Source organism: Spirillospora sp. NPDC029432 (assembly GCF_040703975.1).
Taxonomy (GTDB): domain Bacteria; phylum Actinomycetota; class Actinomycetes; order Streptosporangiales; family Streptosporangiaceae; genus Spirillospora.
Genome location: NZ_JBEZWH010000036.1, coordinates 1 through 56,449, shown reverse-complemented (window position 1 = coordinate 56,449; position 56,449 = coordinate 1). Strand labels below are relative to the sequence as shown.

Genomic DNA, 56,449 nt, shown 5'->3' with positions numbered 1-56,449 from the left:
CCGGGCCGCGACTCCAGCAGCGCGACGACCTGGTCGCGCAGCTCGTCCTGCTGGTTGGCCGACATCGAGACCCGCTGGACGAGCTCGCTGTCGAGCAGCGTGACCGTGGAGTTGGTCGTCCCGAGGTCGACGGCCGCGAACCCGTGGTGCCCCTCGGCCGGCGCGGGCGCCTTCGCGACGAGCACGTCGTCGTCCTCGTCCACCTGCTCGGCAGGCGGGTCGACCCGGGTCACCGGGAACTCCTGGACGGGCTGCCCGGGCTGCCCGGACGGCCCCGACGGGGCGGGCGGAACGTACGGCGGCGGCGAGTACGGCGAGTGCTCGGGCGCCACCTGCGCGTGCAGCGGAACGAAGACCAGGTCGCAGGTGACGCGCTGCGACATCTCGATGGCCGGGTCCGACGCGCCCGCCGCGGGCAGCCCCCGGTAGACCACGTCCAGGGTGAGCCGTACGGTCCCGCCCGCCTCGATGTCCAGCGCCGGGATCGCCGGCCCGGGCACGGTCACCTGGCCCTGGAGCGGCTTGGCCGGGAACCGGGTCGCGCGGTAGGCGTTCCGGATCACCTCGCGCAGCACCGGCGGGGCGCCGCCGGCGTCGATGTCGGCGGTGATCCCCGACAGCCAGACCGGCGGGTGGGTCGGCGCGATCAGCAGGTCGGGCAGCACGTACCGGCCGGCCTGCTCGTTCAGCCGGAGCGGCCCGCCGGTCCACGGGACGGGCCCGCCGCCCGGCGTCGCGATCCGCACGATGAGCGGCATCAGAGGTCCCCCTGTCCCTGGTTCTGCACGAGGCTCTCGACCAGCGCGCCGAGCGCGGCCTCGTCGGATCGGCGGCCGACGCCGAGCGCCTCGGCCGCCAGCCGCCCGTAGTCGCCCTGCGGCAGCGACTCCAGCCGCGCGCCGAGGGCCGCGCGGACGTCGTCGACGAGCGCGCGGCGGCGCCGCTCGGCCTGGAGCATCACCTTGCGGGTCAGCGCGTTCACCAGCTCCCGGCGAACCGCCATCACCTGGATCTGGTGGCGGCGCTTCTCCAGCTCGTCGGCGGGCCAGCCGTGCGGCACCGGGTACTCGGGATGCCAGGGCAGGCCGTGCTCGCGGCGCAGCGGGAAGTCCTGGACCTGCTCGCTCTCCCCCGGCGGCCCGGACGGCGGCGGGGCCGCCGGGGCCGCGGCGCGGACGCGCTCGACCTCCTGCCGGACCCAGCCGAACGACAGGAACGGCTCCACCCAGTCCAGCACCGCCGGATCGCCCTCGGGCGCGCCCTGGACGAGCGCGGAGATCTGCCGGCGCAGGTCCGCGGCCTCCTCCTCGCGGGCGTCGATCCAGCGGTCCAGCAGGGTCCGGTCGAGGTCGACGATCTGCGACTCCAGCCGTTCCAGCGCCGCGGTGAAGCTCTTCTCCAGCTCGCCGGTGTCGTTGGGGCGCAGCTCGCGGCGGTCGAGCTGGCGGATCGGGACGACGCCGCGCTCCACGGCCTCCAGGAGCTGCCGCCATTCGGGCCAGCGGAAGACGTCGTCGACGACGCGCTCCTCCACGGCGGCGCGCAGCCCGGCGTCGCCCTCGGCCTGGTCCATCTGGGGCCGTACGGCGGGCAGCAGGCCGCGGGCGTTCCTGGCGACCTGGACCAGCAGGCGGCGCAGCTCGCGCTGCTCGGGCGTGGGCCGCCCGTTCGGCCGGCCGCCCTCGGGGCGGACGGCGCGGGCGAGGTCGCGCTGCGCGTCGACGCGGTCGGCGATCAGGCGGGTCATCCGGTCGAGCCGCAGCGGCATGCCGTGCTCGCCGACGTGCCGGGCGATGGTGTCGCGCAGCCGCTGGATCCCGCCGTCGGCCGCGGCGGCCCCGAGCAGCGCGCCCAGCGGCCGGCCGGGCTCCCCGGCGTTGAGCCGCTGCGCCAGCCGCCGCCAGCCGTCGGCGCAGGCCAGGGTCGTCTCGGCGTCGCCGACCTCGACCGGCGAGGAGTCGCCCTCGGCCAGCAGCCGGGCGTACAGCGCGGACGTCAGCGTGACGCGGTCGGTGTGGCCGTGGGTGACGGCCTGCTCGGCGATGCCCAGCAGGGTGCGCAGCGCGTCGGAGTGGCCCAGCACCGCCTCGGTGTGCAGCGGGTCGGGGGCGCCCTCGGCGGCGCGCAGCCCGCCCGGCAGCCGGTCCAGCCGGTTGGCGACCACCAGGCAGGACGGCGCCAGCTTCGCCGACCGGGTCCGCTCGAAGCGGGTGATCAGCCCGAGCGGCGCCTCGTCGTACGGCGACTCGGCGTCCAGCATGATCACGATGGAGGTGAGCCGGTCGATCTCCTGGTCGGCCAGGTAGGCGTCGCGCTCCTTGGACGCCAGGCTGCCCAGCCCCGGGAAGTCGACCAGGCTGACCGACTCGGCGCCCAGCTCGCCCAGCGGCCACACCGCGGTCGGGACGAGCACGTCCAGATGGATCCGGCGGATGAACGCGAACCCCTCGGCCAGCCCCTCCTCGGTCAGCCGGGCGCCCGGCCGGATCGGCAGCCCGGGGCCCGGCCGCGGTGGCAGCGGGCCCTGCGCGGCCCGCAGGACGTCGGTGTCGAGCTTGATCGCGCTGGCGCTGAGGGTGGCGAAGTCGACCTGCTCCTCGCGGCCGAGCACGTCCCGCCCGGCCAGGCACGCCGTGCGGAACGCCAGCAGCTCCAGGATCCGCAGCCGCAGCGCCGTGCTGCCCGCGGCCCAGCCGCTCTCCTCGAACCAGCGCAGCAGGCCGGCCCAGCCCTCGGCGGTGAACCGGTCGGCGCCCTCGGGGAGCAGCCCGTCCAGCTCGGCCAGCGCCCGCTGGTCGAGCTTGCCCGAGCCGCGGGCGGTCTCCCGTACGGCCTCGTACAGCGCGGCCAGGCAGCCGGCCAGGTCGGTCTCGTTCAGGAACTCCACCCGCGCGCCGGTGAGCCGCGACTCCCCCGGCTCGTCGGTGGGCCGCAGATGGAGCACGGTCACGTTGCCGGTCGTCGGCGCGTACCCGCTGGGCAGCAGGTCGGGCCGCCCGAGCAGCATGTTCAGCAGCAGCGTCTTGCCGGTGCTGTGCACGCCCAGGACGCCGACCGTGACCGGCTCGTCGGCGCAGCGCCGCACCAGCTCGGCCCGGTCCAGGAACGCCCGCCGGGCGCCCTCGGCGCCCTGCGGCAGCTCGCCGGCCGCCGCCACCCGCGACACCAGGGCGTCGTTGGCGCGGCGCAGCCGTTCGATCTCGGCCGCGGCCTCGGCGGGACCGCCCGCGACGAACCGGCTCGATTCCATGCTGGACCCCCGCAAAGCAAGCGACTTAGGCAACCCGACCGTACTGCTTCTCACGGACGGCCGCTCTCATGTGACGCCTCACACCACCGCCGCGATCCCTCGCATTCCGGATGAGTGCCCCGCCGTTTCCTGGACATAAGGGGCGAGGGGGTGAGGCACCGGCATGCGAGGGCGGCAGTACTGGCTGGAACGCCTGGAGATCACGGTGAAGGCGGTCATCGCCTCCGTGCTGGCCTGGCTGGCGGCGCGCCACCTGCTCGGCCACGCGCAGCCGTACTTCGCGCCGCTGGCCGCCCTGCTGGGCGTCTACCCGACGGTGGTGCGCTCGCTGCGCGAGAGCCTCGGGTACGCGGCGGGCTTCCTGGCCGGCGGGCTGCTGGCGATCCCGGTCGGCCTGCTGATCGGCCCGAACGCGCTCGGGATCGCGGCCGTGCTGGTGGTGGCGCTGGTGGTGGCGCAGTGGCGGTGGTTCGGCGACCAGGCGTCGCAGGTGGCGTTCACGGCGCTGTTCGCGCTGCTGGTGGGCGGGCACGAGGTGGTGTCGTACGTGCTGCCCCGGCTGGCCGACGTCGCGATGGGGCTGGCGGTCGGGCTGACGATCAGCGCCGTGGTCTTCCCGCCGGTACGGCTGCGGCGGGCCGAGTACGCCCTGCTGGAGCTGCGGGACGACCTGGCCGACGCCGTCGAGCGGATCGCCGGCGCGGCCACGGAGGACGACGACTGGTGGCCGCGCTGGCGCGAGCGCGAGCGGCACCTGCTCGCCGGGCAGGACCACGCGCACCAGGCGTTCGACCAGGGGCGCGACAGCCTGCGGGCCAACCCGCGGGCGCGGCTGCGCGGGTACCGGCACCGCTGGCGGGACACGGCGGGCTCCTGGCCGGCGCCCCGGCTGCTGAACGCGCTGGACCAGGCCACCGCGAGCGTTCGCTCGATCGCGGGCACGCTGCGCGAGGCCGACGATCTGGAGGAGGACACGACGCGGTACGACCCGACGTTCCGCGGCGACTACGCCACCCTCCTGCGCTGCCTGGCGGGGCTGATGCGGGACCTGCCGCGGGCCGCCGGCGCCGAGGCGCTGGACGAGGCCGGCGACATGCAGAAGCGGCTGGAGGCGCCCCACCGCAGTCCCGGCACCGACGGGCCCGGCCTGTGGGATCCGCAGAAGGAGCTGCTGCGGCTGAGCAGGCTCATCCTGGACGACGTCTGCACTCCCCTCTCCTAGTGCACTCCCTCTCCTAGGAGCAGAGGCGTGACGTGACGGCGATGTCGCGGGACGACGCGCCGACCATGACGGACGCGCAGCCGGGGGCCGTGCGCCACGTTCCGGTGCGCTCGTCCCAGTACGACAGCGCCCGCTCGTCCAGGGGCATGGCGACCCGGCGGCTCTCGCCGGGGGCGAGCCGCACCTTGGCGAAGCCCCGGAGCTGCCTGGGCGGCTGCGGCGCGGCGGCGGTGCCGGGCAGGCCGAGGTAGAGCTGCGGTACGGCCGTCCCGCGCCGGTCGCCGGTGTTGGTGACCGTCACCTCGACGCGGTCGCGCCGTACGGCGAGGTCCCCGTAGGAGAACGTCGTGTAGGACAGGCCGTGCCCGAACGGGAAGCGCGGGGCGATGCGGTTGGCGTCGTAGTGGCGGTACCCCACGAGGACGCCCTCGGAGTAGTGGACCTTGCCGTCCCGGCCGGGATACTGCTCCTCCCCGCCCGAGGCCGGGGCGTCCTTCTCGGCGGCGGGGAACGTGACCGGCGAGCGCCCGCCGGGATCGGTGTCGCCGAACAGGACCCGGGCGATGGCGTGGCCGCCCTGCTCCCCCGGGTACCAGGCTTGCAGGACGCCCGCGGTCTTGTCGGCCCAAGGGAGCAGGACGGGTCCGCCGTTCTCCAGGACGGCGACGGTACGCGGATTGGCGTCGGCCACCGCCGCGACGAGGCCGTCCTGGTCGCCGCGCAGCGCGTCGCCGCAGGCCAGGCTCAGGCACCACTGGTCGGCGAACTCGGTGCGCGCGTCGGCCGCGACCACGACGGCGGCGTCGGAGCGGCGGGCGAGCGCGGCGGCGCGGGCGCGGTCGGAGCCGTCGTCGTAGCGGACCTCGACGCCGTCGTGGCCGGCGCGTTCGCGGATCCCTTGCAGGGGCGTCACCGGCGAGCGGGGCTGGACCTGCGACGATCCGCCGCCGCTGACGTACGCGTCCGCCGCCGACCCGATGACCGCGATCGACGCCGCCTTCAGCGGCAGGACGCCGTCGTTCTTCAGCAGCGTCATGCCCTCCTCGGCCAGCTCGCGGGCCGTCCGGAGGTGGGCGGGCACGTCGATGCCCTCCGGGGCGTTCGGGTACGGCGGCCGGTCGAACACCCCGAACGCGAACATCGTCCGCAGGATCGCCCGGACCCGCGCGTCCACGGCCGCCCGGTCCAGCCGGCCGGCCGCGATCTCCGCGTTCAGGAACCACGGGTTGTAGCGGGCCCCGGCCGGCATCTCCAGGTCGAGCCCGGCGCGGGCGGGCGGCGCGACGCCCGACAGCCGGGTCATCCAGTCCGACACGACGAAGCCGGGGAAGCGCCACTCGTCCCGGAGGATCCGCGTGAGCAGCGGCGCGTTCTCGCACGCCCAGGCGCCGTTGACCTTGTTGTACGCGCACATGACCGACGCGACGCCGGCGTCGCGGACGGCGGCCTCGAACGGCGGCAGGTAGATCTCGCGCAGCGCACGGCCGCCCACGACCGCGTCGATCGTGTAGCGCTCGTGCTCCTGGTTGTAGGCGGTGAAGTGCTTGGCCGAGGCCAGCACGCCCCGCGCCTGCGCCGCCCTGATCCACTCCGCGCCGAGCCGCGCGATCAGCTCCGGGTCCTCGCCGTACTGCTCGAACGCGCGCCCGAACCGCGGATTGCGCACCACGTCCAGCGCGGGCCCGAGCGTGACCTCGCTGCCCTTGCGCCGGGTCTCGTCGCCGACCAGCGCCCCGTACCGGCGGGCCGCCGCGGTGTCGAACGACGCCCCCAGCGCGATCGGCGCCGGCAGCGCCGTCGCCCGCCCCTGCCGCACGCCCGCGTCGCCTCCGCTGAACCGCAGCGCCGGAACGCCGAGGCGCGGGACGCCGTTGAGCGTGCCCGCGCGGGCGTTCGCGTCCCACCCCGAGGTGATCTGGCCGAGGAGCTCGTCGCCCGCCATCAGGTCCGCCTTCTCGTCCCGGGTCAGCGCGGCCAGCAGGAGATCCGCGCGCCGGTCGGCCGGGAGGGCGGTCCGGCACCAGGGCCGTACTGCGGGATCGCCGCAGGCCGCGGCGGTGCGGGCGGCGGCCGTCCGTCCGGGGACGGCGGACAGGAACGCGGCGGACAGGGCGAGTGCGGTGGCGGCCACCGCCGGCCGGCTGGGCATGCCCGGACCGTAGAACGCCGCCGGGCCGCCGCCTATCAGCCGAGTGAGCGGATCCGGTCGCCGGTTTGTAAGACCGGCGCAGGGTCAGACCGGCGCAGGGTCGGCCCGCCGCGGGTTCAGGAGACCGATTCGCCGACCGCCCGGAGCCGCGCGCGCCGGTCGGGCATCGGGCGCAGCAGGTGGTCGATGTCGTCGCTGTGGCGGCTCAGCCCGTCCAGGTGCTGGATCCGGCGCAGCGCGATGCCCTCGCGCAGCGCCCACGGGCAGATCTCCAGCCGCTTGAGGCCCAGATGCCGCATGACCTCCTCGGCGACCACGGCGCCGGCGAGGATCTGCCGGGCCCGGGACGGCGAGACGCCCTTGAGATCGGCGCGCTCGTCCGCCGTCATCGCGGCCAGCTTCGGGATCCGGGCGCGCAGGTCCTTGCGCCGCAGGATCCGGTCGCCCGCGGCGTTCCGGCGCCGGTTCAGCCGGGCGAGCTGCGTGAAGATCTTCGAGGTGGCGATCGGCCTGGCCGGGCCGGCGAGCGGCTCGGCGGGCAGGCACTCGGCCAGCCGGTCCCGGACGAAGCGGCGCAGTGCCCTGGTGTCGGAGCGGCCGGGCGGGTCGCCCGGCAGGTGGTCGCGGGTCAGCCGGCCGGCGCCGAGCGGCAGCGACATCGCGAACGCCGGCTCCGCGCCGTCCCCGGCCGCGATCTCCAGCGACCCGCCGCCGATGTCGGCCAGCAGCAGCGGGCCGGCCGACCACCCGTACCAGCCGCGGGCGGCCAGGAACGTCAGCCGCGCCTCGTCCTCGCCGGACAGGAACGCCGGCTCCACCCCGGTACGCGCCGCCAGCCCGGCGACGATCTCCTCCCGGTTCACGGCGTCGCGCAGCGCGGAGGTGGCGAACGCGACCAGTTCCTCGGCGCCCTCGTCGCGGGCCACCGCCAGCGCGCCGGACACCGCCGCGCCCAGCCGGCCCGCCGCCGCCGGCCCGAGCCGGCCGTCCAGGGTGATCGACTCGGCGAGGCGGGTCGGCCGCTTGACCGACCGCACGTCGCGGATCGGCTCCCCCGGCCGCAGGTCGACGATCTTCAGGTGGGCGGAATTGGAACCGATGTCCAGGATCGCTGAGCGCATGCGACCCGGTTACCCCCGGCGTGCCGTTCCATCCCGCACCACCCGTTTCGGACGGGGATTTCGGTCACGGGTTCAGGATCACCTTCACGGCACCGTCGCGCTTCTTCTGGAAGATCTCGTACCCGTGGGGGGCCTCCTCCAGCGGCAGGTGGTGGGTGGCCAGATCCTCCACGCCGAGCGGGTCGGAGTCGCCGGTCACCAGCGGCATCAGGTCGTCGATCCAGCGCTTGACGTGCGCCTGCCCCATCCGCAGCGTGATGCCCTTGTCGAACATCCGCAGCATCGGCAGCGGATCGGTCATGCCGCCGTACACCCCGATGAGCGAGATCGTGCCCCCGCGCCGGACGATCTCGATCGACTGGAGCAGCGCGGCCATCCGGTCGACGCCGACCCGCGACATCAGCGGGGCCGCCGCCCGGTCCGGCAGCAGCCCGGTGATCGTGTGGGCGAGATGGCCGGCCGGCGAGCCGTGCGCCTCCATGCCCACCGCCTCGATGACCGAGTCCGTGCCGCGCCCGTCCGTCATGTCCCTGACGGCCTCGGCCGGATCCCCCGCGGCGGTCTCGTCGACGACCTCGATGCCGTGCCGGCGGGCCAGCTCCACCCGTTCCGGCACCGGGTCGACGCCGATGACGCGGTGGCCGCGGTGGCGGGCGATCCGCGCGCACATCTGCCCGATCGGGCCGAGCCCGACGACGGTGACGCTGCCGCCCTCGGGGATGTCGGCGAACTCCACGCCCTGCCAGGAGGTGGGCAGCACGTCCGACAGGTAGACGAACCGGTCGTCCGGCGGCCCCTCGGGCACCTTGATCGGGCCGAACTGCGCCTGCGGCACCCGCAGGTACTCCGCCTGGCCGCCCGGCACCCGCCCGTACAGCTTGGTGTAGCCGAACAGCGCGGCGCCCATCCCCTGGTCGCGCACCTGCGTGGTCTCGCACTGGGCGTACAGCTTCTGGCCGCACGTGCGGCAGTGGCCGCAGGAGATGTTGAACGGGACCACCACCCGGTCCCCCGGCCGGATGTGCGTCACCTCCGGGCCGACCTCCTCGACGATGCCCATGGGCTCGTGGCCGAGGATGTCGCCCTCGGTCATGAACGGACCGAGCACCTCGTACAGGTGCAGGTCCGAGCCGCAGACGCCGCTGCTGGTCACGCGGATCACCGCGTCGTTGGGTTCCTTGATCACCGGGTCGGGCACGGTCTCCACGCGCACGTCGCGCTTGCCGTGCCAGGTGAGTGCCTTCATGGGAGCGGCCCTACCCGGCGCACCGGCCCGAAACATGGCGGCGAACATGGCGGCAAAGAGTGACGTTCCGGCCGTTTAAGGCGCGGCACACCGGTGAGGCTGGTTGTCAACCCTGCATGAAGGGCCTGCGCGTCAGGGGGACGCGCATTCGGGGACACGGCCTCTCTCCGGCCGGCCGCCGGCCTCGTCGCGCTGCCATGTGCGAGGCCGGCGGTTTCCGCCCCCATTCTCCAGTCTCACCTCTTTCCCCCGTCTTCCCCCGCTTCCCCTGTCCCGCCCCTTTCACCCCGCCCGGGCCGCTAGCCTCCTGGCTGCGACTGTCGATCAACGCGGTGTGCCAGGGGGCGTGCATGGAGTGGCCGGATCTGGGTGCGGAGCCGCGGGACGCCGGGGACGATCCGGAGGCCGCGCGGGCCCGGGTCGCGGCGGTCGCCGCCGGCCTGCCGGCCCGGGCCGTCCCGGAGTTCCTGGAGCACGCCTGCCGGGAGTTCCGCGCGGCCGGGCACGGCACCGCCGCCGCGGCGCTGTTCGGCCTGGCCCGCGAGGTCGAGGCCGCCCACCACCGGCTGCTCGGGCTGGTCCCCGACCACGCGCGGGTCCATCGCGTCCTGCTGGAGCTGGTCCCCGCCGGGGTGATCACCCCGGAACTGGTGCGCGGCCATCTCGCCGGGCTGGCGGCCCGCCCGGACGCGGCCGCCGCCCACGCCGAGGCCAGGGAGCTCGCCGAGGCGTTCGTCGCGGCGGGGAGCGTCCCCTACTTCAGGTTCGTGGCCGATCTGGTCGCGGTCGCCGAGGCGGCGGGCGGGGGCCGGGACGCGGAGGAGGACTTCCTCGCCGAGCGGCTGCTGCGCGGCGGCCTCCTCCCGGCCACGGCGCTGCCCGTCTGGGAGGCCCTCGCGCCGGCGCTCGACCGGCTCTGCGGCGGCTCGGCCGAGCTGCTGGACCTGCTGATCGCCGCCGAGCCCGACACCGGCCGCTACGAGGCCGCCGTGATCAGGGCCCGCTTCCGGCGCGAGTGGCTGGACCGGCTGGCCGCCGCGGGCGCGGGCGCCCGGCTGGCGCCGGAGTGGTTCGCCGCGCTCGGCCCCGCCCCCGCCGAGCCGCTCGCCCGGCTCGCAGGCCAGGCCGCCGGCCGCCTCTTCCCCCGCACGCCCGCGGACGGCGGCGACCCGGGGCGGGACCCGGCGGTCAGCGCCGTACCCGAGCCGAGCGCCCTGGCGCTCATGATGCTGCACCGGCGCGGCGGCACCCGCGTCAACCTGCCCCACGAGAACGTCGCCGAATGGCTCGCGGGCAGGCTGGAGGAGGACCCCGCCGGATCCGTCCGGGATCTCTACGGCTTCGTCGGCGCTCTCGGCACCTACAGCAACATCGACTATCCGGCCATGCTGAGCGACGCCTGGGAACGGCCTGAGGTGCGCGCCGTACTGGAGGAGCAGTCCGCGGCGTGGACGGCCGAGGCCGCGGCCGGCGACCTGCTGGGCCTGGAGCTGGCCCTGCCGCTGCTCAATCCGCTCGCCGGCGCCGGGTTCGCCGCCCTGGGCCGCGACGTCCTCACCGCCCGCCCGATCACCGACCCCCAGGAGGCGCTGCTGCGCGCGCTGCGGACCGGGATCCCGGAGGAGCTGGAGTTCCCGGCGCTCGGACCCCGGAACGCCGAGGGCCCCAGCGCCACCGTGATCCAGCACGGCGGGCTGCTCACGATCGCGAGCGGCGAGACGTCCGTCGAGGCCCGGAGCGCCGACGGGACGGTCGCGTACGGCGACGTCCGCCGCCCGGACGGCTTCCACCCCTGGTACGACGGCGAGCACTGGTACGTGTCCCGCCTGCACGAGGGGGTGTGGCAGACCTTCCGGGCGGCCGGGGACGGCGAGCTGAGCGCCGCGCCCGAGGCCGTCGGCCGCCGCCCGGAGGCGCCCGCCGAGGCGGAGGTGACCTTCCCCGGCGCCGCCGCGCCGGGCCGCGTCCTGCTCCGGGACGGCCTCCTCCACCTCGTCGCGCCGGACGGCGCCCCGGCCGGCCGCCTCCAATACGGCCCGGTGCAGAGCGCCACCGCGCCCGGCGGGTACCTGCTGCCCCCGCCCGGCTGGTGGCCCCTCCTCCCGCCGGTCGATCCGGAGGGCTCGGCCGCGCTGCGCGGGATCGGCCGGGAGACGGTCGAACGGCTCATCGAGGCGGCGCTGCGCGGCCAGAAGGCCCGGACGGCCGAACTCGACCGCCTGCTCCCACGGATCACCACGCCCCGGCTGCGGCAGGGCGTCGAGGGGCTCGTCCAGCGCGCCGCGGACTGCCTGACGGGGGTCCTGCGGCTGCACGGCCGGGCCGGGACCGAGCCTCCCGGACGGGTTCCGGCGCTGGTGCGGACCGAGCCCGGCCGCCCGGCCGCCGCGCCGGTCACCGCGACCTCGGCCATCCGGGTGCTCAGCGAGATCCTCACCGAGGCGGCCGGGGCCCGGCGCCTCGACCGGGCGTACCCGCTCGACCCCGTGGAGCTGCCGCCCGGCACCGGCGGCCTGTGGTTCACGTTCGGGCGGCTGGGCGGCAAGGCCCTGCTCGCGGCCTGGCCGTGGACGTCCGGGCACGAGCGCACCCGCCTGCTCGACGCCCTGCGCGCCTGGCGCGACACCCCGTGGGGCGACGGCGGCGGGCACTGGCGGCAGCTGAGGTACCGCGCGCGGGCGGGGGTGCAGCGGCCCGAGGGAGAGGTGTGGAGCACTCCCAACGGCGCCCTGCTCGTGATCGGTTATCAGGGCCAGCCGCACCGGGAGGCGACCGCGGTCGAGTACTCGCCCGACGGGCGCTTCGAGCCGTTCGACCTGCCCGGCTGGGCGCCGTACGGGACGCCGCTCCCGCAGGGCTGGGGCGGCGGCGAGGCGATCGCCCGGTTCGACCGGCTGCTCGCCGAGCGCGGCCCCGCCCCGTACGACCTGGCGGGCGTCCGGGAGCTGGCCGGGCGGATCGGCGTCCCGGTGGAGGAGGTGGCCACGGCCTGCTTCGGCTGGCCGTACTACGCCGGGCACGAGCGCGACGTTCCCCGGTACCCGCGGGAGGTCCTCGACCTCTACCACGATCCCGCGACCGGCGAGCGCATCAGGATCACGATGCGCGGCCGCCGGCTGGAGATCGACATGCGGGAGGTCATGATGCCCGCCGATCCCGCGGAGCTGTGGGAGCGCGGGCTGGACGTCGACCGGATCGCGGCGTGGTGGGAGGCGGGCGGCAAGGACTCGGCGCCCCTGGGTTGAGCGGGCGCCCTGGACGGTGGCGCGGTCAGCCGCCGTCGCGCGCCAGGTCGAGCGGGTCCAGCCGGCGGATGAGCCGGAGGGCGGTGTCGGCGACCGCGGCCGCCTCCTCGGCGGTCTCGCACGCGGCGACCTCCCGGGCCGCCTCGCCGATGACCGTGGTCAGGACGGTCACGACGGCGCGGTCCTCGGGGCCGGTCCCGGCGCCGAGGAGCACCGCGTTCTGCCGGATCCAGTCCCGGCTGCGGGTCCGGCGGAGCAGCTCGAAGCCGGGCGGGGCGTCGCCGTCCATGAACAGCCGGACCAGGTGGCGGCGCTCCCACGAGCCGCGCAGGAACGCCCGGGCGCCGGTGACGAACAGTTCGAGCGGGTCGTCCTCGCCGGCGGCGCGGGCCTTGGCGACGGCGCTGGCGGCGTTGCTCTCGTACTCCTTCTGGTGGTCGTCCCACAGCGCCAGGAACAGCTCGCTCTTGCCGCCGAAGTGGTGGTAGAGGCTGCCGACGCTGGATCCGGCGCGCTCCACGACCTCGGCGACGCTGGACTCGGCGAAGCCGCGCTCGACGAACACCTCCCGGGCCGCGTCCAGCATCACCCGGCGCGTCTCGGCCGTGCGGCTCCACTGCCAGGAGCCCTCGCCGGACCGGCCACCCGATTTGCGCGACATCGCCCCTCCACCCCCTTCACCACCCTCCAGATTACCGAACGGCGTTCCAGAATCGGGCGGGGGAGCGTTCAGGAACTGTTCAGGTTCGCGGGAGGAACCACTCAGCGTCGTCCCCTAGGGTGGCCCGGATGCCCGCCAGCCCCACGCCGCCGGACGCCGCTCCCGCGAAATCCCGGCCGGCGAAGACGCCAGCGCCCACGCCCGCCTCCGACGCCCCACCCACGGTCCCGGCCCCCTCGTCACCGGCCGGCGGCGGCGCCCGCCTCCAGTGGCTGGACGCCCTGCGCGGCCTGGCCGCCCTGGTCGTGGTGTTCGAGCACTCGCTGGACGTGCTGTTCCCGGAGATCCGCAGGGGCGTCAGCCCGTGGTTCGACTTCGGCCGCTACGGCGTCTTCGTCTTCTTCATCGTCAGCGGCTACATCGTCCCCGCGTCGCTGGAGCGGCGGGGCAGCGTCCGCGAGTTCTGGATCGGGCGGATGTTCCGCCTCTACCCGCTGTGGGCGGTCGCGGCCGTGGTCGGGCTCGGCCTCGGGCTCGCGAAGGCCGGCTGGGACCCGCCGGGCGACCTCACCGCCAAGCCGTGGACCTCGGCGCTGGCGCACCTGACCATGCTGCAGGACCTGCTCGGGGTCCCCAACGCGCTCAACGTCTTCTGGACGCTGTCGTACGAGATGGTGTTCTACCTGCTGGTCACGGCCATGTTCGTGGCCGGCGTGCACCGCGCCAGCGCGCTGACCGCCGTGCTGCTGGCCGCGGCCGCGGCGGCGTTCGGGGCGCTGCTGCCCACCACGCTGCTGGCCGCGCACTCCCGCGCGGGCACGATCGCGGCGGCGGCGCTGCTCATGGCGGGCGGGCTGGTCGCGGTGATGAGCGGCAACCGGGTCGTGCGGCGCTGCGGGGTGGCTGTCCTGGGCGTGCTGGCGCTCGGCCTGGTCACCCTCAACCACCGAGTCGGCGGTGTGGAGAGCCTGGCGATCATCGCCACGATGTTCGCCGGATCGGGCATCTACCGCATCCAGAAGGGGCAGACGCCGCGGTGGCCGGGCATCGCGGCGGTCGTGGCGGTTCCGGTGCTGACCCTGGCGGGCGGCGCGTACCTGGCGCTCACCGAGCAGAGGCTGCCGTACGGCGCGACCGGCGACTGGGGCTGGCCGGCCGCCGTGGCCGCCGCCTGGCTGACCTTCGCGCTCGGCATGCTGCTGCGGAACCGCCGGATGCCGCCGTTCCTCCCCTGGCTGGGCGTGATCAGCTACTCGGTCTACCTGCTGCACTCGCCGGTGGTGCAGATCATCTGGCGGATCACCGACGAGCCGGACCGGATCACCGTGCCGGTGCGGCTGCTCTGGATGGTCGTCCTGATCTCCGCCGTGCTGGTCGTCGGCGCGCTCGCGCACCGGCACATCGAGCTGCCGATGCAGCGGGCGGGCCGGCGCCTGATCCGGCGGCGGCGGGCGCGGGCGGCCGCCGCCGATGAGTTTCCGGCGCGCGCCGAGTCCCTCTCTCCGGGACCGACCTGACCGACCCGGAGGAGCCTCGGATGATCGACCTGACCCGCGCCGCGCGGCGGACCGCCGACCTGATCGCCGCCGTGCCCGACGAGCGGCTGGACGCGCCGACCCCGTGCGAGAAGACCTCCCTCGCGCAGCTCATCGTGCACGTCGAAGGCCTGTCGCAGGCGTTCGTCTGGGCCGCGCGGAAGGACCCCGCGATCCACGAGGACGCCGCCCCGTCGCTGGAGTCCGCCGAGCTGGAGCCCGGCTGGCGCGAGCGGATCCCGGAGCGCCTCGCCGAGCTGGCCGAGGCGTGGCGCGACCCGGCCGCCTGGGAGGGCATGACCCGCGCCGGCGGCGTCGACCTGCCCGGCGAGGTCGCGGGCCTGGTGGCCCTGGACGAGGTCGTCGTGCACGGCTGGGACATCGCCCGCGCCCTCGACCGCCCCTACGACGTCACGCGGGAGGAGGCCGAGGCGTGCATGGCGTTCGTGTCGGAGACCCCCGAGGACCCCGAGCCGGACAACGGCCTGTTCGGGCCGCCGGTCCGCGTCCCCGACGAGGCCCCGATCCTGGACCGCCTCATCGGCCGGACGGGCCGCGACCCGTTCTGGACGCCCGGGAGCCGGACGCCCTGAGCACCGGCCGCGCGATGGGTTGCGCGCAATAGAATCGGTGGCATGACCGATCCGCTGCTGCTCGACCACCAGGTGTGCTTCGCCCTGCACAGCACCTCCCGGGCGTTCGACGCGCTGTACCGGTCGGAGCTTCGCGGGCTGGGGCTGACCTACCCGCAGTACCTCGTCATGCTGGCGCTCTGGGAGACCGACGGCCTTACGGTCAAGGCGCTGGGGGCCCGGCTGCGGCTCGACTCGGGCACGCTGTCGCCGCTGATCAAGCGGATGGAGACGGCGGGCCTGGTCGAGCGGCGCCGCGACCGCCGCGACGAGCGCTCGGTGTCGGTGCACCTGACCGCGAAGGGCGCCGCCCTGAAGGAGCGGGCCGCGCGCGTGCCGCACCGCGTCCTGGCGGCCAGCGGGCTCGACGCCGAGGAGATGCGCACCCTGCACGCCCTCCTCGACCGCGTCACGGCCAGCCTGGACGCCGCCGTCTGATCCGCTCCAGGCGGTGCCGGTTCGCGCCGTGGTACTCGCTCGACACGGCCGGGATCCCCGGTTCGGGGAAGTTGGGGTAGACGCCCCCCGACCAGTACGGCCGTACCGTCTCCCACGCCCGCGCCAGCCATCCCGACGGCTCCCGCCCCTCGGCGACGGCGGCGGTCAGCTTGAGCAGGAAGCGCTCCCCGCGGTGCGGGAAGGCCGTGGCGTCCTCCGGGACGCGGTTGTACGCGCCGCTCCAGGGCGAGAAGTCCAGCTCGCGGGCCTCCCCCGGTGACCGTTCCGCGAGGTCGCGCACCAGCCGCCGGACGGCCTCGTCCGGCAGGGAGCCCCGGAAGAAGCCGGACTTGATGTGGTCGTGCGGCGGGCGCGGGCCGCCGCCGAGGTCGTACCCGGCGAGGAAGTCCTTGGTGTCGCGGTGCGGGGCGTGCCTCAGCAGGGTCCGCTCCGGCGGCGCGCCCACCGCCCGGACCAGCGCGTCCAGCATGGCCCGGGTGGCGTCCTCGCCGGCGAGCGCCGCGCCGAACACGTTGACCCGGGTGGTCTTCCCCGCCGTGATCACCAGGCTGGCGGCCAGCGCGTCGGGCGCGTCCGGGGCGGCCTCCTGCCAGGCCGCGATGACGTCCGCGGCGTGCTCGTACGGCCAGACCAGGTGGAAACCCGTCGCGTCCGGGGCCGGCACCGTGCGGAACGTCAGCTCCGTCACCACCCCGAACCCGGCCGCGCCCGCGCCGCGCAGCGCCCAGAAGAGGTCCTCGTCGCGCCCCTCGCCGCACTCGACGATCTCCCCGTCCGGGAGGACGACCCGGGCCGCCACCAGATGGTCGCAGGTCAGCCCGTACGTGCGGCCGAGGATGCCGAGCCCGCCGCCCAGCGCCAGCCCGGCGATCCCGACGGTGGGACCGCAGCCGGCGGGGATCGTGCGGCCGTGCCCGGCGAGCGCGTCGTAGACCTCCCCCAGCCGGGCGCCCGCCCCGGCCGTGACGAGCCCGCCCGCCACCTCGATCGAGCGCAGCGGCGCCACGTCCACGACCACGCCGGGGGTCGTGGACCGGCCGGCGAAGCAGTGCCCGCCGCTCCGCACGGCCAGCGGCCCGTCCCCGGCGTACTCCAGCGCCCGGACGACGTCGGCCTCCGACGCGCACCGCACCACCGCGCGGGGGCGGACGCCGTGGAAGCGTTCGATCCGCGGCCTGCGGACCCGCTCGTACTCGGGCGTTCCCGGCAGGACGAGCGCGTCCCACCCGGTCATGACCCGGCCCCGCGCGGCCGGGCCCGCACGTGCATCCGCTCCCCCTGCCGCCCGAACAGGCTGAGGACCTCCACCGGACGGTCGTCGGCGGAGCCGAACCAGTGCGGGACCCGGGTGTCGAACTCGGCGGCCTCGCCCGGTTTCAGCACCAGGTCGTGCTCGGCCAGCACCAGCCGGAGCCGGCCGGCCAGCACGTAGAGCCACTCGTACCCCTCGTGGATCTGCGGTTCCGGCTCCCCGCCGCGCGGCCCGATGACCATCTTGTACGCCTGGAGCGCGCCCGGCTGGCGGGTCAGCGGCACCACGGTCATGCCGTTCATCTCGCGCGGGGCGAGCCGGACCCGCGGATCCCCCACCTCGGGGGCGCCGACCAGCTCGTCCAGCGGCACCTGGTGGGCCCGCGCGATCGGCAGCAGCAGTTCCAGCGTCGCCTTGCGGCCGCCCGACTCCAGCCGCGACAGCGTGCTCACCGAGATCCCGGTGGCCTCCGACAGGTCCGACAGCGTGATGCCGCGCTTGGCGCGCAGCTCCCGCAGCCGGGGCCCGACCTTGGCCAGCACCCCGGCCACCAGCCCGGTTTCATCAGTTTCGTCCACCGCTCCATTGGACCCCACCCTTGCCGTAACGGCAACCCTTGTTGCCGGAAGGTTCAGGCCGTGAGGAGATCCTCGAACGAGGTGGCCGGGTCGGCGTACGGGTCCTCCCGCACCGCCGGCGGCCGCGCCTCGACGGCGGCGGCCAGCTCCCCGGCGGCCTGCTCGACGCGGCCGACCAGGTCGCCGGAGTCGGCCCAGTCCTCGGTGGCCGCGTACACGGCCGTCGGCACGGTCCGCGCCCGCAGGTACGAGAACAGCGGCCGCACCGCGTGCTCCAGCGCCAGCGAATGGCGCGCCGTCCCGCCGGTGGCGCCGATCAGGACCGGCTTGCCCTCCAGGGCCTCCTTGTCCAGGACGTCGAAGAACGTCTTGAACAGGCCGCTGTACGAGGCGTTGAAGATCGGCGTGACGGCGATCAGGCCGTCGGCGCCGGTCACCGCGTCGATCGTCCGCCGCAGCGCCGCGGGCGCGAACCCGGTGACCAGGTTGCTGGCCAGGTCGTGGGCGTGGTCGCGGAGCTCGATCGCGACGACCTCGGCGGGCAGCGCGGCGGTGGCGGCCGCGGCCAGCCGGTCCGCCAGCAGGCGGGTCGAGGACGGCTGCCCCAGGCCCGCCGAGACGACGGCGAGGGTGCGTTCGGTCATCGGGTGGCCTCCTTGACGAGCTGGGCGTGGGTGGGAGCGGTCGCCGGGACGTGGGCGGGGCGCAGCGCCTCGAACTCCTTGCGGAGCACGGGCACGACCTCCTCGCCCAGGATGTCCAGCTGCTCCAGGACGGTCTTGAGCGGCAGCCCGGCGTGGTCCATCAGGAACAGCTGCCGCTGGTAGTCGCCGAACGAGTCGCGGAACGACAGCGTCCGGTCGATCACCTGCTGCGGGCTGCCGACGGTCAGCGGGGTCTCCTCGGTGAACTCCTCCAGGGACGGCCCGTGCCCGTAGACGGGCGCGTTGTCGAAGTACGGGCGGAACTCGTTCACCGCATCCTGGGAGTTCCTGCGCATGAACACCTGGCCGCCGAGCCCGACGTAGGCCTGGTCGGCCTGGCCGTGGCCGTAGTGCTCGAACCGCCGCCGGTACAGGTCGATCAGCTGGATGAAGTGCTCCTTCGGCCAGAAGATGTTGTTGGCGAAGAACCCGTCGCCGTAGTAGGCGGCCTGCTCGGCGATCTGCGGGCTGCGGATGGAGCCGTGCCACACGAACGGCGGGACGCCGTCCAGCGGGCGCGGGGTCGAGGTGAACGACTGGAGCGGCGTGCGGTACTTGCCCTCCCAGTCCACGACGTCCTCCCGCCACAGCCTGCGCAGCAGGTGGTAGTTCTCGATCGCGAGCGGGATGCCGTCCCGGATGTCCTTGCCGAACCAGGGGTAGACCGGGCCGGTGTTGCCGCGGCCCATCATCAGGTCCACCCGGCCGTCGGCCAGGTGCTGGAGCATCGCGTAGTCCTCGGCGATCTTCACCGGGTCGTTGGTGGTGATCAGCGTGGTCGAGGTCGACAGGATCAGCCGCTCGGTGCGGGCGGCGATGTAGCCCAGCATGGTGGTCGGCGACGAGGGCACGAACGGCGGGTTGTGGTGCTCGCCGGTGGCGAAGACGTCCAGGCCCACCTCCTCGGCCTTCAGGGCGATGGCCACCATCGCCTTGATCCGCTCCGCCTCCGACGGCGTGCGGCCGTTCGTCGGGTCCGTGGTGACGTCGCCGACGGTGAAGATTCCGAACTGCACGCCGTCCTCCTTGATAGTAGAAGTTTCAACTACTCTAGCGGAACCGGGCGGCCCGGCGTTCTATTCCGGTGCCCGCGGGGCCCCGGGACCCCGCCTAGACCGAGGCCGCGAGGGCCTCCACCAGCCAGCCGTGGGCCGCGCCCAGCGTCACCCGCTCCCCGGTGACCTCCGCCACCAGGCCCCAGTAGCGCGCCATCTCCGGATCGGCGTCGGCGGCGAACGCCCGCAGCAGATCGCGGCGGAACTCGGGGGTGTCGCGGCCGCCCCGTACCAGGGCATGGGTCTCCACCAGCAGGTCGAGCGCCGCGCCCGGCCGCGGCGGCCGCCCGGCGCGCAGCTCGGGCTCGGCCAGCGCGCACGCCTCCGCCGCGCCCTCCAGCAGGGTCGGCTCGTCGGCGATCAGCGTCACGTTGACCTCGCCGCGGGCCCGCAGCCGCCGCGCGAGCGCCCGGTCGGCCGTCAGCGCCACCAGCTCGGCGTACGCGACGACCTGGGCCGGCTCCGGGTCCACCGGCGGCGCGGGCACCACCCGGTCGAGGAAGGCGTCCAGCATCGCCGGCGGGAGCGGGGCGACCATGCCGCGGCGCCAGAACCCCGTCACCGCGTCGTGCGCCGACGGGCCGCTCTCGACCGCGGCCAGCAGCTCCAGGCGTACGGCCCGCTCGGCGGGGTCGGCCTCCTCCACGGCGCGCAGCGACGCGCGCCGCCACGCGAGCGCGGACAGCTCGGCGTCGAGCGCGGCCCGTTCGGCGGCGATGGCCTCGCCCAGCGCGCGCTCGCCGGCCAGCACGCGGCTGATCGAGTGCAGCCCCAGCCCGAGGCCGCGCAGCCGGCGGACGAGGCGGAGGCGCTCCACCGCGTCCCGGTCGAACCGCCGATGGTTCCCGGTGCTGCGCCGTACGGGAAGGATCCCTTCGTCGCAGTAGAAGCGGACCGTCCGCACCGGCAGCCCGGCCAGCCGCGCCAGCTCCCCGATACCGATCGTGTCGTCGCTCACATGCACTTGAACCTCCACCCGGGTGGAGCTCCTAGCGTACGAGGCCTACCGAAGGAGGCACATATGACCACCGTGACCACGCTGTCCGCGGACCGGATCGCCGAGGGGCTGCGGGAGGAGACCGGCGCGTTCGCCGGGATCGTCGCCGGGGCCGACCCGGCGGGGCGGGTGCCGACCTGCCCCGAATGGACCGTCAAGGACCTCGTCGAGCACGTGGGGAACGCGTTCCGCTGGACGGCCGGCCTCGTCGAGAGCCGCGCGGCCACGCCCGAGTCGCTCGCGCCGCTCACCGAGGAGGTCGCCCCGGCGGACTGGGCGGCCTGGCTGAAGGAGGGCGCCGAGCGGCTCGCGGACGCCGGGCTGCGGGAGGCCGGCACCGAGGTGTGGACCTTCCTCGGGCCGCGACCGGCGGTCTTCTGGCCGCGCCGCATCCTGCACGACCTGGTCGTCCACCACGCCGACGCCGCGCTGGCGCTGGGCGTCCCGTACACCGTGGCGCCGGACATCGCGGCCGACACGATCAGCGAGGGGCTGGAACTGCTGGAAGGCCCGGAGGCGGCCGCGCGCAAGCCCGAGCTGGGCGAGCTGCGCGGCGACGGCGAGCGGCTGCTGCTGCGGCCGGACGCCGGGGACGGCTGGCTGATCACCCGTACACCGCGGGGGGTCGCCTGGACGCGCGGCGACGGCGAGGCGGACGTCGTCCTCGAAGGCACGGTCGCCGAGCTGCTGCTGGTGTTCTCGCGCCGGCGCCCGCTGGACGGCTCGCCGGCGCGGGTCACCGGCGACCGCGCGCTGCTGGAGCACTGGCTGGCCCATACGGCGTTCTAGGCGGGCCCGCTAGCCTCGTGCCATGGTGACGCCCGCACACTCCCCCGCCGAACCCCCGGACCGCCTCACCGACCCGCGCGACCTCCTCACCGGCTATCTCGACCACTACCGGGACGCGCTGCTGCGCAAGCTGGACGGCCTGTCCGACGAGGGCCTGCGGACCGCCCCGCTGCCGTCCGGCTGGACCCCGCTGCAGCTGCTCAAGCACCTGACGTACGTGGAGATCCGCTGGCTGCGCTGGGGGTTCGCCGGCGAGGACGTGGCGCACCCGTGGGGCGACCGGGGGCCCGGGGAGCGGAGCCGGGAGGAGCCCTGGTACGTGGGCGAGGACGAGTCGGCCGAGGAGCTGACGGCCGCGTTCCTGGAGACGTGCGAGCGCTCGCGGCGGATCGTCGCGGGCGCCTCGCTGGGCGAGTTCGCCCGGCCCGGGCCGCGGTTCGAGGATCCGGACCGGCCACCGTCGCTGATCTGGATCCTGTTCCACGTCCTCCAGGAGTACGCGCGCCATCTCGGCCATCTGGACGCGGCCCGGGAGCTCATCGACGGCAAGGTCGGCGAATAGCCGTCCCTTAGAAGAGTTCCCCCGTGCACACGCCCCGTACGGTACGGGTCGCGACCACCAGCCACGCCGCCAGCAGGAGGGCGTAGAGGGCCAGCGCCATTCCCGTGAAAACGTGCAGGCCGGTGTGGCGCGCGAGGCCGGCGGCGCCCGTGACGCACGTACCGACAGGGAACGTGTAGGCCCACCACGTCATGGCGAACGGCATTCCCTTCCGCATCGCCCGGACGTTGGCGGAGGCGGCCACGACCAGCCACACGAGCGCGAATCCCATCACCGGAACGCCGTAGACGATGGGGAGCGCCTTCATCGCCGCCGCGTATTCCGGAACGGCCGCCGCGGAAACGTCCGCGAGCTGGTTCATGGCCGTCGTGGACTGCCCCAGGGGGCCGAGGACGAGGAACAGGGTGGGCGTCAAGGTGATGGGATCGAGTTCGCCCTGCGCTAGCCCGGTCCAGATGCCCGGTAGGAGGAGCAGCGTGCACAGGAGGCTCGCTCCGAACATCGCGTAGCACGCGTACAGCATCGTCGCCTGCGCCTGGCCGGGCGGGAGATGCGGGACGAGGGAAGGCCCGAGAGCGGCGGCCACCATAGGGGCGACCACGGGCAGCAGCCATCCGGGAACCGCGCCGCCCTCCATGCGCCAGCGCGTCACCATCAGGTACGGGATGCCGCACGCGACCGCCACCGAGTAAACGGCGCCGAGGGTCCATAGGACCGCGTCAATGGTGACCGCCGCATGGGCGCCGATGACGTCCGGCCCCAGGACGAGAGTGCCGTGCCCCACCGCCAGCAGCGCCATCGGGGGGCACCCGTAGAAAACGGCGTTGGAAGGGCGGTCGAGAAGCTGCGCCTTGGCCTCGTCCCAATGGGCGGCCATGTGCGCGCCCCGTACGGCCGCGACGCAGAACAGCAGGACGAACGACAGCAGCCACATCGCCACCGCGAACGCGTGCAGGCTCGGGACGCGCACCGGGAGGACGCTCGCCGCGTTGGCGACGATCGCGGTCCCCATGACGGCGGAATGCCATTGGGGCCCGAAAGCGCGCAGCGGAGGGGCGAGGGCCTGACTCATCACCATGGAGCCAAGCGTCGGGGTCGAACGTGGCCGCCGCTAGACGGCGGTTCCCTATGGGCACATAAGGCGGCCTTATGGGTGCCCATAGGATGGCCTCATGGCCGTCACACACCGAGTGCCCGATCTGGGCGCCCTGGAGCTGCTGCTGGCCGTCGTACGGCTGGGCAGCGTGGGCCGCGCCGCGGCGGAGATGGGCGTCACCCAGCCCGCCGCCAGCGCCCGCATCCGGTCGATGGAGCGGCAGATCGGCGTACCGCTCCTGGAACGCTCGCCGCGCGGCTCCAGCCCCACCGAGGCCGGCGCCCTGGTCGCCGAGTGGGCCCGGCAGGTCCTGGACGCGGCGCGCGCGATGGACGCGGGCATCGCCGCCCTCCAGGACCGCCGGGACGCCCGGCTGCGCGTGGTGGCGAGCCTGACCGTGGCCGAGTACCTGATGCCCGGCTGGCTGGTGGCCCTGCGCGAGGCGCGTCCCGGCACGGCGGTGACGCTCCGTACCGCCAACTCCACGGCGGTGGCCGAGCAGGTCCGGACGGGCAAGGCCGACCTCGGCTTCGTCGAGGGCATCCGGACGCCCGCCGGCCTCAGCGGCACCGTGGTGGCCTCCGACCGGCTGGTCGTGGTGGTCTCGCCCCGGCACGCGTGGGCCCGCCGGCGGTCCGGCGTCCCGGCCGAGGAGCTGGCCGCGACCCCGCTGATCCTGCGCGAGCGGGGCTCCGGGACGCGCGAGGTGCTGGACCGGGCGCTGGCCGCGTTCGGCGGCACCGCCCCGCCGCTGCTCCAGCTGGCCTCGACCACCGCGCTCAAGGCGGCGGCCGCGTCGGGCGCGGGCCCGGTGGTGGTCAGCGAGCTGGCCGCGGCCGACGAGCTGGCGGGCGGCCGGCTGGTCGCGGTGCCCGTCCCCGAACTGGACCTGAGCCGCCCGCTGCGCGCCGTCTGGCCCGCCGGGCAGCGGCCGGCCGGCCCGGCCCGCGAGCTGCTCGCCCTGACCCGCCAGTCACGCCCCTAGGCGGCCGCTCAGACCTGGTCGTGGGCGCCGGCGGGGGCGTCCAGGACGGCCTGGATCTCCAGCTGGACGGCGATGGTCTCCCCCAGCATCACCTTGTCGCCCTGCAGCGGGACGTTGAACTCGATCCCGAAGTCGCGGCGGCTCAGCGCGGTGGTGGCGGTGAACCCGGCGCGGGTGCCGCCCCACGGGTCGTTCTCGATGCCGTGGAACTCCACCAGCAGGCGGACCGGACGGGTCACGTTCCTGATCGTGAGCTCGCCGTCCAGGTGGTAGCGGGGGTGCCGGGCGCGGCGGCCGATCGCGGCGCGCTCCACCCCCGTTCCGACGAAGGTCATCGCCGGGTACCGCTCCACGTCCAGGATCTCCGACGACCGCACGTGCGCGTCGCGCTCGGCGCTGCGGGTGTCGATCGACCCCATCGCGATCTCCGCGCTGGCCGACGAGGCCAGCGGGTCCGCGGCGATGCGGATCTCGCCCTGGAAGTCCGGGAACGAGCCGCGGACCGTGGTCATCAGGTGCCGGATGGTGAAGGTGACCTCCGAATGCGCCGGATCGATGCTCCACCGGCCGGCGATGAGGTCCGGCGCCACCGTACTCACAATGCTGATCCCCCCAGATCAAATCGCTCAAGACGTCAGAATGTACAACAAACACGGCAAAGGGGACGTGACTCGGGGGCCGGACGGGGAACGAACCGTACATGATCGGTGAGCATGTACTGGCCGGGTACACCGCCGGCTCCGGCGGCCGGGAGGCGCTCGCGCTGGGCCGCGCGATCGTGGCGCTGACCGGCGGCCGGCTCACCGTCGCGACCGTCCACCCGCCCGGCCGCCCGGCCGCCGCCGGCGAGGCCGCGGCCCTCCTGGACCAGCTCGGCGACGACCTGGAGGGTGCCGAGACCACCCTCCAGGAGAGCCGGGGCGTCGGCCGCGGCCTGTCGGTGCTGGCGAGCCGGATCGGCGCCGACATGATCGTCGTCGGGTCCGCCGACGGCGGCGCCCGCGGCCGGGTCGCGATCGGCTCCACCGCCGACAACCTGCTCCACTCGGCCACCGAGGCGGTCGCCCTGGCCCCCGCGGGCTACACCCCCGCCGAGACCCTGACCCGCATCACCGTCGCGTACGTGCGCCGCCCCCAATGCGACGAGGCCGTGGCCCGCGCCGCCGACGCCGCGCGCACGCTCGGCGTCCCGCTGCGCCTCCTCACCCTCGCGCTGGACGACGACCGGGACCGGCTGCGCGACGACCTGGCCCTGGCCGTACGCGCCTCCGGCCTGGACGCCGAGGCGACGCTCGCCGAGGGCGACGACGTCGCCGACGCCGTGGGACGCACCTCCTGGTCAGAGGGTGAACTGCTGATCTGCGCGAGCAGCGAGGACGCCACCGCCCACCGCGTCTTCCTGGGCGAGATCGCGCTCAAACTCCTGCGCGCCGCCCCTTGCCCGGTCGCCGTCCTCCCCAGGGGCTACGCCGTATAGCCCCTTTTGACCGGTTTCCCCAGCAGAACTTGCCACTCCACCTTTACCCCGGCTACATTCCACCGAGATCGGAACGTGACCTTGGACCGGGCCAGGAGAGTCATGGACCCCATCGGCAAGAAGCTCCTCGAGATAGCCGAGGACAACCTCGGCTACACCGAGAAGGGCGACGGGTACACCAAGTTCGGCGACTGGTGGACCAAGACGCAGGACTCCGATCACAACCCGTACTTCAAGACGGCGCCCTGGTGCGACATGTTCCTCGCCTGGGCCGCCGAGGAGGCCGGGGTCGAGGAGCAGGCGGGCCAGTTCGCCGCCACCGTCGACCACGCCAAGTGGTTCAAGAAGCACGACGCCTGGGGCACGAAGCCCGAGCCGGGCGCCCTGGTGTTCTTCGACTGGAACGGCTCCAACGACATCGACCAGATCGACCACGTGGGCCTGGTCGAGAAGGTCGACGGCAAGACGATCCACACGATCGAGGCCAACGCCGACGGCTACAAGCTCATGCGCAAGAAGCGCGACATGGACACCATCGTCGGCTTCGGCTACCCCGGCAAGGTCGAGGTCAAGCAGGAGAAGTACACCCCCAAGCACGCCGCCCCGGCCCCGAAGGTCGAGTCCCTCACCGGCGCGGCCCCCAAGTCCCAGACCGGCGAGAAGACCTCCGCCACCGAGCTCCCCGCCCAGGAGGCCCTCCTCACCGGCGCCCTGGCGTTCGTCCTGTGCGGCACCGTCGCGCTCGCCGCCGGCAAGGCCGCCGCCGCCAAGGCCCCGACGGCCTCCCCCATCCGCGTCCGCAAGCGCGGCAAGCACCACCGCGTGCCCGTCCAGATGCCCGCCGACCTCACCCCGGCCGACCTGGACGCCGCCGAGAACGAGACCACCGTCATGCCCGCCCTCTCCCTCGCCGCCGCCCACGAGGCCGAGGACCGCGAGTTCTGGGGCCGCATCGCCCACTTCGAGGAGGACGACGAGCTGGCCTTCTGGGACTCCCTCCACGCCGAGTCCACACTCTCCAGCGCTTCCAAGTACGCATCCGCTCCAAGCTTCCGCTAAAGTTAACCCTGCGAGCCGGGGGGAAACCCCGGAGAGCAAGCGGAAGTGGCTCAGTGGTAGAGCATCACCTTGCCAAGGTGAGGGTCGCGGGTTCGAATCCCGTCTTCCGCTCTGAGGGGGCCTCTGCACCAGGCGACGCCGACGGCCTCGCTCGGTGGAGTGGCCGAGAGGCGAGGCAACGGCCTGCAAAGCCGTGTACACGGGTTCAAATCCCGTCTCCACCTCACCCGTACCCGGGCGATTAGCTCAGTGGGAGAGCGCTACCTTGACACGGTAGAGGTCACTGGTTCAATCCCAGTATCGCCCACCACGAAGTCCCACCTCAGGCGCCTGTCCCCCACCCGGGACAGGCGCCTTGATCGTCTCCCGACCGCTACCGCGCCGCCCCACCCGCGAGGGCAAGGTCTAGGTGGTGATCTCGTAGGTGAAGGAGTAGCGGTCGAGTTCGGCCGCCAGCGGGCCGTACCGGCCGGCTTCGTCGCCCGCGGGGCGGATGAGGGCGTGGGGGCGGCCGTCGCGCAGCTCGATCTCCACCTGTGCGGCGAGTCCCGCTCGGGCGAGTTCGTCGGTGATGAGGCGGCGGACGGCGTCCTGGAGGAGGGCGGGCTTGTAGATCTTGCCGACGGCGGTGACCGGCAGGGCGGCCACGACGCGCACGGCCTTGGGGGCGGCGGCCGGTTCGGGGGCGCGGTCGCGGGCCCAGGCCAGCAGGTCCTCCTCGGTCGCCTGGGAGGCTTCGGTGAGCACGAGGTAGGCGGCGGGTACCTCGCCGGAGTGCGGGTCGGGTGCGCCGATGACGGCGGCGGCGGTCACGTCGGGGTGGTCGAGCAGGGACTCCTCGACGAGCTGCGGGTCGATGTTGTGTCCGCCGCGGATGATGAGGTCCTTGGCGCGACCGGTGAGGTAGAGGTAGCCGTCTTCGTCGACGCGGCCCAGGTCCCCGGTGAGGAGCCAACCATCGAAGACCTTGCCGGCGGGGTCGGGCGCCGGTCCCGTGGGGCCGGGGCGCAGATAGCCGGGGAAGACGCTGGGGCCCTTGATGGCCAGGACGCCGGACCGGCCTGGGGCGCAGTCGGCGGTGGGCCGGTCGCCGGAGTCGAGGGTGACGGCTTTGACGTGCTGGTAGGGCAGGCGCAGCCCGACGGTGCCCTCGCGGGGCGCGAAGGCGGGGGTGGCCGCGGTCGCGCACGTCGCCTCGGTGAGCCCGTACCCCTCCAGCATGGGGACCTTCGCGGTGGCCTCGAAGGTGGTGCGGACCTTCTTGGGCAGCGGTGCCGCGCCGACGGCCCCGGCGCGCAGGCTGGACAGGTCGGCGTCCGCGGGGATGGCGGGGAGATTGGCATAGACGGTGGGCACGCCGGAGAAGCTGCTGACGCCGTAGTGCTCGATGATGCGCCAGAAGTCGGCCATGAGGGTTCTGTCGCGGTAGCCGAGCGGGCCGAGGGACACCACGGGCCGTCCGTGCATGAACGGTCCGAGGCCGGTCACGTGCAGGGCGTTGACGTGGAACAGCGGCAGCCCCGCCAGCACCACGGCGTCGTCCAGGTAGGCGCCGGAGCAGCCCAGCGCCCACGCCATGTAGACCTCCATGGCGTGGGTGTGGGGGGCGACCTTCGGGACGCCGGTCGTGCCGCCGGTGTGGAAGTAGGCGGCCAGGTCCTGGGGCCCTGGCCGGCGTGCCGTGTTCAGCCGGTCGGCGGGCTGCGCGGCGGCCATCTCGCCGAAGTCGATCTCTTGGGAGGTGAGGCCGCTCCGGGCGGACCCGACGGCCGCCAGTGCCCGCAGGCGGGGCAGGCGGGCCGCGATCCTCCGCGCCTTGGCCCACAGGTCCGGGGCGAGACCGGGTCCGGGGGCCAGGAGGAGGTGCGCGCCGGTCAGCGTGAGGATCTCCACGATGTGGTCTTCGGCGAGCATCGGGTTGACCGGGGTGACGATGCCGACGGCCTGGGCGCCGAGCAGCGCCGCGTAGGTGGCGCCGAGATTGGGCAGCATCAGGGCGACGACGCCGCCTTCAGGCAGGTCGAGCGCCAGATAGGCGTTGGCCGCGCGGTGTACCTCCTCCAGCAGGTGCCCGAAGGTCCAGGTGGGCGCGTTCCGCCATCCGGCGCCGTTCTCGCCCAGAAGGTGCAGCGCGGGATGGTCGGGATGTGCGCGGGCGGTGCGGGTGAGCAGTTCGTAGGTGCCGGCGGGCAGGTCGCGGTCTGCGAGCGGGACGGCTTCGATGGCCGGGACGTCCTCGGGGAAAAGGACGAGGGGGCGGTCACCTTGGGTGTGCGGGGCGGGCGTCATCGTGTCTCCTCAAACAGGGGTGGGTGAGTCGCCGGGCGGCAGCGGGTGATCGCAGAGAGGCGGGCGATCAGCGCGGGCACGGTGAAGATCATGTCGGGGAGCCGGTCCGGCCGAGGTCGGGCAGGGCCGCGCACAGCTCCGCCACGTCGCGGCCGGTCCTGGCGACGGCGCCGTCGGGCCGGACCAGGACCGCCGCGGCCCGTCCGCGCCGCAGCCATGCGTGCAGCGCGCTGCCCGGCTCAGCGCCCACGAACAGGGCGCCGCGCCGGTCGATGCGGTCCCGCTGCTCCCTCGTCGGCGCCGTCGCGGCGACGATCGTGAACCGGCCGGCGGCGATGTCGTCGACCCGCAGGCCGTCACCGATCGGCGCGTTGGGGCACAGCGTCCCCGCCAGCCCGCGGCCCGGGCGGCGGCGTGCCACCAGGGCGGTGCGGCGCAGCGCCGGGGTACGGCTGTCCAGGACGAAGTCGCTGAAGCCGGGGAAGCGCATGAGGCGCGGCGCGATGCGGCGGCGCAGCAGCATCCCGAACCGGCCGCCCCTGGTCATGGCGATTCCCATGGCCTTGGCCCGCCGGATCATGATCCGGGCGTGGGGTTCGCGTTCGGCCTGGTAGGTGTCCAGCGCGGCCTCGGGCAGGATGCCGCGCAGGACGGCGGCGAGCTTCCATGACAGGTTCGCCGCGTCGCGCAGTCCCGCGCCCATGCCCTGGCCGATGAACGGCGGGGTGAGGTGGGCGGCGTCGCCCAGCAGGAAGATACGGCGGTCCCGCCACCGGTCGGCGACCTGCGCGCGGAAGGTGTACTCCGCGATGCGTACCGGCTCCAGCTCGTCGGCGGGCACGCCGCCGACCCAGGGTGCCAGGAGCGGCAGGAGTTCGTCGGAGTCCTGGTAGTCGGCGGCGGACTCTCCCGGCAGGAGCTGGAACTCCCATCGGTAGCGGGTGTCGCCGACCCGCATGTAGGTCGCGGCCCGCTGCGGGTCGCATACCTGGTGGACGCCCTCCCATTGGCGGAGGTCCACTTTGGTGGCCACGTCGATGACCAGCCACCGCTGGTCGAACTTCAGGTCTCGCATTGTCGCGCCGATGGCGGTGCGGACGAGGCTGTTGGCGCCGTCGCAGCCCAGCATGTAGCTGCCGCGGCATGTGGCGGGATCGCCGGTGGCCAGGTCGGTGCAGGTGACGGTGACGCCGTCGGCGTCCTGCCGGACGGCCGTCACCTCTCTGCCGCCCTGAAAGGTGATCTGAGGGTGAGCCGCCATGCGGTCGCGCAGGATGCCTTCCAACTCGGGCTGGTCGAACATGTTGGCCTCGGGGAAGCCGTGCCGTCCGGCCGCGGTCCCGCGCTGGAACTCCGCGAGCACCTCCAGGTCCCTGTCCAGGAGGCGGAGTCCCCTCGCTGGACGGGACACCTCGGCGAAGGCGTCGGCCACGCCGAGCCCGGCCAGGATGCGGTAGACCTCGTCGTCGATGTGGACGGCCCGCGGCTGCGGATACACCGTCGGCCACCGGTCCAGGACCAGCACCGGGATGTCGCGCCGGGCCAGGAGGATCGCCGCGGTCATCCCGGTCGGCCCGGCACCGAGGATCACCACGCGAAACCGGTCGCGGCCGGTCATGCGTACCTCACGACGGTGCGCTGCGCGCCGAGGTCGATCGCGCCGTCGCCGGTGGCGATGCTCGCCACGATGACGTCTCCGTCGCGCAGGTAGCGGGGGTTCTTGGCCTGCCGTCCGAAGAAGATCCGCCACTTGACGGCGGCGGGCAGGAGCGATCCGATCATCTCGACCGGCTTGGGCGGGGCGCTGAGCGCGGTGCCGGCCGGGGTCCCGGTGAGCAGCAGGTCGCCCGGATCCAGCCGCTGGAAGCCCGCCAGCGTCCGCAGCGCCTCCACCGGCCGGTAGATCATGTCGGCGGCCGGCATGTCCTGGCGGACCTCGCCGTTGACGGTCAGCTTCAGCCGCAGCTCCGGCAGCCGCTCGAGCTCGCCGGCGTCCAGCAGCACCAGCCGGGGCCCGACCGGGGTGAACGTCGGGTAGGACTTGGCCTCGTAGAACTGGGTCTTGGGGAGCTGGAGGTCGCGCGCCGAGATGTCGTTGGCGATGACCAGACCGGCCACCCAGTCGGCGATGTCCCCGACCTCGGAGCCCACACGCAGGGTCCGACCCGCGACCAGGCCGATCTCGACCTCGTAGTCCAGCAGCCGCACATGGGCGGGCCTGACCACGTCGTCGTAGGGCCCGCTGAGGGATCCGGAGGTCTTGCGGAAGAACGTCAGCGGCAGCGTCGCCGGGTCCATGCCGGAGTCCTTGGCGTGCGAGGCGAAGTTCGTCATCTGCGCCACCACCCGGCACGGCGCGGTCACCGGTGACAGCAGCTCCAGGCTCTCGACCGGTACCGCCGGTCCGCCCGAGACCGCCGCGTCGATCGCATCGCGGTCGGCCAGGAGCCGCCCGGTCGTGGTCGCCGACGTGGTGATGCGCACGGCGCCCTCACCGGTCTCCACCCACCAGGCTTCCGCGGTACGCAGCACATTGACGCTCATGACGACGCCACCTTCAGCAGGCCCCGCAGGCGGGGCAGGTCGAATTCGTTGTCCTCGCGCAGCGCGCGGGCGATCGCCCGCAACTCGGCCAGGGAGGCGCGGCCGGGCTTGAGGCCGAGGAAATCCTTGGTCGCGGGCGGGCCCCACTGGGCCAGGCCCGAGGCCGTCATCGCCCCCCAGCCCGGCTCCAGCGTGGAGTCGAACAGGTCCCCGTCGGTGTAGTGCTCGACCAGGAACCCGTCGGGGTCGCGCCAGTAGTCGAAGATCTGGCTGCCCTGGATATGCCGGCCGATGCCCCACGAACGGTCGTAGCCCTGCTCCAGCAGGTACTGCCCGCCGGCGGCCAGCACGTCCAGGTCACCGACCTCGTAGGCGGAGTGCACGTACCGGTTGGACGGCCCGAGCGTCATCGCGAGCGTGTGGTGGTCGCTCGGGGTCCTGCCCCGGTCGCAGCGGATGAACGCCATCGTCGGGCCCCGGTCACGCTGCCCGTCGTAGAACAGGAAGTCGCTGACGATCAGGCCGAGGTGCTCCAGATACCAGTCGAGCGTCCGGCGGAACCGCGTCGTCTGCAGGACCACATGCCCGACCCTCCGCACGGCCGCGGGCACCCGCGGCGGACGCTGGGTCGCGTTGACGCGCGGCGACTCGTCACCGAAGTTGTGGATTAGCGGCGCGGGGGCCGGCAGCGCGGCCAGCTCGCGAGCGCCGGAGACCACCCGGACCCGCAGGCCGCCGGGGTCGGTGAGATCGACGGTGGCGCCGCCCAGGGTCTCGGGCAGGACGGCCACCGAGGTACCGGTCGCACCGGCCAGGCGCGCCAGGTCGGCCGGGTCCGCGGCGCGGAACGCCGGCCCTAGGAAACGCGACCTGCCTCCCTTTCGGATCAGGACGCACGCGGATCCCGGTTCAGAGCCGCGCAGATGCAGCTCGGTCGCGGTCTTCAACGCGACATCGAACCCGAACGCGCGGGCGAACAGCTCCGCCCGGTCCAGGTCCGGCTTCTGGAACTCCAGCCACGCCAGCCCGTCGACCTTCACGACGGGCGAGGCGGCCCGTCCCGGATGCTCGCCCGGCAGTCCCCCGAGCTCGCTGTGCAGCCCGGTGTGCGGATCAGGCATCGCACACTCCCATCATCTGACGAAATCATCAGTCGCGACGTTAGCATCATCAAAGACTAAAGTGACGATTCGTTCAGGCATGACGAACCGCGTACGATAGAGAGGTCATCGAGTGAGAGGGGCACGATGCCAGAGCGGACCGGCGGTACGGCCAACCGCACCGAGAGGCGCAAGGCCCGCACCCGGGCAGCGCTCATCCGCGCCGCGCAGACCTTCCTCGCCGAGGGGAACCTGAACGCCCCGATCCTGGAGATCACCCGGACCGCCGACGTCGGGCTGGGGACCTTCTACAACCACTTCGACAGCCGCGAGCAGCTGTTCGAAGTCGCGATCGAAGAGGCCCTCGACCGCCACGGAGCCCTCCTCGACGAGATCACCGCCGAACTGCAGGACCCGGCCGAGATCTTCGCCCAGGCGTTCCGGCTCACCGGCCGCCTGCACCGCCTGCACCCCGACCTCAGCAAGGTCCTGCTGAACAGCGGCCTCTCCCTGCTCGCCTCCGAGAAGGGACTGGCGCCCCGCGCCCACCGCGACATCGAGGCCGGAATGCGCAGCGGGCGCTTCGGCGCGGTCCGCGACCCCGACCTCGCCCTCACGGTCATCGGAGGGTCCGTCCTGGCTCTCGGCCGCCTCCTGCACGACCAGCCCGAACGCGACGCGGCCGACGCGACCGACCGCATCACCGAGGACCTGCTGCGCATGCTCGGCCTGCCCACGGCCGAGGCCGCCGAGATCTGCGCCCGTCCACTCCCGGACCTGACCGCCTTCCTCGGGGACGACAAGGCCGCCTGACCTCTGCGACCGGCTCCGCGTCAGCGCCCCGACCGGAGCACCTCTGGCAGCGGGATGCGCGGAGAACGTCGGACGTGAGCGCTATGGTTCGTCTTCATGGACACATTCCACGCCCGCCCTGATGAGACGGTCCCGGCGTGAGCCGCTACCGGGGGCCCGCCACCCTGATCAGCAGCGACGGGGCCGAGGTCGAGGTCTACGTCGACCTGCGCTCGAAGCAGCGGGAGTGGTCCGGGACCGCGACCATCAGCGACTTCGATGTCACCGGCCCTCACGACCGGACGCTGAGGCTTCCGGACGGCCGCGAGGCGCAGGTCGAGCTCGGCGGTTCGGCAACCTGGTCCGACGTCGTCACGCTGGTCGGAAGCGGTCCGCCGCCCTTCGCCTGACAAGCCTCGTCCAGCCGTAGAAGCAGCCCATCGGCCGTTGCCGGTCTCTGACTCGAAGGCCCTGTCCCGCACCGGCGGGACAGGGCCTTGTTCTTGCGTTCCGCACGGCCGCGGAGATCATCGCCGCTCCGAGCCGGAACGGCCCCACCGCTCATAAGGCCGTGATCTGCACAAATACGCTACGGCCGGACATTGCTGGCTGCCCCTGGCGGGGAGGTTTCGATGTCCGCGGGGAGAAGGATCGCCCAGATCCGCTGCGCTTCCGGGGCCGCCGGCAGCACGCTGCGAGCAGATGCCCCCAAGGAAGGCCACAACATGCGCGCTCGCACCGACCGGCCCGTAGCCGGGCCGACCCACCACTCCCCCGGCCATCCGATCGGCATCGCTCCCGCCCTCTGAACCGGCCGTCGACGAGCCGGTCCCGGCTCGATCGCGGTCGGCTCTCCCCCGCCGTCCCGCCGCGCGACCGGATCCCGGAGGAAACGTGATCGACCCCCACACCACCGCGCCCCCGCCCATCGCCGCTCGAGGCGTCCCGCCGGAGATCACCGTGCGGCTGCCGCCGGTGTACCTGCCGATGCCGCTGCAGGTCCATCCCCGGCTGGAGGTGCTGGAGAGGGACGGCGTCGCGTTCATGACCCGGCACGGCCTGTGCCGTGACGCGGCCATGCGGGCCCGGGTCGTCGACAGCATGTCCGCCCGGCTGTTCGGGTACGCCTGCCCGGACGGCGACACCGGCCGCCTCCAGCTCGCCGTGGACTGGACCTACCTGCTGTTCCTCCTCGACGACGAGCACGGCGACCAGGACGCGAGCGGCGGCACCGACGGCGACAACTTCGCCCTGCTGGATCTGGCCGTGCGGATCGTACGCACCCTGGAGGCACCCGACGCGCGCGTGCTGGAGCCCGGCCATCCCGTCAGCGGCCCGGTGCTGGAACTGGCCACCCGGCTGCGGCGGATCGCCGACCCGCGCCACCGGCGCCGCATGGCGGACGCCCACCTGCACTGGCTGATGGGCACCGCCTGGGAGATCCCGGCCACCGTCCGCCGGCCCCGTCCCAGCGTCAACGACTACCTGCTCACCCGGATGATGCACGTCGCCCACGCGGCCGTGCTGACCTGGGTTCAGATCAGTGAGCCGGACGTCATCGACGACAGCGAGATCACCAGCGGTCCCGTGCGGGCGCTGACCGAGATGGTCGGGGCCGTGGGCACCATCGACCAGGACCTGTACGGCTACGGCCGGGACCAGTGGATCGCCCGCCACCGGCCCGTCCCGGCAGTACCGATCGCCAACATGGTCAACGTCTACGCCACCGCGCAGAACCTGTCGACCGACCAAGCCCTGCACGCCACGGTCGAACTCCGCGACCGCATCGTGCACCGCTTCCTGCGGCTGCGGGCCGAGATCCGCCCGGCGGCCTCGCCCGCGCTGCGCCGCTACCTCGACAATCTGACCACCGTCCTGCGCGGCAACTACGAGTTCGGCATGACGGCCGCCCGCTACCGCAATCCGGACGGCCGCCATCCCGGCGCCGTCCGCACCACCGGGACCATCACCGACACCCCGGCCGCCACCGGAGCACCGGGAGTCCCCTGCATCGACTGGTGGTGGTCCTGAACCCGTGAATGGAGTCGCCTCTCGCGGATAGCGGAGCGGTGCCGGGGCTCGGACGCGCATACTGGGCATGCCGAGCAGCGCGACCGGTGCCGGTGATGGACGCCGATCGCCGATGACTTCGACCCGCACGACGAACCTACGGAAGGTCGATCGATGACCGAGTTGAACGCGGAACTCGCCCGGCGGGCGATCGTCGAGCACACCCGGCGTCTGGCGGAATCGGCCGCCGCGGCCGGACCCGACGCCGCCGTGCCGACGACCCCGGGGTGGACCATCACCGACCTTGTCGAGCACGTGGGCCAGACCGAGCACTGGGTCGCGGAGATCATCGAGCGGCGCATCACCGACCCCGCGCGGTTGCCCACGGAGATGGCCGTGCTCCCCGCCGACCCTCGCGAGTGGCAGGCGTGGCTGTCGGAGTCCGCGCGGCGGGTCGCGGGCGCGTGCTCCGATGACGCGCTCGACGCGCCGGTGTTCAACGCCGCTGGGGACGAGCGGTCCGGGACGCGGTTCTGGATGTCCAGCGTCCTCAACGAGGCGGTCGTCCACGGCTTCGACGCGGCCAACGCGGCGGACCGGCCGGCCGGCATCGACGCCGGCGTCGCGGCCGCGCTCATCGGCAACCACCTCACGATGCTCACCTCCCCCACATGGGAGGCGCGGCGGGCCGAGTCCGCCCAAGCCATCCGGGGCACCGGGCAGACCCTGCAGTGGCTGGCCACCGACACGGCGGACGACGCGGGCGCCTGGTTCGTCGAACGGCGGCCTGACGGGGCGACGTGGCGGCCAGGAACCCGGCAGGCCGACGTGACGGTGACCGGCCCGGCCGGATCGCTGCTGCTGGCCCTCACCCGGCGGCTACCTCTCACCGACCCCGAAGCCACCGGCATCAGCATCGACGGTGACACCGCCCTCGTCCAGCACTGGCTGGACAACACCGCCCATGTCAGCGACTGACCGGCAGGCTCTTCGCCGGCGCGGATGCGCCGGCCGACTCTGAGAGCGCCAGTCCGCCGCAAGTGACCATTTCCGGACTGCGACTGCTCGAAGGGGCCTCTTGGAGGCGGAACTCGCGCACGCCGGCGCGGAAGTTGTTCTTATTGAATTATGTATCACCGGCGAGGAATCGGCCGTTCTGCCATTTGGGCGGTGACAGTCCTGCGCGCAAGCGCACATGATGGGCGGCCGGGCGGAGTTGTCAACGCGATGCGTTGACAACAAAGCAGACGTCTGCTGACGTTATGGGTCGCAGCAGAGAATCCTCGTCACGGCCGAAAGGGTAATGGTGACCCCGCCTGCCCCTCCGTACCCCGCCGGCCTTGGCGCCGCGGCCGGTGCCGCCCGATGCCCTCGTTTCCCGTTCGCGCCTCCGGCCGATCCGTTGGCCCTGCCCGCCGAACACATCCGGCTGCAGCGGGCCGCGCCGCTGTCGAAGGTCATGCTGCCGCCCGGGCAGGAGCACACCGAAGCGTGGCTGGTCACCGGCCATCAGGAGGCCCAGGCCGTGTACCGCGACGCCGAGCGTTACTCGCGCCGGCTCGCCGACGGCATCCGGCCGTTCCTGCCGGCCTATCCGATCATCATCGCCCTGGACGCCCCCGAGCACGGCCGTATCCGCGGCCTGGCCGCGGCCGGATTCACCCGGCGCCGCGTCGAACGGCTCCGCCCCGCCGTCGAAACCCTCGCGGATGAGCTTCTGGACGATCTGATCGCGGCCGGAGAGCCGGGCGACCTCGCCGAGGGTTGGGCCACCGCGCTGACGCTGGGCACGATCGCCCGCCAGTTCGACCTGCCGCCCGGCGACTACGACCGGTTCCGTACCTGGTCGGAGACCATCGTGTCCGTCGACCCCGCCATGCAGGCCCGGGCCCCGGCGGCGATCGGGGAGATGGTCGCCTACGCCGCCGCGCTGCTGCCCGGCCGGGCCGACGATCCCGGCGAGGACCTCCTGTCGCTGATCGCCGTCAACGCCCGGAAGCACGGTGTCGATCCGGCGTCCGCCGGCCTGCTGGCGGTCAGCATCGTCGCGGGCGGATGGGAGACCACGGCCGGTGCACTGATCTCGGGGCTGCACTGGCTCCTGACCAGCACCAGCGAAGACGGCACCAGCCTGTACGCGAGCCTGTGCGCCGACCCCGGGCGCATCCCGGGCGCCGTGGAGGAACTGCTGCGCAAGGTGCCGAACTCGGTGCTGGGAGCTACGCAGCCGCGATTCGTACTCCAGGATCACGAACTCGGCGGCGTCGGCCTCAAGAAGGGCGAGATCGTCATCCCGTCTCCGGATTCGGCCGGACGCGACCCGCGCGCGTTCGACGACCCGGAACGGATCGACCTGGACCGCACCCCGAACCCGCATCTGGCCTTCGGCAACGGCGCGCACATGTGCATCGGCGCCTGGCTGGCCCGCCTCGAACTCCAGGTGGCTTTCGAGGTCCTGACCAGGCGGCTCCCGGAGCTTCGGCTCGCGGTCCCGGCCGGCGGGCTGGACTGGCGATTCGACGCCTCGGTGATCCGCCGGCCGGCGCACTACCCCGTCGAATGGACGCCGTCCTCCAGCGACAAGCCCATGTCCTGAACGACCGGTAATGCGGTCACGGCACGCTCCGGCGGCCGGTCGGCCATTTCGTGCTGACGCGATCCATGGATTCGAAGCCGTGGCGATTCCACTCTGACCGGAACACTCGTTCGGCATTGCCCTTTTCAAGCCCTGTGTTCCTGCGAACAGGCTGCGTGGGGCAGTGGGGCAGTGGGGCCGGGTGGAGCGCGCATACTGAAGTGAGCAGGGGCGACGGGAACGGGTATCTGGAAAGGTGGCGATGGATGCCGGGAGTCGACGGCCCGTCGGGTCCCGTCGAGGCGCGGCGGGGCGCGTCGTCGGCGATGGTCAGGTTTCTGGACCCCTACCTCGCCTTCTGGACCGAGGCGGACGCCATGCTGGAGACGATGCTGGACGCGGTGCTGGAAGTGTCCGGCGCCCGCAGCGGCAGCGTGCAGCTGCTCGATCCGGACGGCGGGTTGCGGATCACCGCGCACCACGGGCACGGCCCGGAGTTCCTGCGGTTCTTCGCGGTGGTCAGCGATCAGCGGTCGGCCTGCGGGCGGGCGCTGGCCCTGGGCGGCCCGGTGGCGGTCGGCGACGTCGCCCACAGTACGGTTTTCGCGGGAACGCCGGGCCGGCAGGCGATGCTGCGGGACGGCTCGCGCGCGGTGCTGTCGCTGCCCCTGGTCGGCCCCACCGGTGAGGTGGCGGGCATGGTGTCGGTGCACTACCCGCGCCCCCGGCGGGTCGAGCCGACCGAACTGCGCCTGCTGTCCACCATGGCCAAACGCGGCGGCCGCCTGCTCCACGTCCTCACGCACTAGCGTCCGCGCCCGGGACCACCCCTGACGAGTGCTCACGGCCCCGGCGAAAGGGAAGCACGACGCCGGTGAAGAGGGCGGGTGTCAACGCGGCCGGACTGCTGGCGGCCGCCCTCGCCGATGAGATGGTCGCGGGAGTGCTGGATGCCGCGACCGAAGCCGTACGGGCCGCCTTCGGCTAGCCAGGCGCAGTGAGCGTTCCGCCGGCGGACCGTGGCCGACGTCCACCGGTCGCGTCCCGGTCACCGGGGGCGGCCCTGGACGAGCAGGTGGCGTTGCAGGAGCGCGGCCACGACGGCGCAGCCGATGACGCCCAGGAGGCTGGCGCCGCCGAACTCCCCGCGGACGGCGTAGGAGGAGACCGAGGCCGTGAAGACGCCGGTGCACATGGCGAGCGCGAAGGCCACCGCGGGCGCCGCGTACCGGGCGGGCAGCGCCGCCGACACCAGCAGCAGGACGCACAGGATCAGGTCCGGTACCAGGAACAGGTTGTCGTCGCGCCAGGAGTCGTGGACGAAGAGGAAGGCGAACGTGGAGCCGCTGATGAGGACCGCGAACGCGCGGCCGATGCCGATCAGGTTCATGGCCCCTATAGCAGCGCGGCGCGCGGTGGCCGTACATCGGCCAGGGAGCCCGGGATCGGCGGCCACTTGGAGGAGGGCGGTCTCCTGCCGGCGGCGGAGGGCGCGGCGGGGGGCGCCGACCTAGGATCGGTACGTGTTCGCCACCCGGGTGGAGGATCTTCTCGCGCGCTGGTTCGTCCCGCTGCGCCTGGCCCTGGTCGCGGCCCTCGCCGCCGGTGATCTGGCGCTCATGCACCGTCCGGCCGGTGCCGCCGACTGGGCATTGGTGGGCGCCGCGTACGCGGCGTACGCGGCGGCCGTCCGGCTGCCGATGCCCGCCGTGGCCGTGCTGGCGGTGCTGCTGGGGACCGCCGAGGCGGCGGGCTCGGCGATGATCGTGCCGGTGAAGGGGATGCTGGCGATCGCGCTGCTGGAGCTGGCGGTGCGGCGGCCGGCCCGGGAGCTGTGCGCGGGCGCCGCCGCGTTCGCGCTGGCCGTGGCGTGCGGCTGGGCCGGCGACCCGGCCGCCGAGGTCCCGGCCGCGCTGTTCCGGGTCGTGGTCTTCCTCACGGTGCTGCTGCTGGCGGGGGCCTACCTGCGCTCGGCGCGGGCGGCGGCGCGGGCCGCCGGGGAACGGGCCGCGGCCGAGACCCGCGCCGCGCGTGCCGCCGAGCGCGCCGCGATCGCCCGCGAGCTGCACGACCTGGTGGCCCATCACGTCTCGTCGATGGTGCTCCGGGTCGGCGTGGCCAGGCACGTGCTGCCCGATCCCGGCCCGCCGGGCATCCGCGAGACGCTGGACGACCTGCACGCGGCCGGCACCGCCGCGCTGGACGACCTCGGCCACCTGGTCGCGGTGCTGCGCGACCCGGCCACCGTGCAGGGCGACCCGCCGCCGGTCGAGCCGGCCGCTCTGCCCGCCGCGCTGGAACGGGTGGTGGAGCGCGGCCGGTCCGCCGGGCTGACGGTCGAGGCGGCCGTCGATCCCGCCGTGGCCGGGCTGGATCCCGTACGGGGCGGCACGCTGCTGCGGCTGGTCCAGGAGGGGATGGCCAACGCCGCCAAGCACGCCGGGCCGGACGCCACCGTACGGCTGAGCGCGCGGGTCGACGCGGCGGCCGTCCGGCTGGAGATCCGGGACGACGGGCACGGCGCGCCGGCGCCGCCGGGCCACGGGCTGGCCGGGATGCGCGAGCGGGTGGACCTGCTCGGCGGCGTCTTCGAGGCGGGCCCGGCCGAACCCGGGTGGCGGCTATCGGCCGAGCTGCCCGCGGCCGGGGCGGTGCGGTCGTGATCCGGGTCCTGATAGCCGACGACCAGCAGCTCGTCCGGATGGGGCTGCGGGTGCTGTGCGAGTCGGCCGGCGACATGGAGGTCGCCGGGGAGGCCGCCGACGGCCGGGAGGCGGTGGAGCTGGCCGGGCGGCTCGCGCCGGACGTGGTGCTGATGGACCTGCGGATGCCCGGCCTGGACGGCACCGCCGCCACCGAGCGGATCGTGGCGGCGGGCCCGCGGCCCCGGGTGCTGGCGCTGACGACGTTCGGCGACGACGACCACCTGTACCCGGCGCTGGCCGCCGGGGCGTGCGGGTTCCTGGTCAAGAGCGCGCCGCCGGGCGAGCTGCTGGACGCGGTCCGCCGGGCCGCCGCGGGCGGTACGCCGTTCAGCCAGGAGGTGCTGGCCCGGCTGGTGGAGCGGGCGGTGAGCGCCCGTACCGAGACCGATCCGGGCGATCTCACGCCGCGCGAGCGCGAGGTCCTGGCGCTGGTCGCCGCCGGGCTGTCCAACCAGGAGATCGCCGACCGGCTGCACCTGGGCGTGACGACGGTGAAGACGCACGTCGCCGCGCTGCTGGCCAAGACCGGCTGCCCGAACCGGATCCGGCTGGCGGTGTTCGCCGTGCGCGCGGGGCTCGCACCCGGCTGACCGTTCCGCCGGGCGGCGGCGGAGATCGGCCGCTCCGTCCCTTACCATGGGGAACGCAGGTCACACCTCAGGCCACCGGGGCCCGCGACGTCGCAGCCGGCGACGGAGCCAGTGGACCGCGCCCGACACGGTCGTCCCGCCGGGGAACCGTACGCAAGGTCGGGCGGCACTAGGCCCCGAGACCGTGTTCTTGCATTCGATCGAGGGGCCGCCGCGTACTCCCCGATAGAGCAAGGACGAGTCTGATGGCCTCTCCGGCACCCGCCGTCGAACGCTTCGACACCACATGGTTCATCCGTGCGACCAAGGCGCTGCTCACGTTCACCGTGGGCGGCTTCGCCCTCCTCGTGGTGTTCGGCAACGTGACCGACTACTGGACGAACTTCAACTTCGTCTCCCACGTCTTCGCGATGGACGCGCAGAAACCCGCGCTGCGCGAGGTCAGCAACATCAACTACCGCGCGATCCCGTGGACGTGGTTCCACCATGTCGGCTATATCGGCGTCATCCTCACCGAGGCGCTGATCATGGTGGCCTGCCTGGCGTCGGCGTGGCGGCAGTTCCGTACGCTGCGCGCGCCCGACGCCGCGTACCGCGAAGCCAAGCGCTGGGGCCTGGCGGGCTGCGCGATCGGCCTGTTCCTGTGGTTCTTCGGCTTCCAGGCCGTGGCCGGCGAATGGTTCGGCATGTGGATGAACGAGACCTGGAACGGGATCCCCGACGCCGTGCGCCTGTGCACGTACATCGGCATCGTCCTGATCTACCTGACCATGACGAACGACCGCGCCCCGCGCGAGGCCGTGGCCGCCTGACCCCGCCCTGCGGGCCGGCCGGCCGCCGCACCGGCCGGCCGGCCCGCGGTCAGACCTTCGCCGGAGCCGCGGCGCCGGCCGGCTTTCGCAGGCCGGGATGGGTCTCCGGGCTGCGCAGGACGCACCCGAAGGTGATGAGCCCGCTGACGACGAGGAAGCCCGCCACCAGCCAGGGCGAGTCGCCGGCGGTGGCCAGCAGGGTGGCGGCGATCAGCGGCGTCAGGCCGCCCACCACCGCCGAGCCCTGGTAGGCGATGGACAGGCCCGTGTACCGGACGTTGCTGCCGAACAGCTCGGTGAAGTACGTGGCCTGCCCGGCGAACATGAGCGTCGGCCCGAAGATGTACATCGCGATCAGGGCGAGCCAGATCAGGGCCTCCGACTTGGAGTTCAGCATCATGAAGAACGGGAACGCGGCGACGATGACGAAGGCCGCCCCGGCCAGGTAGATCGGGCGGCGGCCGTAGCGGTCGGTCAGGGCCCCGAACACCGGTGTCGCCGCGATGCCCAGCGCCGAGGCGACGAGCATGCCGTTCAGCGGCACGGACTTGGCCACCGCGAGCTGCGTCGAGACGTAGGAGATCGCGAAGGCGTTGCCGATGTTGGACGAGACGGCCTCGCCGATGCGGGCGCCGAAGGTGACCGCGACGGTACGGGGGTCGCGGAAGACGTCGACCAGGGGGCGGGCGGCCACGGTCTTCTCGCGCTTGAGGCGTTCGAAGTCCGGCGTCTCGGCGACCTTGGAGCGGATGAACAGGCCGACGGCCAGGAGCAGGGCGCTGATCAGGAACGGGACGCGCCAGCCCCAGCTGTAGAGCTGGTCGTCGGGCAACTGGGTGACCAGCGCGAAGACGCCGGTCGCCAGCAGGATGCCGGCGGACGCGGCCGCCTGCGGGATGGAGCCCCAGAAGCCGCGGCGGCCGGGCGGGGCGTGCTCGACGGTCATCAGGGCGGCGCCGCCGTACTCGCCGCCCAGGCCGAAGCCCTGGAGGAGGCGCAGCACGACGAGCATGACCGGTGCCCAGATCCCGGCCTGGGCGTAGGTGGGCAGCAGCCCGATGGCGAACGTGCAGGCGCCGACGATGCTCAGGGTGGCGATCAGCGTCTTCTTGCGGCCGGCGCGGTCGCCGAAGTGGCCGAAAACGATGCCGCCGAGGGGGCGGGCGAGGAAACCGACGCCGTACGTGGCGAACGCGCTAATCGTGGCCAGGGTCGGGTTGCCCTCGGGGAAGAAGAGCTTGCCGAGGACGAGCGCGGCGGCGGTGCCGAAGACGAAGAAGTCGTACCACTCCATGAGCGCGCCGGCGAAGCTGCCGAGCGCGACCTTCCTCATCTCGGGCGCGGTGGTGGCGGGGGGTGGCTGTGACATGGGTTCTCCCGGGTCAGGCGGCGGGGTCGGGCCAGCCGATGAGCACCTTGATCTGGTCGGGGTCGGCCGTCGCGGCGAACGCGTCGGCGGCGCGGTCGGCGGGGAGGTCGGCGGTGACGAGCCGTTCGGCGCCGGCGGGCGGATCGGCGAGGACGGCGTCGATGTCGGCGCCGGTGTACAGGCCGGTGCCGCGGACGTCGATCTCCCAGCGCTGGAGGCGGGGCAGGGCGAGTTCGGTCGCGCTCCGCGGGACGCCCACCACGACGATCGTTCCGCCGGGGACGGTCGCCGCGGCGGCGGTGGCGAGGGTGGGGGCGGCGGCGACGCAGTCGAAGGCGGTGTCCACCTCGGGCGGCGTCTCGTCGGGGGTGATGACGCGGGTGGCGCCCAGGGCGGCGGCCAGGTCGCGCTTGCTCCGGACGGGCTCGACGAGGGTGACGTGCTCGGCGTGCCGGGCCGCGAGGAGGACGGCCAGGCCGACCGGCCCGCCGCCGACGATGAGGACGCGGCCGAGGTTCACGGGAGCGCGGCCCACGGCGTGCCGTCCCACCGCCAGGGGCTCGGTGAGGGCGGCCAGGCGGGGCGGGATACCCGGGGGGACGCGGTGGCAGAAGCGCCCCTCCACGACCACCCGGTCGCGGGCCAGCCCGGGCAGCGCGAAACCCATGACCTTGGCGTGCGAGCAGAGGTTGGTGGCGCCGCGGCGGCAGGCCGGGCAGGTGCCGCAGGAGTACAGGGGGTTCACCACGACGAGGTCGCCGGGGGCGCACGAGGTCACCGCGGCGCCCGCGGCCAGGACGCGGGCCGCGCACTCGTGGCCGGTGACCACGGGCGGCGCGATGAACGGGTGGACCTTGCGCAGGACGTGGACGTCGCTGCCGCAGATCCCGATGCGGACGGGGGCCAGCAGCACTTCGTCCGGGCCGGGTGCGGGCGGCGGCGGCGCGGGTTCCAGATGGACGGCGCCGTCGGCGCCCAGGACGATCTGGCTCATATCGTGATCACTCCCTTGACGATCGCGGTGGCGGCGCCGACGGCGGCCATGGCGAGGACGGCCTTCCGCGCGCGCTCGCGGCTCACGCGGTGCTCGACCAGGTGGCCGAGCGCGACGCCGGCCAGCGTGCAGGCGGCGGCGAGGGCGAGCATGGACGGAGGCAGCCGCGGCCAGCCCTTGACCGCGAGCGAGCCCGCGTTGACCAGGACGGTGTAGAGCTGCATCGACGCCACGAACGAGGCGTGCTCCCAGCGGGTGGCGGCGGCGTAGAGGGTGATGGCGGGGCCCCCGATCCCGGCCGTGACGTTCATGAGCCCGGACACGGCGCCCGCGCCGGCCGCGCCGGCCCGCCCCTGGAGGAGTTCGGGGCCGGGAAAGCGGTGCAGGCTGTACAGGGCGAGGAGGATCAGCAGGCCCTCGCCGATCATCAGCGGGGCGCCTGGAACGTTCCCGGCGATCCAGCCGCCGAGCGGCAGGACGGCCAGCGCGGGCACCGCCAGGCTCAGCACCGTGCGGCGGTCGACGTCCCGCCACACGGCGGGCAGCACGACCAGGCTGGAGAGCAGGGACAGCAGGTTGACCAGCCGCACGCCCTCCATGGGGCCGAGCAGCAGCACCAGCAGCGGCCCGGCCACCAGCGCGAAGCCCACGCCGGTGACCCGCTGGGTGCCCGCTCCCACGAGCACGCCGAGCGAGACCGGCAGCAGGGTCGCGGCCGCCGCGGTCACCGAGCGCGGCCGGCCATCGCGTCGTCGACGATGTCGCAGAGCTCGCGCAGCCGCGGGACGGCGTCGCGGCGCAGCGCGCCGGTGACGTCGGCGGCGCCGACCACCGTGCGCCAGACCGCGCGGCCGGCCAGGAAGCCGCTCGCGCCCTCCTCGCAGGCCAGCCGTACGGCGCGCGGGAACAGGTCGTGCGGGACGCCGCTGGACAGCACCACCCAGGGACCGTCGATGGCCTCGGTCAGGGCCGCGCACCCGCGCCGGACGGCGGCCTCGTCGCCCTCGCCGTGCAGGGGCACCTCCGCCTTGTAGACGTCGGCGCCCAGGCCGCCGAGCTCGCGCGCGGCGGCGAGCACCCCGGCGTTCCACTCCTCGGCGGTACGGGGGGTGCCGTCGCGCGAGCCGCGCGAGAGCGGCTCGATGATGCTGACCAGGCCGGCGGCGCGGCACCGTTCGACGAACTCCCGGACCATGGCGATCCGGCCCGCGGGGTCCTCGTCCGGCCGCCACAGGACCAGCAGCTTCATGGCGCGGCCGCCGGCGGCCGCGATCCGCGCCGGGTCCACCGCGCGGTCGATCTCGACCTCGGCGACGAACTCGCGCTCGTCGGCGGTGAAGTGGTCGGCGGCGGCGATCAGCGCGCAGCCCGGGTCGATGACGCCCGCGTCCAGGACGGGGTCGAGGGCGAACTGGCGTTCCAGCAGGACGGCCGACGCGTACGGGGTCAGCTCCCGGACCGCGTCGATCTTGAACGCGGTGATCTGCTCGTCGGTGACCGGGCCGTCCTGGTGCTCGGCGAACATCGCGCGCAGCGCCTCGCGCTGGTCCACGGCCAGCATCGCGAACGCTCCGGAGGGCCGGGTCAGGGCGGACAGGTCGGGTACGGCGGTCGAGGGCGCGGTCACGTTGCTCCTTCTACTCGTCTGTATCGGTGGAACCGCTGTTCAGCGGGTGTAGGGGACCGCCGGGAGGCGGGCCGCCAGGGCCCGCGCGGCGGTGTCGTCGGGGATCCCGCCGCGCCCGTCCAGGGCCTGGCAGGACAGCGCGGCGGCGGCGTTGGCGTACGCCAGCGCCTCGGGCAGGGGGAGGTCGCGCGCGAGGGCGGCGACGAGGGCGCCGTGGAAGACGTCGCCGGCGCCGAGCGTGCTGCGCACCTCGACGCCGTGGTGGCCCTCGACGCGGTACGCGCCCCGGGCGTCGGCGGCGTACGCGCCGTTCGGGCCGTCGGTGGCGACCACGTACCGGGCGCCGTCGTCGAGCGCGGCCCGCAGCAGGGACGCGGTGTCGCGGTCGCCGTACGCCTCGCGCAGGGCCTCCAGCGTCGGCGCGAACACGTCGACGCCGGCGGGGCGGCGGCCGATCGCGAGGTTGCCGGCGTCCTGGCAGACCAGCGGGCGGGGCGCGCCCGCCGGAAGGCCGGCGAGCAGGGGCCGCACGGCGGGCCAGCCGAGGTGGTCGACGAGCACGACGCGGGCCGCCAGGACGGCGCGGGCCGCCGGGGAGCCGGGCTCGATCCGCAGGGCGGGGCCCGGCTTCGTGCAGATGGCGCGCGAGCCGCGCGGCCGGTCGACCAGGATGACGCAGCTCGCGGACGGCGTCCCGGCGACGGTGGCGATCCGCGCGGTGTCGACGTTCTCGGCCGCGAGGCCGTCCCGGATGAGCGCGGCGCGGTGGTCGTCGCCGACCGCCGCGATCAGGGCAGGGCGGGGGCGGTCCGGGCCCAGCAGCCGCGCGTAGGCGACCGCGGCGGTGGCGGCGGGGCCGCCGCCGCACTCGACGATCTCCTCGGCGACCACCCGCCCGTCGGCGGCCGGGAACGCGGGCAGCTGCGCCACCGTGTCCCAGACGGCCGCGCCGGCGAACACGGCCTCGGGCGCCTCGTCCACTGTCACTCCCGACCTCCGGTTTGTTAGATTTCCAACATCGATTGCGGGGATGTTAACTACCCATGTCCGGAACGTCAATGGTCTGGCGATAGGTCTGCCGCGAGAACAACAAGGATGGTAGTTTCCGAACATTCATCACCGTGGGGAAGGGATCCAGTGGCCTCAGCAGGGTTGCGGTACGAAGGGGCGCCGGCCCGCCGGCAGGCGATCGTCGAGCGAGTCCGGGCCGCCGGCTTCTGCTCCATCGCCGATCTGGCCGAGGAGCTCGCGGTCTCCGACATGACCGTCCGCCGGGACGTCCGCCGGCTCGACGAGATGGGCGCCGTCCGGGTCGTGCACGGCGGCGTCAGCCTCCCGCCCGACCAGGAGTTCAGCGTCCGCGAGCGCGCCAACCCCGGCTCGAAGGAGCGCATCGGCGCCGCCGCCGCCGGGCTCGTCGGCACCTCCGACACCATCGCCGTGGACGCCGGCACCACCGCGCACGCGCTTGTCAACGCGCTGCCCGAGACGTTCGCGGGAAGCGTCGTCACGCACTCGGTCCCGGTCATGCAGGCGCTGCTGAACGTGCCCGGCGCCCGGTGCGTGGGGCTCGGCGGCGACCTGTACGCCCCGAGCAGGGCGTTCGTCGGCCCCGCGACGGTCGAGGCCGCCGCGCGGCTGCGGGTGCGCTGGTGCTTCCTCGGCGCCGCCGCCGTCGACGACCGCGGCTGCTACGGCGTCTACGACCTGGAGCGCCCCACCAAGCAGGCGCTGATGGACATCGCCGACCACGTCGTCCTGCTCGTCGACGGGAACAAGTTCCACAGCTCGGCGCCCGTCCTGCTGGCCTCGCTGGACGCGCTGCACGCGGTCGTCACCGACGCCGAGCCGCCGCCCGCGGTTCGCGCGGCCCTGGACGAGCGCGGCGTCCGGCTGCACCTGGCGGTGGACGCGTGACGCTCACCATCGACGCGATGTCGGTACGGGTGCTGGCCGCGCCGCTGCGCGAGCGGGTCCCGATGTCGTTCTCCGCGCTCACCGCCCGGCGCTCGGTGCTGGTCACCGTGCGGTCGGGCGGCCTGGCCGGAACGGGTGAGAGCTGGGTCAACTACCCCGAGTGGGGCTGGCGCGAGCGCGTGGCGACCCTGGACGGGCTGCGGCCGCTGGTGGTCGGCGCCGACGCGTCCGACCCGGCGCGGCTGATGGCCGATCTCGCGCGCCGCCTGCACGGGGTGGCGCGCCAGTGGGGCGCTCCCGGGCCGCTGTGGCAGGCGCTCAGCGGCATCGACATGGCCTGCTGGGATCTGCTGGGCCAGGCACGGGAACGTTCCATCGCCGAACTCCTCGCCGGCGGTCCGGCGGCGGCCCGGTCCGTCCCCGCGTACGGGAGCGGCGTCGGGCCCACCGGCGTCGCCGAGCTCACCGAGCGCGCCCTGGAGCTGGGGCTGCGCGCCGTGAAGATCAAGGTCGGGTTCGGCGAGGAGACCGACCTGGCGACCGTCCGGGACGTCCGCGCCGCCGCGGCCGGGACTGACCTGGAGGTCTTCGCCGACGCCAACCAGGCGTGGGACCCGGCGACCGCGCGGCGGATGTGCGCGCTGCTCGCCGGCCACGGCGTCGCGTGGTTCGAGGAACCGCTGGCCGAGGACCGGTACGGCGAGCTGGCGGAACTCGCCGCGGGCACCGGCGGCCCCGCGCTGGCGGGCGGCGAGAACGTCTACGGCGCGGATGCGTACCGGCGGCGCGTCGCCTCCCCCGCGTTCGCGCACATCCAGCCCGACCCGTCCAAGACCGCGGGGATCAGCCTGAGCGACGCGGTCGGCCGGATGCCCGGCACCGCGCGGCTGAGCCCGCACTGCTACGGGGGCGCGCCGACCCTGGCCGCGTCCGCGCACCTGGTCGCCGCCGCCGAACGGCCCGGCTGGGTGGAGCTCGACCTGCGGGACAACCCGCTCCGAACCGAGATCGCCGCCGTGCCCGGCCTCCTGGACGGGGGCCGCCTCGCGGTCCCCGGCGGGCCGGGACTCGGCCTGGTGTACGACCCGGCGGCACTCGATCACTACACGCAAGCAGAGGAGAGCATGTGCTGACGTCCGCCCCCCGACCCGGTGCCCTGCTGCCCGAGCCCGCGTCCGGCCCGTTCCCGCTGACCGTCGTCGACCCCGCGACCGGGACGGTGGTCGGCGAGGTCGCCGGGGTCGGTCCCGACGCGGCGGCCCGCGCGGCGGCGGCCGCCGCCCGGGCGTTCCCCGGCTGGGCCGCCCGGCCGGCCGCCGACCGCGCCGCGGCCCTCCGCGCCATCGCCGCCGGCCTGCGCGAGAGCACCGAGGAGCTGGCGGCGCTGACGACCGCCGAGACCGGCAAGCGCCTGGAGGAGTCGCGCGCCGAGGTGGGCTTCTCGGCCGGCTTCTTCGACTGGTTCGCCGAGGCCGCGGTCACCGCCGAGGCGGGCGCGGACGAGGCGGTGGCCGTCCCCGGGCGCGACTTCCGCGTCCGCCGCGTGCCGCTCGGCGTGGTCGCCGCGATCACCCCGTGGAACTTCCCGCTGTCCATCCCCGCCCGCAAGATCGCCGCCGCCCTGGCCGCCGGCTGCACGGCCGTACTCAAGCCGAGCGAGCTCACCCCGCTCTCGGCCGTCCGGCTGGTCGAGATCTGCCACCGCCACCTGCCCGCGGGCGCGCTCACCATGGTGACCGGCGACCCGGTCGGCCTGACCGCCGCGCTGACCGGCGACCCGAACGTGGCGTCGGTGAGCTTCACCGGCTCCACCCGGGTGGGGCGGATCGTCGCCGGCCAGTGCGCCGAGCGGTTCCTGCCCGCGGTCCTGGAACTCGGCGGGCGCGGCCCGTTCGTGGTCGGCGCGGAGGCCGACCTGGACGCGGCCGTCGAGGCGCTGATGGTGGCCAAGTTCCGCAACAACGGCGCCTCGTGCATCGCCGCCAACAACGTCTTCGTCCACCGGAGCCGCTACGAGTCCTTCGTCGAGCGGTTCGCCGAGCGCGTCGCGGCGCTCCGGGTCGGCGACCCGCGCGACCCCGCGACCGGACTGGGGCCGGTCATCGACGCCGGCCAGCGCGACCGGCTGGCCGCGCTGACGGCCGCGGCCGAGGCCCGGGGGGCCCGCGTCTGGAACGGTCCACAGGTTCCGGCGGAAGGCTTCTACGTCCGTCCGGCCGTGGTCGAGTGCCTCGACGACGATCCGCTCTGGTCGGACGAGATCTTCGGCCCGGTCGCCGCCGTCCGGCCGTTCGACGACGAGGACGCCCTGGTCGAGGAGGTCAACGGCTGGGGCTACGGCCTGGGCGGCTATGTCTGCGACGTGCCCGAGCGCGCCCGCGCGCTGGCCGCCCGGCTCCGCATCGGCATCGTCGGCGTCAACAACGGCGCGCCCAACAATCCGCGCGTCCCGTTCGGCGGCTTCGGCGCCAGCGGGCAGGGCCGCGAGGGCGGCATGGCCGGCCTCCTGGAGTTCACGACGTACCAGACGGTGTCCGAGCCCGCCTGACGATCCGGACCGCCGCACCATTGACCGCTACACGCAAACGGCATTAATTTCATGCGATAGCCAGAGATTGCATGTAAATCTCACGACGAGGGGAACATGTGAACCACGACGACGACGGGGCGGTCCGGGCAGGGGCGCGGCGCAGCGCCGCCTGGTTCGGCCTGGACGGGAAGCTCGGGTTCGTGCACCGGTCCAAGATGTACAACCAGGGGTACTCCTCATCGATCTTCGACGGCCGGCCGGTCATCGGAATCTGCAACTCCTGGTCGGACCTCGCGCCCTGCAACGCGCACCTGCGCCAGGTCGCCGAGTCGGTGAAGCGGGGCGTCCTGATGGCGGGCGGCGTCCCGCTGGAGTTCCCCACGATCTCCCTGGGCGAGACCCTGATGCGCCCCTCGGCCATGCTCTTCCGCAACCTCATGGCGATGGACGTCGAGGAGACCCTGCGCGCCAACCCGCTGGACGGAGTCGTCCTGCTCGGAGGCTGCGACAAGACCGTCCCCGCCCAGCTCATGGGCGCGTTCAGCGCGGACCTACCGGCGATCATGGTGACCGGCGGGCCGATGCTGAACGGCAAGTTCCGCGGCCGGGACGCGGGGTCGGGAACGCACGTGTGGCGGTTCAGCGAGGAGTTCCGCGCCGGCCGGATGAGCCGCGCCGACTTCAGCGCCGCCGAGGCGTGCCTGTCCCGCAGCGCCGGCCACTGCACCACGATGGGCACCGCGTCCACCATGGCCTGCCTGGCCGAGGCGCTCGGCATGTCGCTGCCCGGCAGCGCGGCCGTCCCGGCCGTGGACGCCCGCCGGCACAACATCGCCGAGCGGGCCGGGGGCCGGATCGTCGAGATGGTCGAGGAGGGACTCACCCCGTCGGCCGTCCTGGACCGCCGCTCCTTCGAGAACGCGGTCCGCGTCAACGCCGCCATCGGCGGCTCCACCAACGCGGTCGTCCACCTCCTGGCGATGGCCGGGCGCGCCGAGGTCGACCTGAGCCTCGACGACTTCGACACCCTGGGCGCCGACGTCCCGCTGCTGGTGGACCTGCTCCCCTCCGGCCGCTTCCTGATGGAGGACCTCGCCTACGCCGGCGGCCTGCCCGCGGTGATCCGGGAACTCGGCGACCTGCTGCACACCGGCGCCGCCACCGTCACCGGCCGCACCCTGGGCGAGAACAACGCCGGCGCCGAGAACTGGAACCCCGAGGTCATCCGGTCCCGCACCGCGCCGCTGCGCGAACCGGGCGGCCACACCGCCGTCCTGCGCGGCAACCTCGCCCCCGACGGCGCGGTGATCAAGGTGTCGGCCGCCTCCCCGGAGCTGCTCCGGCACACCGGCACCGCCCTGGTCTTCGACACCATCGAGGAGTACCACGCGGCGGCCGACTCCCCCGACCTGCCGGTGGACGCCTCCACCGTGCTCGTCGTCCGCAACGCGGGGCCCGCCGGCTACCCCGGCATGCCCGAGATCGGCAACCTCGCCATCCCCAAGAAGCTGCTGGACGCCGGCGTGCGCGACATGGTCCGGATCACCGACGGCCGGATGAGCGGCACCTCGTACGGCACGGTCGTGCTGCACGTCGCGCCGGAGGCCGCGGCGGGCGGGCCCCTCGCCCTGCTGCGCAGCGGCGACCGCGTGGTCCTCGACGTCCCCGGCCGCCGGATCGACATGGACGTCCCGGAGGAGGAGCTGGCCCGGCGCCGCGCCGGGGCCGGCCCGCTCGCCCCGCCCGCCCCGGCCGCGGCGGGCGCGGCGGGCGCGCGGGCCGGCGCGGAGGGCGGCTACGCCTGGCTGTACCGGCGGCACGTCCGGCAGGCCGACACCGGCGTGGACTTCGACTTCCTGATCGGGCGCCGCGGGCACGCGGTCCCCCGCCGCCACCTCTGACCCGTCCCTCTGCCCGCCCGCTCCTCCTCGCCTCTCCCCGCCCCTCCCTGCCTCTCCCCCGAAGGGATTCACATGGCCGACGACGTGCTGCGCTCCATCCGGGAGCACCGAGTGATGGTGATCTACCGCGGTCAGACGGTACGGGAGTGCCTGCGGGCCACCGCCGAGCTGTACCGCGCCGGCATCCGGCTCTTCGAGGTCACGCTGAACGGGGACGACCCGTTCACCGCCATCGAGGCGCTCGCCAAGGAGTACGGCGGCGAGATCCCCATCGGCGCCGGGACCGTGCTCACGCCGGAGGACGTCTCGCGCGCCGCCGACGCCGGCGCCCGGTTCATGGTGTCGCCCCACGTGGACGCGGCGGTCGTGGCCGCCACCAAGGAGGCCGGGCTGGTCTCGATCCCCGGCGCCTTCACCCCGACCGAGATCGTCCAGGCCGTCCGGCTGGGCGCCGACGTGGTGAAGGTCTTCCCGATCGGCCCGGTGGGCGCCGACCACATCCGGCAGCTGCGCGGCCCGCTCCCCGACGTGCCGATGCTCGCCACCGGCGGCGTCGACGCCGAGCTCGCGGGCGCGTGCGTGCGCGCGGGCTGCGACGGCGTCGGTGTCGGCGTCCAGCTGTTCGGGGAGCGCGCGCTCGCGGGCGACCCCGCCGCCCTGGCCGAGGGCGCCCGCCGCTTCCTGGACGCGACCGCCTCCCCGTCGCGCTGACGGCTCTGCACCACCCCCTCCCCCCACGCGGAACTGCGGCTCCCCCAGCCGAAAGGACGTCGCGCCTTGGCCAGTGAACTCGTGCACGAACCCGTACCCGAACTCGATGACGCGTACAAGCTGCGTCCCGAGGACGTCCGCGAACCCCCGCGAACGCTGGCCGGCCGGCTGCGCTACCTGGGCCCGGGCCTCGTGCTGTCCGCCTCGGTCGTCGGCTCCGGCGAGCTGATCGTCACCACCTCGCTGGGCGCCCGCGCCGGGTTCGTCCTGCTGTGGCTGGTGATCTTCGGTGCGGCGGTCAAGGTGTGGATCCAGCTGGAGCTGGCGCGGTGGGCCATCCTCAACGGCCGGACCGCGCTGGACGGCTACAGCACCGTCGCGCCGCGGATCGGCCGGATGGGCTGGATCAACTGGCTGTGGATCGCGCTGGACGTCGCCAAGAGCTTCCAGCGCGGCGGCGTGGTCGGCGCCACCGCCGCCGCCTGCTCCCTCATGCTGCCGCTCTACGGGGCGGCGCTGGGACGGCCGTCGCTGGTCCTCTGGACGGTGATCATCGCGGTGGTCACCGTGCTGCTCCTGCAGAGCAGCAGGTACGGCATGGTCGAGGGCGTGACCACCGTCTCGGTCGCGGTGTTCACCCTGTCCACCGTCTCCATCGCGCTGATCCTGCCGTGGACGGAGTTCTCGTACGGGCCGGCGGACATCGGGACCGGGCTGAGCCTCACGATCCCGGCCGGGACGATCGGGCTGGCCCTGGCGATGTTCGGCTCGACCGGGGTCGGGGCCGACGACATGACCAACTACACGTACTGGTGCCTGGAGAAGGGGTACGCCCGCTGGACCGGCCCCGACGACGGCAGCGAGGAGCGCGCCCGGCGCGCCGAGGGCTGGCTGCGGGTGATGCGGCTGGACGTGCTGATGTCGTGGCTGATCTGCACCGCCTGCACGCTGTCGTTCTACCTGGTCGGCGCGAGCGTGCTGCGCCCGCAGAACCTCGTCCCCGAGGGGAACGTGATGCTGAGCACGCTCTCGCGCATCTACACCGACACGCTCGGGACCTGGGCCGAGTACCTGTTCCTGATCGGCGCCGTGGCGGTGCTGTTCTCCACCCACATCGCCTCCGCGGCCGCCGTCCCGCGGCTGTGGACCAACACGCTCGGCCTCCTCGGCGTGCTCGACTGGAACGATGTGCGGGTCCGCCGGCGGACCATGCGGATCCTGACGTTCTGCCTGCCCACGCTCTGGGCGGTCTTCTACCTCTTCGTCCAGTCGCCGCTGGTCATGGTGCAGATCGGCGCCATCGGGACGGGAATCTTCCTGCTCGCCGTCACCGCGGCCGTGTGGAAGCTGCGCACCACCGAGGTCGACGCACGCTACAAGGCGAACCGCTGGATGACGCTGGCGCTGGTGCTGAGCAGCGTCGGGATCGGGCTGCTGGGCGTCTACACGGTGCTGGAGGTGCTCGGCCTCTCCATCGGGTGAGGGCTCCGGCTCACCCCATGTCCTCCATGGCCCCCACATCTCCCATGTCCTCTGCCTGCCGCAGCAGGGTGCTGCGCAGGCGGAAGACGTGCGCCCGCGCCGCCCGCTCGGCGGCGTCGGGATCTCCCGACTCGATCGCGGTCAGGATGGCGCGATGGTCGTCGACGGCCTGCCGGGGCCCGGACATCACCCGGGTGGTGCGCATGGCCAGCCGCACCTGCGTCTGCACCCCGTCCAGGAGGCGGACGACCTCGGCGTTGCCGGACGCCCGGCGGATCAGCTCGTGGAAGCGCATGTCTGCCTCGGTGACAGCCGCGACGTCGGTGTCGCGCACGGCCCGCTCGTGCTCGCCGAGCACCTCCCGCAGCGCGGTGACCAGCCGGCGCCCGGCGTTCTCCACCGCGAGCCGCGCCGCCAGGCCCTCCAGCACCTCGCGCACGTCGTAGATGGCCGCGAGCTCGCGCGCGCCGATCTCCGCGACCACCGCGCCGCGCCGCGGCTCCTCGCTGGCCAGCCGGTCCTGAACCAGCCGGAACACGGCCTCGCGGACCGGGCTGCGGCTGACCTCCAGCCGTTCGGCGAGCGCGGGAACGCTCAGCCGCGCCCCCGGCGCGAGATCGCCGGCGAAGATCTCCTCACGCAGGCGCTCGTAGACGGCGTCCGCGATCCGCTCCGCGGAGGTGGCGCCCATCAGCGTGCCTCCCGCTCCCTGACGCACCAGTATTTACATGCAGCGGCCTGATTCTACATTCAATCTCCGGGGACCGGGCTCTAGGCGATGACCGCGAGCAGGGCCGTGATGGCCGCGGTGAGTTCCTCGTCGCCGGACGCCTTCGACCGCCGGCGTGCCTCCTCCACGGTGATGCCCCTGGTCGCCAGCCGCCAGAAGGTGTCCTGGTCCATCGAGACGCGCGCGGCCGGCTCTCCCTCGGGGTCGGCCATCCGCCACCGCCGATCCTGCCGGGCCACGCCCCATCGTCCGCCCGCCGGGCCGAGTACTTCCAGGTGGGCCGTGCTGCCTTCGGGGCGGTCGTGCATGCGCAGGGCGTGCGGCAGGCCGCGCGCGAAGACGTCCAGCACGGGGGCCATGAGGTCGGGCTCGACGGCGCCCGGGCGGGAGACGGCGTCGCGGACCTGCTGCTGGTGGACCCAGAACTCGGTGTACTCGCGGCCGATGTCCAGCCAGGCGGGGCTGTCGACGTCGGTGGCGGCCCAGGAGACGTTCAGGTCGGCGGCGGTGTGGAGGTCGCGCGCCGCCCACATCGCGTCCAGCCGCGGCCCCAGATGGTCCAGCAGTTCGATCATCAGTTGCGGGCTGAGCTGGCGGGACGCCCGGACGAACTCGTCGTTGGTGCGCGCCAGATAGGCGGGAAGCGTCTCGTCATCGGCGAATATCGCGCCGCCGTACCCGTCGCGGGCGCCCGACAGGCGCCGCATGTAGTCGTTGAGGACATGGCCGACGACGTCGTGCACGTCCCAGCCGGGGCACACGGTCGGCGCGGCCCACTCGGCGGGGCTCAGATCGCCGAGCAGGTCGAGCAGGGCCTGCCGCTCGCACGGGAACAGGGGGCGGACGTCGATGACCGGACCGAAGATCATCATGTCGTGACCCTACCGGCCGCCGCCGCCGCGCCGCCCGCCATTTCAGGCCGGTCGCGGGGCGGGGCCGCCGTTCTCGCGGAGGCGGAGGCGCACCGGCCCGAAGAGGCCCGAGACGCGCTGCCCGGCGAAGACGAAGTGGGTGGGGCTCACGTCGTCGAGGTAGGGGGCGAGGGTGCCGTACACGACGGCCTCGATCTCGTTGGGCCCGGGCCGCAGCGAGGTGCCGAGGTCGAAGGTGTACGGGGCGCAGACGCGGATCCCGGCCGGCCGGCCGTTCACCGTCACCTCGGCGGTGCCGCGGACGCGCCCGAGGTCGAGCGTTCCCGCGGTGGCGCCGGCGGGGAGGTCGACGCGGCGGCGGTAGCGCACGCCGCCGCTGTATCCGGCCAGTCCGGCGTCCTCCCAGTCCCCGAGCCCGATCGTGCCGGGCCCCGCCGCGAACCGCACCGGCCCCGCCAGCGCGGCGCCGCCCTGCAGCCCAGGACGCGTCCTGATCCGGAGTTCGGCGGTGCGCGGCCCGGGTCGGCCGGTCGCGGGGAGGACTACGTCGGACGCACCGGCGGTGAACTCCAGGGGCCGATCGTCCAGCCGGACGTCCAGCAGTTCGCCGGTGACCTCGAACGACATCCGCGCCGCGCCCGGCGGGACGGTGAAGCGCAGCCGCTCCACCCGGCTCTGGGTCCCGGGTACGGCGAGGCGGGCCGGCAGCACGGAGCCGCCGGCCGGGGCGTCCTCCAGCCAGGACGCGCCGGGCAGCGGGTGCGGGCGGCGGCGCAGGTGCAGCGCGGCCGGGTCGCCGTGCTGGCGGCGGCGCGTCCGCACGGC

The 56,449-nt window shown here is 74.1% G+C and carries 50 protein-coding genes, 3 tRNA genes and 1 pseudogene (1 of these 54 cut by a window edge); 28 read left to right on the top strand and 26 right to left on the bottom strand.

All coding sequences use genetic code 11. The features are described 5' to 3' along the window. A protein-coding gene (locus AB0881_RS25765; RefSeq protein WP_366620700.1) for a hypothetical protein crosses the window boundary here: on the bottom strand, positions 1–758 show its start. Its footprint begins 2,728 nt before the window's first position; the window shows 758 of its 3,486 coding nt (coding positions 1–758); the start codon lies at positions 756–758; its stop codon lies beyond the left edge, outside the window. After that, positions 758–3,250 (bottom strand): dynamin family protein, encoded by a 2,493-nt coding sequence (locus AB0881_RS25760; RefSeq protein WP_366620698.1) that lies wholly within the window; start codon positions 3,248–3,250, stop codon positions 758–760. Before AB0881_RS25760 ends, AB0881_RS25765 begins: the two co-directional genes overlap by 1 nt. Before the next feature lie 163 nt (positions 3,251–3,413). On the opposite strand from AB0881_RS25760, the gene AB0881_RS25755 reads away from it, so the two are divergent. Beyond that, positions 3,414–4,472 carry an FUSC family protein gene (locus AB0881_RS25755; protein WP_366620696.1) on the top strand — a complete coding sequence of 353 codons (1,059 nt, stop codon included), beginning with the start codon at positions 3,414–3,416 and terminating at the stop codon, positions 4,470–4,472. A gap of 13 nt (positions 4,473–4,485) precedes the next feature. Here the strand turns inward: AB0881_RS25755 and AB0881_RS25750 are convergent, their stop codons facing one another. The 3 genes from AB0881_RS25750 to AB0881_RS25740 form a co-directional block, all read right to left on the bottom strand. Continuing rightward, positions 4,486–6,621, bottom strand: a complete 2,136-nt coding sequence (locus AB0881_RS25750; protein ID WP_366620694.1) for a glycoside hydrolase family 3 C-terminal domain-containing protein — start codon at positions 6,619–6,621, stop codon at positions 4,486–4,488. A 116-nt stretch (positions 6,622–6,737) separates the two neighbouring features. Further along, the gene (locus AB0881_RS25745) at positions 6,738–7,742 is read right to left on the bottom strand and encodes a Ppx/GppA phosphatase family protein (protein ID WP_366620692.1); all 1,005 of its coding nucleotides are present in this window, start codon (positions 7,740–7,742) and stop codon (positions 6,738–6,740) included. 64 nt (positions 7,743–7,806) lie between these two features. Then, a complete protein-coding gene (locus tag AB0881_RS25740; RefSeq protein ID WP_366620690.1) occupies positions 7,807–8,988 on the bottom strand; it encodes a zinc-dependent alcohol dehydrogenase in 1,182 nt (393 codons plus the stop codon). Between the two features lie 350 nt (positions 8,989–9,338). On the opposite strand from AB0881_RS25740, the gene AB0881_RS25735 reads away from it, so the two are divergent. Next, positions 9,339–12,233, top strand: a complete 2,895-nt coding sequence (locus AB0881_RS25735) for a hypothetical protein (RefSeq protein ID WP_366620688.1) — start codon at positions 9,339–9,341, stop codon at positions 12,231–12,233. Positions 12,234–12,258: 25 nt separating this feature from the next. On the opposite strand, the gene AB0881_RS25730 is transcribed toward AB0881_RS25735, so the two are convergent. Continuing rightward, positions 12,259–12,894, bottom strand: coding sequence for a helix-turn-helix domain-containing protein (locus AB0881_RS25730; RefSeq protein ID WP_366620686.1), 636 nt, complete (start codon positions 12,892–12,894; stop codon positions 12,259–12,261). Positions 12,895–13,022: 128 nt separating this feature from the next. Here AB0881_RS25730 and AB0881_RS25725 point away from each other — a divergent pair, with 128 nt between their 5' ends. From AB0881_RS25725 to AB0881_RS25715, 3 genes are read left to right on the top strand one after another with little or no spacing between them, the layout of a single operon-like run. Then, positions 13,023–14,411 carry an acyltransferase family protein gene (locus AB0881_RS25725; RefSeq protein WP_366620684.1) on the top strand — a complete coding sequence of 463 codons (1,389 nt, stop codon included), beginning with the start codon at positions 13,023–13,025 and terminating at the stop codon, positions 14,409–14,411. Positions 14,412–14,431: 20 nt separating this feature from the next. Then, positions 14,432–15,022 carry a TIGR03086 family metal-binding protein gene (locus tag AB0881_RS25720; RefSeq protein ID WP_366620682.1) on the top strand — a complete coding sequence of 197 codons (591 nt, stop codon included), beginning with the start codon at positions 14,432–14,434 and terminating at the stop codon, positions 15,020–15,022. 42 nt (positions 15,023–15,064) lie between these two features. Next, complete coding sequence (locus AB0881_RS25715; RefSeq protein ID WP_366620680.1) at positions 15,065–15,499, top strand: MarR family transcriptional regulator; 435 nt, start codon at positions 15,065–15,067, stop codon at positions 15,497–15,499. Here the strand turns inward: AB0881_RS25715 and AB0881_RS25710 are convergent. From AB0881_RS25710 to AB0881_RS25690, 5 genes are all read right to left on the bottom strand, one after another. After that, the gene (locus AB0881_RS25710; RefSeq protein WP_366620679.1) at positions 15,471–16,754 is read right to left on the bottom strand and encodes an FAD-binding oxidoreductase; all 1,284 of its coding nucleotides are present in this window, start codon (positions 16,752–16,754) and stop codon (positions 15,471–15,473) included. The genes AB0881_RS25715 and AB0881_RS25710 overlap by 29 nt on opposite strands. Beyond that, positions 16,751–17,350 carry an XRE family transcriptional regulator gene (locus AB0881_RS25705; protein WP_366620677.1) on the bottom strand — a complete coding sequence of 200 codons (600 nt, stop codon included), beginning with the start codon at positions 17,348–17,350 and terminating at the stop codon, positions 16,751–16,753. Before AB0881_RS25705 ends, AB0881_RS25710 begins: the two co-directional genes overlap by 4 nt. A gap of 53 nt (positions 17,351–17,403) precedes the next feature. Further along, on the bottom strand, positions 17,404–17,994 hold the full coding sequence (locus AB0881_RS25700) for a CE1759 family FMN reductase (protein ID WP_366620675.1): 591 nt from the start codon (positions 17,992–17,994) through the stop codon (positions 17,404–17,406). Further along, entirely contained in the window at positions 17,991–19,070 is a 1,080-nt protein-coding gene (locus AB0881_RS25695; RefSeq protein ID WP_366620673.1) for an LLM class flavin-dependent oxidoreductase, read from the bottom strand. The genes AB0881_RS25700 and AB0881_RS25695 overlap by 4 nt, the downstream gene beginning before the upstream one ends. A gap of 94 nt (positions 19,071–19,164) precedes the next feature. Beyond that, a complete protein-coding gene (locus AB0881_RS25690) occupies positions 19,165–20,067 on the bottom strand; it encodes a MerR family transcriptional regulator (protein ID WP_366620671.1) in 903 nt (300 codons plus the stop codon). 63 nt (positions 20,068–20,130) lie between these two features. Between AB0881_RS25690 and AB0881_RS25685 the strand changes: the two genes are divergently transcribed. Beyond that, complete coding sequence (locus AB0881_RS25685; protein ID WP_366620669.1) at positions 20,131–20,895, top strand: maleylpyruvate isomerase family mycothiol-dependent enzyme; 765 nt, start codon at positions 20,131–20,133, stop codon at positions 20,893–20,895. 22 nt (positions 20,896–20,917) lie between these two features. Further along, positions 20,918–21,457 (top strand): DinB family protein, encoded by a 540-nt coding sequence (locus AB0881_RS25680; RefSeq protein WP_366620667.1) that lies wholly within the window; start codon positions 20,918–20,920, stop codon positions 21,455–21,457. A 7-nt stretch (positions 21,458–21,464) separates the two neighbouring features. Here the strand turns inward: AB0881_RS25680 and AB0881_RS25675 are convergent, their stop codons facing one another. Then, positions 21,465–22,529, bottom strand: a complete 1,065-nt coding sequence (locus tag AB0881_RS25675) for a TDT family transporter (protein WP_366620724.1) — start codon at positions 22,527–22,529, stop codon at positions 21,465–21,467. Positions 22,530–22,629: 100 nt separating this feature from the next. Between AB0881_RS25675 and AB0881_RS25670 the strand changes: the two genes are divergently transcribed. Further along, positions 22,630–23,538, top strand: coding sequence for a LysR family transcriptional regulator (locus AB0881_RS25670; RefSeq protein WP_366620665.1), 909 nt, complete (start codon positions 22,630–22,632; stop codon positions 23,536–23,538). A gap of 8 nt (positions 23,539–23,546) precedes the next feature. On the opposite strand, the gene AB0881_RS25665 is transcribed toward AB0881_RS25670, so the two are convergent. Next, positions 23,547–24,128, bottom strand: coding sequence for a YceI family protein (locus AB0881_RS25665; protein ID WP_366620664.1), 582 nt, complete (start codon positions 24,126–24,128; stop codon positions 23,547–23,549). Between the two features lie 110 nt (positions 24,129–24,238). On the opposite strand from AB0881_RS25665, the gene AB0881_RS25660 reads away from it, so the two are divergent. From AB0881_RS25660 to AB0881_RS25640, 5 genes are all read left to right on the top strand, one after another. Beyond that, complete coding sequence (locus AB0881_RS25660) at positions 24,239–25,015, top strand: universal stress protein (RefSeq protein WP_366620662.1); 777 nt, start codon at positions 24,239–24,241, stop codon at positions 25,013–25,015. 102 nt (positions 25,016–25,117) lie between these two features. Then, positions 25,118–26,074, top strand: coding sequence for a CHAP domain-containing protein (locus AB0881_RS25655; protein WP_366620660.1), 957 nt, complete (start codon positions 25,118–25,120; stop codon positions 26,072–26,074). 39 nt (positions 26,075–26,113) lie between these two features. Then, a tRNA-Gly gene (locus AB0881_RS25650) sits at positions 26,114–26,185 on the top strand. 42 nt (positions 26,186–26,227) lie between these two features. After that, positions 26,228–26,298: transfer RNA gene (locus tag AB0881_RS25645), tRNA-Cys, on the top strand. An 11-nt stretch (positions 26,299–26,309) separates the two neighbouring features. Beyond that, positions 26,310–26,384, top strand: a tRNA-Val gene (locus tag AB0881_RS25640). A gap of 95 nt (positions 26,385–26,479) precedes the next feature. On the opposite strand, the gene AB0881_RS25635 is transcribed toward AB0881_RS25640, so the two are convergent. From AB0881_RS25635 to AB0881_RS25620, 4 genes are all read right to left on the bottom strand, one after another. Beyond that, complete coding sequence (locus AB0881_RS25635; protein ID WP_366620658.1) at positions 26,480–28,363, bottom strand: acyl-CoA synthetase; 1,884 nt, start codon at positions 28,361–28,363, stop codon at positions 26,480–26,482. An 88-nt stretch (positions 28,364–28,451) separates the two neighbouring features. Further along, positions 28,452–29,981 (bottom strand): bifunctional 3-(3-hydroxy-phenyl)propionate/3-hydroxycinnamic acid hydroxylase, encoded by a 1,530-nt coding sequence (locus AB0881_RS25630; protein WP_366620656.1) that lies wholly within the window; start codon positions 29,979–29,981, stop codon positions 28,452–28,454. Then, positions 29,978–30,907: a fumarylacetoacetate hydrolase family protein gene (locus AB0881_RS25625; RefSeq protein ID WP_366620654.1), complete on the bottom strand. Its 930-nt coding sequence runs from the start codon at positions 30,905–30,907 to the stop codon at positions 29,978–29,980. The genes AB0881_RS25630 and AB0881_RS25625 overlap by 4 nt, the downstream gene beginning before the upstream one ends. Next, positions 30,904–32,028 carry a VOC family protein gene (locus tag AB0881_RS25620; protein WP_366620652.1) on the bottom strand — a complete coding sequence of 375 codons (1,125 nt, stop codon included), beginning with the start codon at positions 32,026–32,028 and terminating at the stop codon, positions 30,904–30,906. Before AB0881_RS25620 ends, AB0881_RS25625 begins: the two co-directional genes overlap by 4 nt. A 126-nt stretch (positions 32,029–32,154) precedes the next feature. Here AB0881_RS25620 and AB0881_RS25615 point away from each other — a divergent pair, with 126 nt between their 5' ends. From AB0881_RS25615 to AB0881_RS25590, 6 genes are all read left to right on the top strand, one after another. Then, positions 32,155–32,820, top strand: coding sequence for a TetR/AcrR family transcriptional regulator (locus AB0881_RS25615; protein ID WP_366620650.1), 666 nt, complete (start codon positions 32,155–32,157; stop codon positions 32,818–32,820). Positions 32,821–32,957: 137 nt separating this feature from the next. Further along, positions 32,958–33,209, top strand: coding sequence for a DUF4873 domain-containing protein (locus AB0881_RS25610; protein WP_366620648.1), 252 nt, complete (start codon positions 32,958–32,960; stop codon positions 33,207–33,209). Positions 33,210–33,693: 484 nt separating this feature from the next. After that, positions 33,694–34,830: a hypothetical protein gene (locus AB0881_RS25605; protein ID WP_366620646.1), complete on the top strand. Its 1,137-nt coding sequence runs from the start codon at positions 33,694–33,696 to the stop codon at positions 34,828–34,830. Positions 34,831–34,983: 153 nt separating this feature from the next. Beyond that, the gene (locus AB0881_RS25600) at positions 34,984–35,787 is read left to right on the top strand and encodes a maleylpyruvate isomerase family mycothiol-dependent enzyme (protein ID WP_366620644.1); all 804 of its coding nucleotides are present in this window, start codon (positions 34,984–34,986) and stop codon (positions 35,785–35,787) included. 424 nt (positions 35,788–36,211) lie between these two features. Next, positions 36,212–37,405: a cytochrome P450 gene (locus AB0881_RS25595; RefSeq protein WP_366620642.1), complete on the top strand. Its 1,194-nt coding sequence runs from the start codon at positions 36,212–36,214 to the stop codon at positions 37,403–37,405. Positions 37,406–37,650: 245 nt separating this feature from the next. Next, on the top strand, positions 37,651–38,193 hold the full coding sequence (locus tag AB0881_RS25590; RefSeq protein ID WP_366620640.1) for a GAF domain-containing protein: 543 nt from the start codon (positions 37,651–37,653) through the stop codon (positions 38,191–38,193). A gap of 239 nt (positions 38,194–38,432) precedes the next feature. Here the strand turns inward: AB0881_RS25590 and AB0881_RS25585 are convergent, their stop codons facing one another. Continuing rightward, positions 38,433–38,774, bottom strand: a complete 342-nt coding sequence (locus AB0881_RS25585) for a hypothetical protein (protein ID WP_366620638.1) — start codon at positions 38,772–38,774, stop codon at positions 38,433–38,435. Positions 38,775–38,907: 133 nt separating this feature from the next. On the opposite strand from AB0881_RS25585, the gene AB0881_RS25580 reads away from it, so the two are divergent. From AB0881_RS25580 to AB0881_RS25570, 3 genes are all read left to right on the top strand, one after another. Continuing rightward, positions 38,908–40,047 carry a histidine kinase gene (locus AB0881_RS25580; RefSeq protein WP_366620637.1) on the top strand — a complete coding sequence of 380 codons (1,140 nt, stop codon included), beginning with the start codon at positions 38,908–38,910 and terminating at the stop codon, positions 40,045–40,047. Continuing rightward, the gene (locus AB0881_RS25575) at positions 40,044–40,679 is read left to right on the top strand and encodes a response regulator transcription factor (protein ID WP_366620635.1); all 636 of its coding nucleotides are present in this window, start codon (positions 40,044–40,046) and stop codon (positions 40,677–40,679) included. The genes AB0881_RS25580 and AB0881_RS25575 overlap by 4 nt, the downstream gene beginning before the upstream one ends. 245 nt (positions 40,680–40,924) lie before the next feature. Continuing rightward, entirely contained in the window at positions 40,925–41,491 is a 567-nt protein-coding gene (locus AB0881_RS25570) for a DUF2165 domain-containing protein (RefSeq protein ID WP_366620633.1), read from the top strand. A gap of 49 nt (positions 41,492–41,540) precedes the next feature. Here AB0881_RS25570 and AB0881_RS25565 read toward each other — a convergent pair whose 3' ends face one another. The 5 genes from AB0881_RS25565 to AB0881_RS25545 are packed head-to-tail and all read right to left on the bottom strand — an operon-like array spanning position 41,541 to position 46,468. After that, positions 41,541–42,860 (bottom strand): MFS transporter, encoded by a 1,320-nt coding sequence (locus tag AB0881_RS25565; protein WP_366620631.1) that lies wholly within the window; start codon positions 42,858–42,860, stop codon positions 41,541–41,543. 13 nt (positions 42,861–42,873) lie between these two features. Next, a complete protein-coding gene (locus AB0881_RS25560) occupies positions 42,874–43,854 on the bottom strand; it encodes an alcohol dehydrogenase catalytic domain-containing protein (protein ID WP_366620630.1) in 981 nt (326 codons plus the stop codon). Next, the gene (locus AB0881_RS25555; protein ID WP_366620628.1) at positions 43,851–44,582 is read right to left on the bottom strand and encodes a TSUP family transporter; all 732 of its coding nucleotides are present in this window, start codon (positions 44,580–44,582) and stop codon (positions 43,851–43,853) included. The genes AB0881_RS25560 and AB0881_RS25555 overlap by 4 nt, the downstream gene beginning before the upstream one ends. Beyond that, positions 44,579–45,481, bottom strand: a complete 903-nt coding sequence (locus AB0881_RS25550; protein ID WP_366620626.1) for a hypothetical protein — start codon at positions 45,479–45,481, stop codon at positions 44,579–44,581. Before AB0881_RS25550 ends, AB0881_RS25555 begins: the two co-directional genes overlap by 4 nt. Before the next feature lie 39 nt (positions 45,482–45,520). After that, positions 45,521–46,468 (bottom strand): PfkB family carbohydrate kinase, encoded by a 948-nt coding sequence (locus tag AB0881_RS25545; RefSeq protein WP_366620624.1) that lies wholly within the window; start codon positions 46,466–46,468, stop codon positions 45,521–45,523. A 165-nt stretch (positions 46,469–46,633) separates the two neighbouring features. On the opposite strand from AB0881_RS25545, the gene AB0881_RS25540 reads away from it, so the two are divergent. From AB0881_RS25540 to AB0881_RS25515, 6 genes are all read left to right on the top strand, one after another. Next, complete coding sequence (locus AB0881_RS25540) at positions 46,634–47,398, top strand: DeoR/GlpR family DNA-binding transcription regulator (RefSeq protein WP_366620622.1); 765 nt, start codon at positions 46,634–46,636, stop codon at positions 47,396–47,398. Beyond that, on the top strand, positions 47,395–48,531 hold the full coding sequence (locus tag AB0881_RS25535; protein ID WP_366620620.1) for a mandelate racemase/muconate lactonizing enzyme family protein: 1,137 nt from the start codon (positions 47,395–47,397) through the stop codon (positions 48,529–48,531). Before AB0881_RS25540 ends, AB0881_RS25535 begins: the two co-directional genes overlap by 4 nt. After that, positions 48,525–49,946: an aldehyde dehydrogenase family protein gene (locus AB0881_RS25530; RefSeq protein WP_366620618.1), complete on the top strand. Its 1,422-nt coding sequence runs from the start codon at positions 48,525–48,527 to the stop codon at positions 49,944–49,946. The genes AB0881_RS25535 and AB0881_RS25530 overlap by 7 nt, the downstream gene beginning before the upstream one ends. Positions 49,947–50,044: 98 nt before the next feature. Further along, on the top strand, positions 50,045–51,829 hold the full coding sequence (locus AB0881_RS25525; protein ID WP_366620616.1) for an IlvD/Edd family dehydratase: 1,785 nt from the start codon (positions 50,045–50,047) through the stop codon (positions 51,827–51,829). 72 nt (positions 51,830–51,901) lie between these two features. Beyond that, positions 51,902–52,540, top strand: coding sequence for a bifunctional 4-hydroxy-2-oxoglutarate aldolase/2-dehydro-3-deoxy-phosphogluconate aldolase (locus AB0881_RS25520; protein WP_366620614.1), 639 nt, complete (start codon positions 51,902–51,904; stop codon positions 52,538–52,540). A 66-nt stretch (positions 52,541–52,606) separates the two neighbouring features. Next, on the top strand, positions 52,607–54,022 hold the full coding sequence (locus tag AB0881_RS25515) for an Nramp family divalent metal transporter (protein ID WP_366620612.1): 1,416 nt from the start codon (positions 52,607–52,609) through the stop codon (positions 54,020–54,022). A gap of 10 nt (positions 54,023–54,032) precedes the next feature. Here AB0881_RS25515 and AB0881_RS25510 read toward each other — a convergent pair whose 3' ends face one another. The 3 genes and pseudogenes from AB0881_RS25510 to AB0881_RS25500 all read right to left on the bottom strand — a co-directional run. After that, positions 54,033–54,713 carry a GntR family transcriptional regulator gene (locus AB0881_RS25510; RefSeq protein ID WP_366620610.1) on the bottom strand — a complete coding sequence of 227 codons (681 nt, stop codon included), beginning with the start codon at positions 54,711–54,713 and terminating at the stop codon, positions 54,033–54,035. 80 nt (positions 54,714–54,793) lie between these two features. Then, positions 54,794–55,624, bottom strand: a complete 831-nt coding sequence (locus tag AB0881_RS25505; protein WP_366620608.1) for a maleylpyruvate isomerase family mycothiol-dependent enzyme — start codon at positions 55,622–55,624, stop codon at positions 54,794–54,796. A gap of 42 nt (positions 55,625–55,666) precedes the next feature. Beyond that, a pseudogene (locus AB0881_RS25500) lies at positions 55,667–56,449 on the bottom strand (hypothetical protein); the annotation flags it as partial.

Excerpts from the sequence above, each read along its gene's own strand:
- AB0881_RS25565 (WP_366620631.1), bottom strand. The coding sequence starts at position 42,860 with ATGTCACAGCCACCCCCCGCCACCACCGCGCCCGAGATGAGGAAGGTC.
- AB0881_RS25660 (WP_366620662.1), top strand. The coding sequence starts at position 24,239 with ATGATCGGTGAGCATGTACTGGCCGGGTACACCGCCGGCTCCGGCGGC.
- AB0881_RS25745 (WP_366620692.1), bottom strand. The coding sequence starts at position 7,742 with ATGCGCTCAGCGATCCTGGACATCGGTTCCAATTCCGCCCACCTGAAG.
- AB0881_RS25715 (WP_366620680.1), top strand. The coding sequence starts at position 15,065 with ATGACCGATCCGCTGCTGCTCGACCACCAGGTGTGCTTCGCCCTGCAC.
- AB0881_RS25510 (WP_366620610.1), bottom strand. The coding sequence starts at position 54,713 with ATGGGCGCCACCTCCGCGGAGCGGATCGCGGACGCCGTCTACGAGCGC.
- AB0881_RS25505 (WP_366620608.1), bottom strand. The coding sequence starts at position 55,624 with ATGATGATCTTCGGTCCGGTCATCGACGTCCGCCCCCTGTTCCCGTGC.
- AB0881_RS25685 (WP_366620669.1), top strand. The coding sequence starts at position 20,131 with ATGACCACCGTGACCACGCTGTCCGCGGACCGGATCGCCGAGGGGCTG.
- AB0881_RS25670 (WP_366620665.1), top strand. The coding sequence starts at position 22,630 with ATGGCCGTCACACACCGAGTGCCCGATCTGGGCGCCCTGGAGCTGCTG.
- AB0881_RS25735 (WP_366620688.1), top strand. The coding sequence starts at position 9,339 with ATGGAGTGGCCGGATCTGGGTGCGGAGCCGCGGGACGCCGGGGACGAT.
- AB0881_RS25625 (WP_366620654.1), bottom strand. The coding sequence starts at position 30,907 with ATGAGCGTCAATGTGCTGCGTACCGCGGAAGCCTGGTGGGTGGAGACC.
- AB0881_RS25700 (WP_366620675.1), bottom strand. The coding sequence starts at position 17,994 with ATGACCGAACGCACCCTCGCCGTCGTCTCGGCGGGCCTGGGGCAGCCG.
- AB0881_RS25755 (WP_366620696.1), top strand. The coding sequence starts at position 3,414 with ATGCGAGGGCGGCAGTACTGGCTGGAACGCCTGGAGATCACGGTGAAG.
- AB0881_RS25615 (WP_366620650.1), top strand. The coding sequence starts at position 32,155 with ATGCCAGAGCGGACCGGCGGTACGGCCAACCGCACCGAGAGGCGCAAG.
- AB0881_RS25560 (WP_366620630.1), bottom strand. The coding sequence starts at position 43,854 with ATGAGCCAGATCGTCCTGGGCGCCGACGGCGCCGTCCATCTGGAACCC.
- AB0881_RS25760 (WP_366620698.1), bottom strand. The coding sequence starts at position 3,250 with ATGGAATCGAGCCGGTTCGTCGCGGGCGGTCCCGCCGAGGCCGCGGCC.
- AB0881_RS25720 (WP_366620682.1), top strand. The coding sequence starts at position 14,432 with ATGATCGACCTGACCCGCGCCGCGCGGCGGACCGCCGACCTGATCGCC.
- AB0881_RS25570 (WP_366620633.1), top strand. The coding sequence starts at position 40,925 with ATGGCCTCTCCGGCACCCGCCGTCGAACGCTTCGACACCACATGGTTC.
- AB0881_RS25635 (WP_366620658.1), bottom strand. The coding sequence starts at position 28,363 with ATGACGCCCGCCCCGCACACCCAAGGTGACCGCCCCCTCGTCCTTTTC.
- AB0881_RS25585 (WP_366620638.1), bottom strand. The coding sequence starts at position 38,774 with ATGAACCTGATCGGCATCGGCCGCGCGTTCGCGGTCCTCATCAGCGGC.
- AB0881_RS25740 (WP_366620690.1), bottom strand. The coding sequence starts at position 8,988 with ATGAAGGCACTCACCTGGCACGGCAAGCGCGACGTGCGCGTGGAGACC.
- AB0881_RS25725 (WP_366620684.1), top strand. The coding sequence starts at position 13,023 with ATGCCCGCCAGCCCCACGCCGCCGGACGCCGCTCCCGCGAAATCCCGG.
- AB0881_RS25730 (WP_366620686.1), bottom strand. The coding sequence starts at position 12,894 with ATGTCGCGCAAATCGGGTGGCCGGTCCGGCGAGGGCTCCTGGCAGTGG.
- AB0881_RS25675 (WP_366620724.1), bottom strand. The coding sequence starts at position 22,529 with ATGAGTCAGGCCCTCGCCCCTCCGCTGCGCGCTTTCGGGCCCCAATGG.
- AB0881_RS25590 (WP_366620640.1), top strand. The coding sequence starts at position 37,651 with ATGCCGGGAGTCGACGGCCCGTCGGGTCCCGTCGAGGCGCGGCGGGGC.
- AB0881_RS25750 (WP_366620694.1), bottom strand. The coding sequence starts at position 6,621 with ATGCCCAGCCGGCCGGCGGTGGCCGCCACCGCACTCGCCCTGTCCGCC.
- AB0881_RS25520 (WP_366620614.1), top strand. The coding sequence starts at position 51,902 with ATGGCCGACGACGTGCTGCGCTCCATCCGGGAGCACCGAGTGATGGTG.
- AB0881_RS25680 (WP_366620667.1), top strand. The coding sequence starts at position 20,918 with ATGGTGACGCCCGCACACTCCCCCGCCGAACCCCCGGACCGCCTCACC.
- AB0881_RS25600 (WP_366620644.1), top strand. The coding sequence starts at position 34,984 with ATGACCGAGTTGAACGCGGAACTCGCCCGGCGGGCGATCGTCGAGCAC.
- AB0881_RS25620 (WP_366620652.1), bottom strand. The coding sequence starts at position 32,028 with ATGCCTGATCCGCACACCGGGCTGCACAGCGAGCTCGGGGGACTGCCG.
- AB0881_RS25710 (WP_366620679.1), bottom strand. The coding sequence starts at position 16,754 with ATGACCGGGTGGGACGCGCTCGTCCTGCCGGGAACGCCCGAGTACGAG.
- AB0881_RS25630 (WP_366620656.1), bottom strand. The coding sequence starts at position 29,981 with ATGACCGGCCGCGACCGGTTTCGCGTGGTGATCCTCGGTGCCGGGCCG.
- AB0881_RS25655 (WP_366620660.1), top strand. The coding sequence starts at position 25,118 with ATGGACCCCATCGGCAAGAAGCTCCTCGAGATAGCCGAGGACAACCTC.